The organism is Streptomyces umbrinus (genome assembly GCF_030817415.1).
Lineage (GTDB): Bacteria > Actinomycetota > Actinomycetes > Streptomycetales > Streptomycetaceae > Streptomyces > Streptomyces umbrinus_A.
In genome coordinates this window covers 6,869,845-6,926,680 of record NZ_JAUSZI010000002.1, presented here as the reverse complement: position 1 = coordinate 6,926,680, position 56,836 = coordinate 6,869,845, and the positions used below count along the sequence as shown (strand labels likewise).

Annotated in this window: 52 protein-coding genes and 3 pseudogenes (2 of these 55 running past the window's edge); 18 read left to right on the top strand and 37 right to left on the bottom strand. The window is 68.3% G+C overall.

Annotation, left to right across the window (positions count from 1 at the left end; all coding sequences use genetic code 11):
• The 14 genes from nuoN to QF035_RS30555 form a co-directional block, all read right to left on the bottom strand.
• Positions 1–77, bottom strand: the 5' portion of a protein-coding gene (nuoN, locus tag QF035_RS30620; RefSeq protein ID WP_307523723.1) for an NADH-quinone oxidoreductase subunit NuoN. 1,573 nt of this gene lie to the left of the window's left edge; 77 of the gene's 1,650 nt are visible here — the first part of the coding sequence; it begins with the start codon at positions 75–77; the stop codon falls past the left edge of the window.
• Positions 74–1,645 carry an NADH-quinone oxidoreductase subunit M gene (locus QF035_RS30615; RefSeq protein WP_307523722.1) on the bottom strand — a complete coding sequence of 524 codons (1,572 nt, stop codon included), beginning with the start codon at positions 1,643–1,645 and terminating at the stop codon, positions 74–76. The genes nuoN and QF035_RS30615 overlap by 4 nt, the downstream gene beginning before the upstream one ends.
• 5 nt (positions 1,646–1,650) lie before the next feature.
• Positions 1,651–3,546, bottom strand: coding sequence for an NADH-quinone oxidoreductase subunit L (gene nuoL, locus QF035_RS30610; RefSeq protein ID WP_307523721.1), 1,896 nt, complete (start codon positions 3,544–3,546; stop codon positions 1,651–1,653).
• A 14-nt stretch (positions 3,547–3,560) separates the two neighbouring features.
• Positions 3,561–3,860 carry an NADH-quinone oxidoreductase subunit NuoK gene (gene nuoK / locus QF035_RS30605; RefSeq protein WP_003974374.1) on the bottom strand — a complete coding sequence of 100 codons (300 nt, stop codon included), beginning with the start codon at positions 3,858–3,860 and terminating at the stop codon, positions 3,561–3,563.
• Positions 3,857–4,699, bottom strand: coding sequence for an NADH-quinone oxidoreductase subunit J (locus QF035_RS30600; RefSeq protein ID WP_307523720.1), 843 nt, complete (start codon positions 4,697–4,699; stop codon positions 3,857–3,859). The genes nuoK and QF035_RS30600 overlap by 4 nt, the downstream gene beginning before the upstream one ends.
• Positions 4,696–5,298 carry an NADH-quinone oxidoreductase subunit NuoI gene (gene nuoI, locus QF035_RS30595; protein ID WP_307523719.1) on the bottom strand — a complete coding sequence of 201 codons (603 nt, stop codon included), beginning with the start codon at positions 5,296–5,298 and terminating at the stop codon, positions 4,696–4,698. The genes QF035_RS30600 and nuoI overlap by 4 nt, the downstream gene beginning before the upstream one ends.
• Positions 5,291–6,679, bottom strand: a complete 1,389-nt coding sequence (nuoH, locus tag QF035_RS30590) for an NADH-quinone oxidoreductase subunit NuoH (RefSeq protein ID WP_307523718.1) — start codon at positions 6,677–6,679, stop codon at positions 5,291–5,293. The genes nuoI and nuoH overlap by 8 nt, the downstream gene beginning before the upstream one ends.
• Positions 6,676–9,180: an NADH-quinone oxidoreductase subunit G gene (locus QF035_RS30585; protein ID WP_307523717.1), complete on the bottom strand. Its 2,505-nt coding sequence runs from the start codon at positions 9,178–9,180 to the stop codon at positions 6,676–6,678. The genes nuoH and QF035_RS30585 overlap by 4 nt, the downstream gene beginning before the upstream one ends.
• Positions 9,177–10,559 carry an NADH-quinone oxidoreductase subunit NuoF gene (nuoF, locus tag QF035_RS30580; protein ID WP_307523716.1) on the bottom strand — a complete coding sequence of 461 codons (1,383 nt, stop codon included), beginning with the start codon at positions 10,557–10,559 and terminating at the stop codon, positions 9,177–9,179. Before nuoF ends, QF035_RS30585 begins: the two co-directional genes overlap by 4 nt.
• Positions 10,559–11,383, bottom strand: coding sequence for an NADH-quinone oxidoreductase subunit NuoE (gene nuoE / locus QF035_RS30575; protein WP_307531546.1), 825 nt, complete (start codon positions 11,381–11,383; stop codon positions 10,559–10,561). The genes nuoF and nuoE overlap by 1 nt, the downstream gene beginning before the upstream one ends.
• Positions 11,384–11,412: 29 nt before the next feature.
• The gene (locus tag QF035_RS30570) at positions 11,413–12,735 is read right to left on the bottom strand and encodes an NADH-quinone oxidoreductase subunit D (protein ID WP_307523715.1); all 1,323 of its coding nucleotides are present in this window, start codon (positions 12,733–12,735) and stop codon (positions 11,413–11,415) included.
• Positions 12,732–13,472 (bottom strand): NADH-quinone oxidoreductase subunit C, encoded by a 741-nt coding sequence (locus QF035_RS30565; protein WP_307523714.1) that lies wholly within the window; start codon positions 13,470–13,472, stop codon positions 12,732–12,734. Before QF035_RS30565 ends, QF035_RS30570 begins: the two co-directional genes overlap by 4 nt.
• Positions 13,469–14,023 carry a NuoB/complex I 20 kDa subunit family protein gene (locus QF035_RS30560; RefSeq protein WP_307523713.1) on the bottom strand — a complete coding sequence of 185 codons (555 nt, stop codon included), beginning with the start codon at positions 14,021–14,023 and terminating at the stop codon, positions 13,469–13,471. Before QF035_RS30560 ends, QF035_RS30565 begins: the two co-directional genes overlap by 4 nt.
• Before the next feature lie 66 nt (positions 14,024–14,089).
• Positions 14,090–14,449 carry an NADH-quinone oxidoreductase subunit A gene (locus tag QF035_RS30555; protein WP_033319564.1) on the bottom strand — a complete coding sequence of 120 codons (360 nt, stop codon included), beginning with the start codon at positions 14,447–14,449 and terminating at the stop codon, positions 14,090–14,092.
• 767 nt (positions 14,450–15,216) lie between these two features.
• Between QF035_RS30555 and QF035_RS30550 the strand changes: the two genes are divergently transcribed.
• Positions 15,217–16,047 (top strand): C40 family peptidase, encoded by an 831-nt coding sequence (locus tag QF035_RS30550; protein WP_307523712.1) that lies wholly within the window; start codon positions 15,217–15,219, stop codon positions 16,045–16,047.
• 122 nt (positions 16,048–16,169) lie between these two features.
• On the opposite strand, the gene QF035_RS30545 is transcribed toward QF035_RS30550, so the two are convergent.
• Positions 16,170–17,474, bottom strand: a complete 1,305-nt coding sequence (locus tag QF035_RS30545) for a geranylgeranyl reductase family protein (protein WP_269652831.1) — start codon at positions 17,472–17,474, stop codon at positions 16,170–16,172.
• A gap of 129 nt (positions 17,475–17,603) precedes the next feature.
• On the opposite strand from QF035_RS30545, the gene QF035_RS30540 reads away from it, so the two are divergent.
• Positions 17,604–18,110 carry a GNAT family N-acetyltransferase gene (locus QF035_RS30540; protein WP_307523711.1) on the top strand — a complete coding sequence of 169 codons (507 nt, stop codon included), beginning with the start codon at positions 17,604–17,606 and terminating at the stop codon, positions 18,108–18,110.
• Between the two features lie 147 nt (positions 18,111–18,257).
• The gene (locus tag QF035_RS30535) at positions 18,258–18,605 is read left to right on the top strand and encodes a PASTA domain-containing protein (RefSeq protein WP_373466232.1); all 348 of its coding nucleotides are present in this window, start codon (positions 18,258–18,260) and stop codon (positions 18,603–18,605) included.
• A gap of 159 nt (positions 18,606–18,764) precedes the next feature.
• On the opposite strand, the gene QF035_RS30530 is transcribed toward QF035_RS30535, so the two are convergent.
• The 4 genes from QF035_RS30530 to QF035_RS30515 all read right to left on the bottom strand — a co-directional run bounded on the left by QF035_RS30530 (position 18,765) and on the right by QF035_RS30515 (position 23,773).
• Complete coding sequence (locus QF035_RS30530; protein ID WP_307523710.1) at positions 18,765–19,469, bottom strand: demethylmenaquinone methyltransferase; 705 nt, start codon at positions 19,467–19,469, stop codon at positions 18,765–18,767.
• Between the two features lie 104 nt (positions 19,470–19,573).
• Positions 19,574–20,962 carry an acyltransferase family protein gene (locus tag QF035_RS30525; RefSeq protein ID WP_307523709.1) on the bottom strand — a complete coding sequence of 463 codons (1,389 nt, stop codon included), beginning with the start codon at positions 20,960–20,962 and terminating at the stop codon, positions 19,574–19,576.
• Positions 20,962–23,283: a bifunctional polysaccharide deacetylase/glycosyltransferase family 2 protein gene (locus QF035_RS30520; RefSeq protein ID WP_307523708.1), complete on the bottom strand. Its 2,322-nt coding sequence runs from the start codon at positions 23,281–23,283 to the stop codon at positions 20,962–20,964. The genes QF035_RS30525 and QF035_RS30520 overlap by 1 nt, the downstream gene beginning before the upstream one ends.
• A gap of 19 nt (positions 23,284–23,302) precedes the next feature.
• The gene (locus tag QF035_RS30515) at positions 23,303–23,773 is read right to left on the bottom strand and encodes a hypothetical protein (RefSeq protein ID WP_307523707.1); all 471 of its coding nucleotides are present in this window, start codon (positions 23,771–23,773) and stop codon (positions 23,303–23,305) included.
• Positions 23,774–23,949: 176 nt separating this feature from the next.
• On the opposite strand from QF035_RS30515, the gene QF035_RS30510 reads away from it, so the two are divergent.
• Positions 23,950–25,005: a chitinase gene (locus tag QF035_RS30510; RefSeq protein ID WP_307523706.1), complete on the top strand. Its 1,056-nt coding sequence runs from the start codon at positions 23,950–23,952 to the stop codon at positions 25,003–25,005.
• A 179-nt stretch (positions 25,006–25,184) separates the two neighbouring features.
• On the opposite strand, the gene QF035_RS30505 is transcribed toward QF035_RS30510, so the two are convergent.
• From QF035_RS30505 to QF035_RS30490, 4 genes are all read right to left on the bottom strand, one after another.
• Entirely contained in the window at positions 25,185–25,634 is a 450-nt protein-coding gene (locus QF035_RS30505) for an imidazolonepropionase-like domain-containing protein (protein ID WP_307523705.1), read from the bottom strand.
• A gap of 40 nt (positions 25,635–25,674) precedes the next feature.
• Complete coding sequence (gene mqnC, locus QF035_RS30500) at positions 25,675–26,874, bottom strand: cyclic dehypoxanthinyl futalosine synthase (RefSeq protein WP_307523704.1); 1,200 nt, start codon at positions 26,872–26,874, stop codon at positions 25,675–25,677.
• Between the two features lie 71 nt (positions 26,875–26,945).
• Positions 26,946–27,620: a prepilin peptidase gene (locus QF035_RS30495; protein WP_307531544.1), complete on the bottom strand. Its 675-nt coding sequence runs from the start codon at positions 27,618–27,620 to the stop codon at positions 26,946–26,948.
• 63 nt (positions 27,621–27,683) lie between these two features.
• Positions 27,684–30,680: a BTAD domain-containing putative transcriptional regulator gene (locus QF035_RS30490; RefSeq protein WP_307523703.1), complete on the bottom strand. Its 2,997-nt coding sequence runs from the start codon at positions 30,678–30,680 to the stop codon at positions 27,684–27,686.
• A 320-nt stretch (positions 30,681–31,000) separates the two neighbouring features.
• On the opposite strand from QF035_RS30490, the gene QF035_RS30485 reads away from it, so the two are divergent.
• The 6 genes and pseudogenes from QF035_RS30485 (at position 31,001) to QF035_RS30465 (ending at position 34,969) form a co-directional block, all read left to right on the top strand.
• Complete coding sequence (locus QF035_RS30485; protein ID WP_307523702.1) at positions 31,001–31,651, top strand: hypothetical protein; 651 nt, start codon at positions 31,001–31,003, stop codon at positions 31,649–31,651.
• On the top strand, positions 31,648–32,700 hold the full coding sequence (locus QF035_RS30480) for a hypothetical protein (protein ID WP_307523701.1): 1,053 nt from the start codon (positions 31,648–31,650) through the stop codon (positions 32,698–32,700). Before QF035_RS30485 ends, QF035_RS30480 begins: the two co-directional genes overlap by 4 nt.
• A 92-nt stretch (positions 32,701–32,792) precedes the next feature.
• A complete protein-coding gene (locus QF035_RS30475; RefSeq protein WP_307523700.1) occupies positions 32,793–33,809 on the top strand; it encodes a hypothetical protein in 1,017 nt (338 codons plus the stop codon).
• Between the two features lie 46 nt (positions 33,810–33,855).
• A pseudogene (locus tag QF035_RS30470) lies at positions 33,856–34,035 on the top strand (DUF397 domain-containing protein); the annotation flags it as partial.
• Positions 34,036–34,459: 424 nt separating this feature from the next.
• Positions 34,460–34,513: pseudogene (locus QF035_RS56295) on the top strand (hypothetical protein); the annotation flags it as partial.
• An 81-nt stretch (positions 34,514–34,594) separates the two neighbouring features.
• Positions 34,595–34,969, top strand: coding sequence for a helix-turn-helix domain-containing protein (locus tag QF035_RS30465; protein ID WP_444968457.1), 375 nt, complete (start codon positions 34,595–34,597; stop codon positions 34,967–34,969).
• Positions 34,970–35,361: 392 nt separating this feature from the next.
• Here the strand turns inward: QF035_RS30465 and QF035_RS30460 are convergent, their stop codons facing one another.
• Positions 35,362–38,706 carry an RHS repeat-associated core domain-containing protein gene (locus QF035_RS30460; protein WP_373466750.1) on the bottom strand — a complete coding sequence of 1,115 codons (3,345 nt, stop codon included), beginning with the start codon at positions 38,704–38,706 and terminating at the stop codon, positions 35,362–35,364.
• A gap of 582 nt (positions 38,707–39,288) precedes the next feature.
• On the opposite strand from QF035_RS30460, the pseudogene QF035_RS30455 reads away from it, so the two are divergent.
• Together QF035_RS30455 and QF035_RS30450 are read left to right on the top strand one after the other, a co-directional pair.
• Positions 39,289–39,809: pseudogene (locus QF035_RS30455) on the top strand (hypothetical protein).
• Between the two features lie 56 nt (positions 39,810–39,865).
• Entirely contained in the window at positions 39,866–40,201 is a 336-nt protein-coding gene (locus QF035_RS30450) for a hypothetical protein (protein WP_307523698.1), read from the top strand.
• A gap of 97 nt (positions 40,202–40,298) precedes the next feature.
• Here QF035_RS30450 and QF035_RS30445 read toward each other — a convergent pair whose 3' ends face one another.
• The 9 genes from QF035_RS30445 to QF035_RS30405 all read right to left on the bottom strand — a co-directional run bounded on the left by QF035_RS30445 (position 40,299) and on the right by QF035_RS30405 (position 46,935).
• Positions 40,299–40,778 carry a pilus assembly protein TadG-related protein gene (locus QF035_RS30445; protein WP_307531540.1) on the bottom strand — a complete coding sequence of 160 codons (480 nt, stop codon included), beginning with the start codon at positions 40,776–40,778 and terminating at the stop codon, positions 40,299–40,301.
• A gap of 20 nt (positions 40,779–40,798) precedes the next feature.
• Positions 40,799–41,254, bottom strand: a complete 456-nt coding sequence (locus tag QF035_RS30440) for a TadE family protein (RefSeq protein ID WP_307523697.1) — start codon at positions 41,252–41,254, stop codon at positions 40,799–40,801.
• A complete protein-coding gene (locus QF035_RS30435; protein ID WP_269651866.1) occupies positions 41,255–41,635 on the bottom strand; it encodes a TadE family protein in 381 nt (126 codons plus the stop codon).
• 112 nt (positions 41,636–41,747) lie between these two features.
• A complete protein-coding gene (locus QF035_RS30430) occupies positions 41,748–41,999 on the bottom strand; it encodes a hypothetical protein (RefSeq protein ID WP_055610899.1) in 252 nt (83 codons plus the stop codon).
• 73 nt (positions 42,000–42,072) lie between these two features.
• Positions 42,073–42,999: a type II secretion system F family protein gene (locus QF035_RS30425; RefSeq protein ID WP_307523696.1), complete on the bottom strand. Its 927-nt coding sequence runs from the start codon at positions 42,997–42,999 to the stop codon at positions 42,073–42,075.
• The gene (locus QF035_RS30420; protein ID WP_307531537.1) at positions 42,996–43,949 is read right to left on the bottom strand and encodes a type II secretion system F family protein; all 954 of its coding nucleotides are present in this window, start codon (positions 43,947–43,949) and stop codon (positions 42,996–42,998) included. The genes QF035_RS30425 and QF035_RS30420 overlap by 4 nt, the downstream gene beginning before the upstream one ends.
• A 31-nt stretch (positions 43,950–43,980) precedes the next feature.
• Positions 43,981–45,294: a CpaF family protein gene (locus QF035_RS30415; RefSeq protein ID WP_143643498.1), complete on the bottom strand. Its 1,314-nt coding sequence runs from the start codon at positions 45,292–45,294 to the stop codon at positions 43,981–43,983.
• A gap of 43 nt (positions 45,295–45,337) precedes the next feature.
• A complete protein-coding gene (locus QF035_RS30410) occupies positions 45,338–46,192 on the bottom strand; it encodes a hypothetical protein (protein ID WP_307523695.1) in 855 nt (284 codons plus the stop codon).
• A gap of 23 nt (positions 46,193–46,215) precedes the next feature.
• Positions 46,216–46,935 carry a hypothetical protein gene (locus QF035_RS30405; protein ID WP_307523694.1) on the bottom strand — a complete coding sequence of 240 codons (720 nt, stop codon included), beginning with the start codon at positions 46,933–46,935 and terminating at the stop codon, positions 46,216–46,218.
• 449 nt (positions 46,936–47,384) lie between these two features.
• Between QF035_RS30405 and QF035_RS30400 the strand changes: the two genes are divergently transcribed.
• Entirely contained in the window at positions 47,385–48,110 is a 726-nt protein-coding gene (locus tag QF035_RS30400; RefSeq protein ID WP_307523693.1) for a hypothetical protein, read from the top strand.
• A 158-nt stretch (positions 48,111–48,268) separates the two neighbouring features.
• Here QF035_RS30400 and QF035_RS30395 read toward each other — a convergent pair whose 3' ends face one another.
• The 3 genes from QF035_RS30395 to QF035_RS30385 form a co-directional block, all read right to left on the bottom strand.
• Positions 48,269–48,778, bottom strand: a complete 510-nt coding sequence (locus tag QF035_RS30395; RefSeq protein WP_307523692.1) for a hypothetical protein — start codon at positions 48,776–48,778, stop codon at positions 48,269–48,271.
• Positions 48,775–53,433: a DUF6531 domain-containing protein gene (locus QF035_RS30390; RefSeq protein WP_307523691.1), complete on the bottom strand. Its 4,659-nt coding sequence runs from the start codon at positions 53,431–53,433 to the stop codon at positions 48,775–48,777. The genes QF035_RS30395 and QF035_RS30390 overlap by 4 nt, the downstream gene beginning before the upstream one ends.
• A gap of 140 nt (positions 53,434–53,573) precedes the next feature.
• Entirely contained in the window at positions 53,574–54,221 is a 648-nt protein-coding gene (locus tag QF035_RS30385; protein WP_307523690.1) for a hypothetical protein, read from the bottom strand.
• A 108-nt stretch (positions 54,222–54,329) separates the two neighbouring features.
• Here QF035_RS30385 and QF035_RS30380 point away from each other — a divergent pair, with 108 nt between their 5' ends.
• The gene (locus QF035_RS30380) at positions 54,330–54,656 is read left to right on the top strand and encodes a plasmid mobilization protein (RefSeq protein ID WP_307523689.1); all 327 of its coding nucleotides are present in this window, start codon (positions 54,330–54,332) and stop codon (positions 54,654–54,656) included.
• Entirely contained in the window at positions 54,653–55,138 is a 486-nt protein-coding gene (locus QF035_RS30375) for a hypothetical protein (protein ID WP_307523688.1), read from the top strand. The genes QF035_RS30380 and QF035_RS30375 overlap by 4 nt, the downstream gene beginning before the upstream one ends.
• Before the next feature lie 24 nt (positions 55,139–55,162).
• Here QF035_RS30375 and QF035_RS30370 read toward each other — a convergent pair whose 3' ends face one another.
• Positions 55,163–55,453: a winged helix-turn-helix domain-containing protein gene (locus tag QF035_RS30370; protein WP_307523687.1), complete on the bottom strand. Its 291-nt coding sequence runs from the start codon at positions 55,451–55,453 to the stop codon at positions 55,163–55,165.
• A 160-nt stretch (positions 55,454–55,613) separates the two neighbouring features.
• Here QF035_RS30370 and QF035_RS30365 point away from each other — a divergent pair, with 160 nt between their 5' ends.
• The 3 genes from QF035_RS30365 to QF035_RS30355 form a co-directional block, all read left to right on the top strand.
• Complete coding sequence (locus QF035_RS30365; RefSeq protein ID WP_307523686.1) at positions 55,614–55,871, top strand: hypothetical protein; 258 nt, start codon at positions 55,614–55,616, stop codon at positions 55,869–55,871.
• The gene (locus tag QF035_RS30360) at positions 55,868–56,233 is read left to right on the top strand and encodes a hypothetical protein (protein WP_307523685.1); all 366 of its coding nucleotides are present in this window, start codon (positions 55,868–55,870) and stop codon (positions 56,231–56,233) included. The genes QF035_RS30365 and QF035_RS30360 overlap by 4 nt, the downstream gene beginning before the upstream one ends.
• Positions 56,234–56,459: 226 nt before the next feature.
• Positions 56,460–56,836 carry the 5' portion of a hypothetical protein gene (locus QF035_RS30355; protein ID WP_307523684.1) on the top strand. 295 nt of this gene lie beyond the right edge of the window, so only the first 377 of its 672 coding nucleotides appear in the window; the start codon lies at positions 56,460–56,462; its stop codon lies off the right edge, out of view.

Here is a 56,836-nt window from a genome sequence, read left to right as displayed (position 1 = left end):
TCGATCTTCGGCGCGTCGATCTTGTCGATCGGGTCGGCCGCCATTGTCCACAGGCTGTGGACGGCTGTAGCGCTCACGGGGCCGCCTCCACCTCGGGCTGGGGGTCCTTCTTCTGTACGTCGGACATGGTCTGCTTGACCGCCGGGTTGACGATGTCGGTGATCGGCTTCGGGTAGACGCCGAGGAAGATCAGCAGGGCGATCAGCGGGGCGACCACCACGAGTTCCCGCACCCGGAGGTCGGGCATCGCGGAGACCTCGGGCTTCACCGGGCCGGTCATCGTCCGCTGGTAGAGCACGAGCGTGTAGAGCGCGGCGAGGACGATGCCGAAGGTGGCGATGATCCCGATGGCCGGATAGCGCGTGAACGTGCCGACCAGGACCAGGAACTCACTCACGAACGGCGCGAGCCCCGGCAGGGACAGCGTCGCGAGGCTGCCGATCAGGAACGTGCCGGCGAGCACCGGCGCGACTTTCTGCACCCCTCCGTAGTCGGCGATCAGGCGCGAGCCGCGCCGCGAGATCAGGAAGCCGGCCACCAGCATCAGCGCGGCGGTCGAGATCCCGTGGTTGACCATGTAGAGCGTCGCGCCCGACTGCCCCTGGCTCGTCATGGCGAAGATGCCCATGATGATGAACCCGAAGTGGGAGATCGACGCGTACGCCACCAGCCGCTTGATGTCGCGCTGGCCGACCGCGAGCAACGCCCCGTAGATGATGCTGATCAGGGCGAGTACGAGGATGACCGGCGTCGCCCACTTCGAGGCCTCCGGGAAGAGCTGGAGGCAGAAGCGGAGCATCGCGAAGGTGCCGACCTTGTCGACCACCGCCGTGATGAGGACGGCGACCGGGGCGGTGGCCTCACCCATGGCGTTGGGCAGCCAGGTGTGCAGCGGCCACAGGGGCGCCTTCACCGCGAAGGCGAAGAAGAAGCCCAGGAAGAGCCATCGCTCCGTGTTGGTCGCCATGTCCAGCGTGCCGTTGGCCCGGGCCTCGGCGATCTCCTGGAGCGAGAAGTTTCCCGCCACTACGTAGAGACCGATCACGGCGGCCAGCATGATCAGGCCGCCGACCAGGTTGTAGAGGAGGAACTTCACCGCGGCGTACGAGCGCTGGGCCGCCGCGTGTTCGTCCGAGCCCGCGTGGGCACGGTCTCCGAAGCCGCCGATGAGGAAGTACATCGGGATGAGCATGGCTTCGAAGAAGATGTAGAAGAGGAAGACGTCGGTGGCCTCGAAGGAGATGATCACCATCGCCTCGACGGCGAGGATCAGGGCGAAGAAGCCCTGGGTCGGCCGCCAGCGGCTGCTGTTGGTCTCCAGCGGGTCGGCGTCGTGCCAGCCCGCGAGGATCACGAACGGGATCAGCAGTGCGGTCAGCGCGACGAGCGCCACTCCGATGCCGTCCACGCCCAGTTCGTACCGCACCCCGAAGTCCGCGATCCAGGCGTGCGATTCGGTGAGCTGGTAGCGGTCGCCGTCGGGGTCGAAGCGGATCAGGACGACCAGGGCGAGTACCAGGGTGGCGAGCGAGACGATCAGCGCCAGCCACTTGGCGGCGGTGCGGCGCGCGGCCGGCACGGCGGCCGTGGCGATGGCCCCGATCGCCGGGAGCACCGCCGTCGCTGTCAGCAGAGGAAAGGACATCGGTATCAGACCGCCCTCATCAGCAGGGTCGCGGCGATGAGGATCGCAGCACCGCCGAACATGGAGACCGCGTACGACCGCGCATAGCCGTTCTGCAGCTTGCGGAGCCGTCCGGAGAGGCCGCCCATCGAGGCCGCCGTGCCGTTCACGACCCCGTCGACCAGGGTGTGGTCGACGTACACCAGGGAGCGCGTGAGGTGCTCTCCGCCGCGTACGAGGACGACGTGGTTGAAGTCGTCCTGGAGGAGGTCGCGCCGGGCGGCCCGGGTGAGCAGGGAGCCGCGCGGGGCGACCACCGGGACGGGACGGCGCCCGTACTGGACGTAGGCGAGAGCGACACCGATGACGAGCACGACCATGGTGGCGAGCGTGACCGTCGTCGCGCTGACCGGCGGGTTGCCGTGTGCGTGCTCGGTGACGGGCTCCAGCCAGTGCACGAAGCGGTCGCCGATGCTGAAGAACCCGCCCGCGAAGACCGATCCGAAGGCCAGCACGATCATCGGGATCGTCATGGACCTGGGGGACTCGTGCGGGTGCGGCTCGTGGCCGTTCTCGTCCGGCTGCCAGCGCTTATCCCCGAAGAAGGTCATCAGCATCACGCGCGTCATGTAGTACGCGGTGATGGCCGCGCCGAGCAGGGCCACGCTGCCGAGGATCCAGCCCTCGGTGCCGCCCTTGGCGAAGGCCGCCTCGATGATCTTGTCCTTGGAGAAGAAGCCGGACAGACCCGGGAAGCCGATGATGGCCAGGTAACCGAGGCCGAACGTCACGAAGGTGACCGGCATGTACTTCCTGAGACCGCCGTACTTCCTCATGTCGACCTCGTCGTTCATGCCGTGCATGACCGAACCGGCGCCGAGGAAGAGCCCGGCCTTGAAGAAGCCGTGCGTCACCAGGTGCATGATCGCGAAGACGTAGCCGATGGGGCCGAGACCCGCCGCGAGGATCATGTAGCCGATCTGCGACATGGTCGAACCGGCGAGCGCCTTCTTGATGTCGTCCTTGGCGCAACCGACGATCGCACCGAAGAGGAGCGTGACCGCTCCGACCACGGTGGTCACGAGCTGGGCGTCCGGCGCGGCGTTGAAGATGTCGGCGGAGCGGACGATCAGGTACACGCCCGCGGTCACCATGGTCGCGGCGTGGATGAGGGCCGAGACCGGGGTCGGGCCCTCCATCGCGTCCCCGAGCCAGGACTGCAGCGGTACCTGGGCGGACTTGCCGCAGGCGGCGAGCAGCAGCATCAGGGCGATGGCGGTCAGCTTGCCCTCGCCGGTCTCACCGGTGGCCTCCAGGACCGGCCCGAAGGCGAAGGTCCCGAAGGTGGTGAACATCAGCATGATCGCGATCGACAGGCCCATGTCGCCGACGCGGTTGACCAGAAAGGCCTTCTTCGCGGCGGTGGCGGCGCTGGGCTTGTGCTGCCAGAAGCCGATCAGGAGGTACGAGGCGAGGCCGACGCCCTCCCAGCCGACGTACAGCAGCAGGTAGTTGTCCGCGAGGACGAGCAGCAGCATCGCCGCGAGGAACAGGTTCAGATAGCCGAAGAAGCGGCGGCGCCGCTCGTCGTGCTCCATGTACCCGATCGAGTACAGGTGGATCAGCGAGCCGACGCCCGTGATCAGCAGCACGAACGTCATCGACAACTGGTCGAGCTGGAAGGCCACGTCCGCCTGGAAGCCCTCTACGGGGATCCAACTGAACAGGTGCTGGCCCATGGCCCGGTGTTCGGCGTCCTTCCCCAGCATGTCGGCGAAGAGGATCGCGCCGATCACGAAGGAGACGGACGAGAGAGCCGTACCGATCCAGTGGCCGACGGCGTCCAGCCGCCGGCCGCCGCACAGCAGTACGGCCGCTCCGAGCAGAGGCGCCGCCACAAGCAGCGCAATCAGGTTCTCCACGATTCAGCGACCCCTTACAGCTTCATCAGGCTGGCGTCGTCGACCGAGGCCGAGTGGCGGGAACGGAACAGCGACACGATGATCGCGAGCCCGACCACGACCTCCGCGGCGGCGACGACCATCGTGAAGAAGGCGATGATCTGGCCGTCGAGATTGCCGTGCATCCGGGAGAAGGCGACGAACGCGAGGTTGCAGGCGTTGAGCATCAGCTCGATGCACATGAACACCACGATCGCGTTGCGCCTGATCAGGACGCCGGTGGCGCCGATCGTGAACAACAGGGCGGCGAGGTAGAGGTAGTTGACGGGGTTCACTTCGCGGCCTCCTCTTCCCGCTCTTCGCGGCCGAGCCGCTCCTCGGAGCGCTGCTCCAACGCCTTGAGGTCCTTGATCGCCTCGTCCGACACATCGCGGATCTGGCCGCGGTCACGCAGTGTCTTGATGACCGTGAGCTCGGACGGGGTGCCGTCCGGCAGGAGACCGGCGATGTCCACCGCGTTGTGCCGGGCGTAGACGCCGGGGGCGGGCAGCGGCGGGAGCTGCTTGTTCGCCCGAACACGCTCACCGGCCAGTTCGCGCTGGGTCTTGGCCCGCTCGGTGCGCTCGCGGTGGGTGAGCACCATGGCGCCGACGGCGGCCGTGATGAGCAGGGCGCCGGTGATCTCGAAGGCGAAGACGTACTTCGTGAAGATGAGGGCCGCCAGACCCTCCACGTTGCCACCGGAGTTGGCCTGGGTCAGGCCGTTGAACTCCGACAGCGAGGCGTTGCCGATGCCCGCGCAGAGCAGGATTCCGAAGCCGAGGCCGCACAGGAGGGCCAGCCAGCGCTGGCCCTTGATGGTCTCCTTCAGGGAGTCCGCCGCGGTGACACCGACGAGCATGACCACGAAGAGGAACAGCATCATGATCGCGCCGGTGTAGACGACGACCTGGACGATGCCCAGGAAGTACGCGCCGTTGGCGAGGTAGAACACCGCCAGGATGATCATGGTCCCGGCGAGGCAGAGCGCGCTGTGCACGGCCTTCTTCATGAAGACGGTGCACAGGGCGCCGATGACGGCGACGGTGCCGAGGATCCAGAACTGGAAGGCCTCGCCGGTGGACGTCGAGTAGGCCGCGAGGGAGGTGGCGTGGGCGGCGAGTTGCGCGCTCATGCGTCCGCCCCCTCTTCCTCGGGCTTCTCTCCCTTGGAGACAGCCACCTGGGGCACCGTGCCGGGCGCGGCCTCCGTGACCAGGCCCCGGTAGTAGTCGCCCTCGTCCATGCCCGGGAAGATCGAGTGCGGTGACTCGACCATGCCCTCCTCCAGACCGGCGAGCAGCTGCTCCTTCGTGTAGATGAGGTTGGCGCGGCTGCTGTCGGCCAGCTCGAACTCGTTCGTCATCGTCAGCGCGCGCGTGGGGCACGCCTCGATGCACAGGCCGCACAGGATGCAGCGGGCGTAGTTGATCTGGTAGACGCGGCCGTACCGCTCGCCCGGGGAGTAGCGCTCCTCCTCGGTGTTCTCCGCGCCCTCCACATAGATGGCGTCCGCGGGACAGGCCCAGGCGCACAGCTCGCAGCCGATGCACTTCTCCAGGCCGTCCGGATGGCGGTTGAGCTGGTGCCGGCCGTGGAACCGCGGGGCGGTGGTCTTCGGCTGCTCCGGATACTGCTCGGTCAGCCGCTTCTTGAACATGGCCTTGAAGGTCACGCCGAAGCCTGCGACGGGGTTCTGGAAACCGGGTTTGGTCTCCTTCTGCTCATCAGCCATCGGACGCCTCCTTTCCGTCACGAGGTCCATCGATTCCGTCACTGTCAGTATTCACGCCACCACTGACAATCAACTCCCGCTCCCGGCGCGGACGTCGCCGGGGCACCGGCGGCAGCTCCTGTCCGGGAAGCGGCGGTACGGGGAATCCGCCCGCCATCGGGTCGAAGGCGACGGGTTCGTCCGGCGTCTCCTGGGCGTCCTTCCGGTCGCGGTACATGTCGGCGATGAAGGACAGCAACAGCAGGACAAGGACCGCGCCCGCCACGTACAGGGCGATGTCGGCGAAGTCGTAGTTCTCGTTCCGCAGGGTCCGTACGGTCGCGACGCACATCAGCCAGACCACGGAGACCGGGATGAGGACCTTCCAGCCGAGCTTCATCAGCTGGTCGTAGCGGACGCGGGGCAGCGTGCCGCGCAGCCAGATGAAGAAGAACAGCAGCAGTTGCACCTTGATGACGAACCAGAGCATCGGCCACCAGCCGTGGTTCGCGCCCTCCCAGAAGGTGCTGACCGGCCAGGGGGCCCGCCAGCCGCCCAGGAAGAGCGTCACGGAGACCGCCGAGACGGTCACCATGTTCACGTACTCGGCGAGCATGAACAGCGCGAACTTGATGGACGAGTACTCGGTGTTGAAGCCGCCGACCAGGTCGCCCTCGGACTCCGGCATGTCGAAGGGGGCGCGGTTGGTCTCGCCGACCATCGTCACGATGTAGATCAGGAACGACACCGGCAGCAGGATGATGTACCAGCGGTCCTGCTGCTGGGCGACGATCTCCGAGGTCGACATCGAGCCGGAGTACAGGAACACCGACGCGAACGCGGCGCCCATGGCGATCTCGTACGAGATCATCTGCGCGCAGGAGCGCAGTCCGCCGAGGAGCGGATACGTCGACCCGGAGGACCAGCCCGCGAGCACGATCCCGTAGATGCCCACCGAGGCGACCGCGAGGATGTAGAGCATCGCGATCGGGAGGTCGGTGAGCTGCATCGTGGTGCGCTGGCCGAAGATCGAGATCTGGTTGTCGGCCGGCCCGAAGGGGATCACGGCGATCGCCATGAAGGCCGGGATCGCGGCCACGATCGGCGCGAGGATGTAGACGACCTTGTCCGCGCGCTTGACGATCAGGTCTTCCTTGAGCATCAGCTTGATGCCGTCGGCGAGCGACTGGAGCATGCCCCAGGGGCCGTGCCGGTTGGGGCCGATGCGCAGCTGCATCCAGGCGACGACCTTGCGCTCCCACACGATGGAGAACAGCACGGTGATCATCAGGAAGGCGAAGCAGAAGACCGCCTTGATGACGACGAGCCACCAGGGGTCGCGGCCGAACATGGAGAGGTCCTCCGCGGCCAGGTACACGGGCGCGGCGAGGTTTCCGGTCATGCCTCCACCTCCTTGGGGGTCTCGGCGGCGAGCGTCGCCGGGCCGATGCGGACGAGTGCGCCGGGCAGCGCGCCCGTGTCCGAGGCGACGCCTCCCCCGGCGGAGTTCAGCGGGAGCCAGACCACGCGGTCGGGCATCTCCGTGATCTGCAGCGGGAGTTCGACCACTCCGGAGGGGCCGGTCACGGCGAGCAGGTCGCCGTTCTTGACGCCCGCCTCGGCGGCCGTGGCGGCCGACACGCGCGCGTGTGCGGCGTGCCGCGTCCCGGCGAGTGCCTCGTCGCCCTCCTGGAGACGGCCCTGGTCGAGCAGCAGCCGGTGTCCGGCGAGCACGGCCTCCCCCGCGGCGGGCCGCGGCAGCACGGCCGCGGTCTCCACGGGTTCGGTGGCCCGCGCCCCGTCCCAGGTGCCGAGCCGGTCCAGCTCCACACGCGCGGTGCGCAGGTCGGGCAGCCCCAGATGTACGTCCATGGCGTCGGCCAGCATCTGCAGGACGCGCCCGTCGGTGGGCGACACCCGGCGGGTCAGCTGCTCGGGCTTGAGCGCGGACTCGAAGAGGCGTGCGCGGCCTTCCCAGTTGAGGAAGGTGCCCGCCTTCTCGGCGACCGCGGCCACCGGGAAGACGACGTCCGCGAGCCCGGTGACCTCACTGGGGCGCAGTTCGAGCGACACCAGGAAGCCCACCGCGGAAAGTGCTTCACGCGCGCGCGGCGGGTCGGGGAGATCGGCGACCTCGACGCCCGCGACGACGAGCGCGGAGAGCTCCCCGGTCGCGGCCGCCTCGACGATCTGTCCGGTGTCGCGGCCGTGGCGGTGCGGCAGCGCGGCGATTCCCCAGGCCAACGTGACCTCGTCCCGCGCGCGCGGGTCGGTGGCCGGGCGTCCGCCGGGCAGCAGCGAGGGCAGCGCCCCCGCCTCGATCGCGCCGCGCTCCCCGGCCCGGCGCGGGATCCACACCAGCCGGGCGCCGGTCGCGGTGGAGGCCCGTACGGCGGCGGTGAGCCCGCCCGCCACGGCGGCCAGCCGCTCGCCGACGACGATCACGGCGCCCTCGGTGCGCAGCGCCTCGGCGGCCCTCGCCCCGTCGCCCTCCAGGCCGGCCCCAGAGGCGAGCGCATCCAGCCACTCGGTCTCGGTGCCGGGCGCGGCCGGCAGCAGCGTGCCGCCCGCCTTCTCCAGGCCGCGGGTCGCGTGCGTGGCCAGCGAGAAGGTCTTCTGCCCGTGTCCCCGCCAGGCCTTGCGCAACCTCAGGAAGACACCGGGCGCCTCCTCCTCGGACTCGAATCCGGCAAGCAGGACGGCGGGTGCCTTCTCCAGTGCGGTGTACGTGACGCCCGTACCGTCGAGGTCGCGTCCGCGGCCTGCGACCCGGGCTGCCAGGAAGTCGGCCTCCTCGCCGCTGTGCACGCGCGCGCGGAAGTCGATGTCGTTCGTGTCGAGGGCCACGCGCGCGAACTTGCTGTACGCGTAGGCGTCCTCGACGGTCAGCCGGCCGCCGGTGAGGACACCGGCCCGGGAGCGGGCGGCAAGCAGCCCCTGGGCCGCGGCCTCCAGGGCCTCCGGCCAGGAAGCGGGCTCCAGCTCACCGGACTCGCCGCGCACCAGGGGGGTCTGAAGCCGGTCCCGCTGCTGGGCGTAGCGGAAGCCGAACCGCCCCTTGTCGCAGAGCCACTCCTCGTTGACCTCCGGGTCCGGGGAGGCGAGGCGCCGCATGACCTTGCCGCGCCGGTGGTCGGTGCGGGTAGCGCAGCCGCCGGCGCAGTGCTCGCACACCGAGTGCGACGAGACGAGGTCGAACGGCCGGGAGCGGAAGCGGTACGCCGCCGAGGTCAGCGCGCCGACCGGGCAGATCTGGATCGTGTTCCCGGAGAAGTACGACTCGAAGGGGTCGCCCTCGCCGGTGCCGATCTGCTGGAGCGCGCCCCGCTCGACCATCTCGATCATCGGGTCGCCCGCGATCTGGTTGGAGAACCGGGTGCAGCGGGCGCACAGCACGCAGCGTTCGCGGTCGAGCAGCACCTGTGTGGAGATCGGCACGGGCTTCTCGTACGTGCGCTTCTTGCCCTCGAAGCGGGACTCGGAGTGGCCGTGCGACATGGCCTGGTTCTGCAGGGGGCACTCGCCGCCCTTGTCGCAGACCGGGCAGTCCAGCGGGTGGTTGATGAGCAGGAGCTCCATCACACCCTTCTGGGCCTTCTCGGCGACAGGAGAGGTGAGATGGGTCTTGACGACCATCCCGTCCGTGCAGGTGATCGTGCAGGACGCCATGGGCTTGCGCTGGCCCTCGACCTCGACGATGCACTGACGGCAGGCGCCGGCCGGGTCGAGGAGCGGATGGTCGCAGAAGCGGGGGATCTCGATGCCGAGCTGTTCGGCCGCGCGGATGACCAGGGTGCCCTTGGGCACGCTGATCTCGACGCCGTCGATGGTCAGCGAGACGAGATCCTCCGGCGGAATCGCAGCCTCCCCGCCTCCGGAGGGAGCGCTCGTGGTTACCGTCATGCGTTCACCTCCGTGTGCTTTTCCTTGTCGGCCCAGGCCGTCGACTTGGCGGGGTCGAAGGGGCAGCCCCGGCCGGTGATGTGCTCCTCGTACTCCGCGCGGAAGTACTTGAGCGAGGAGAAGATCGGCGAGGCGGCGCCGTCGCCGAGGGCGCAGAAGGACTTGCCGTTGATGTTGTCGGCGATGTCGTTCAGCTTGTCGAGGTCGGACATGACGCCCTTGCCGGCCTCGATGTCGCGCAGCAACTGCACGAGCCAGTACGTCCCTTCGCGGCAGGGTGTGCACTTGCCGCAGGACTCGTGGGCGTAGAACTCGGTCCACCGCGTGACGGCACGGACGACGCAGGTCGTCTCGTCGAAGCACTGGAGTGCCTTTGTGCCGAGCATGGAACCCGCGGCGCCCACTCCTTCGTAGTCAAGAGGGACGTCGAGGTGCTCGTCGGTGAACATCGGGGTCGAGGAGCCGCCCGGCGTCCAGAACTTGAGGCGGTGCCCCTTCCGGATGCCGCCGCTCATGTCGAGGAGCTGACGGAGTGTGATGCCGAGCGGGGCCTCGTACTGGCCGGGGCTGGTGACATGGCCGCTGAGGGAGTAGAGCGTGAAGCCAGGGGACTTCTCGCTTCCCATCGACCGGAACCATTCTTTGCCCTTGTGGAGAATCGCGGGAACCGACGCGATGGACTCGACGTTGTTCACAACAGTCGGACAGGCATAGAGGCCCGCGACGGCAGGGAAAGGGGGACGAAGTCGCGGCTGTCCACGGCGGCCTTCGAGCGAGTCGAGCAGCGCGGTCTCCTCACCGCAGATGTACGCGCCCGCGCCCGCGTGCACGGTGAGCTGGAGATCGAGTCCGCTGCCCAGGATGTTCTCACCCAGGTAGCCCGCCGCGTAGGCCTCGCGTACGGCCTCGTGCAACCGCCTGAGCACGGGGACGACTTCACCACGCAGATAAATGAAGGCATGCGACGACCGGATCGCATAACAGGCGATGACAATGCCCTCAATGAGGCTGTGCGGGTTCGCGAAGAGAAGCGGGATGTCCTTACAAGTGCCCGGCTCTGATTCGTCGGCGTTGACAACTAGATAGTGAGGCTTTCCATCACCCTGGGGAATGAACTGCCACTTCATTCCGGTGGGGAATCCCGCGCCGCCGCGGCCACGCAGACCGGAGTCCTTCACATACGCGATCAGGTCGTCCGGTGACATCGCGAGCGCCTTGCGCAGGCCCTCGTACCCGTCGTGCCTGCGGTACACGTCCAGCGACCAGGACTTGTCCTCGTCCCAGAAGGCGGACAGCACCGGTGAGAGCAGCTTCTCGGGGCTCGTCTCTCCCCCAGCCTCGGGCTGGGAGGTGCCCCCGTATTGAGTGGACAAGGTCATCACTCCCCCTCCTCGGCAGTGGGCCCGGCCGGGTGGGACGGGTCGGAGGCCGACGTGTCCTGCGGTGCGTCGTGCGAACTGAGATGCTCGGACGGGGACGGGTCGTGCGGCGGCTCGTCCTGGGGAGCACCGGACCCTCGCGGGTGCACCACGCGCGCGGGGCCCGTCTCCCCCTTGGCCAGCCGGAGGCCGATCAGCGAGGCGGGGCCCGCGCCGCCGCTCGCCTCGACCGCGCCCTCGCGCTCGTCGGGGAAGCCCGCCAGGATGCGGGCGGTGTCCTTGAACGTGCACAGGGGGGCACCGCGCGTCGGCTCGACCTGTGTTCCCGCGCGCAGGTCGTCGACCAGGCGCTTCGCGCTCGCCACGGTCTGGTTGTCGAAGAACTCCCAGTTGACCATCACGACCGGCGCGAAGTCGCAGGCCGCGTTGCACTCGATGTGCTCCAGGGTGACCAGGCCGTCGTCGGTGGTCTCGCCGTTGCCGACGCCGAGGTGGTCCTGCAGCGACTCGAAGATCGCGTCGCCGCCCATGACCGCGCACAGGGTGTTGGTGCAGACGCCCACCTGGTAGTCACCGCTCGGCTTGCGCCGGTACATCGAGTAGAAGGTCGCGACGGCGGTGACCTCGGCCGTGGTCAGGTCCAGCATCTCCGCGCAGAACCGCTGCCCGGTGCGCGTGACATGCCCCTCCTCCGACTGCACGAGATGCAGCAACGGCAGGAGGGCGGACCGGGAGTCCGGGTAGCGGGCGATGACCTCGCGCGCGTCCGCCTCCAGCCTGGCTCGAACGTCGTCCGGGTAGTCGGGCGCGGGCAGTTGGGGCATGCCCAGGCTGACGCCCTCGGGGGTCGTGGTCACCGGTCGACGCCTCCCATCACGGGGTCGATGGACGCGACGGCGACGATGACGTCGGCGATCTGGCCGCCCTCGCACATCGCCGCCATGGCCTGCAGATTGGTGAAGGACGGGTCCCGGTAGTGGACCCGGTAGGGGCGGGTGCCTCCGTCGGACACGACGTGCACCCCGAGTTCGCCCTTCGGCGACTCGACGGCCGCGTACGCCTGTCCCGGCGGCACGCGGAACCCCTCGGTCACCAGCTTGAAGTGGTGGATCAGGGCCTCCATGGAGGTGCCCATGATCTTCTTGATGTGGTCGAGCGAGTTGCCGAGTCCGTCGGGGCCGAGCGCGAGCTGGGCGGGCCAGGCGATCTTCTTGTCGGTGACCATGACCGGGCCGGGCTGCAGCCGGTCCAGGCACTGCTCGACGATCCGCAGCGACTGGCGCATCTCCTCAAGCCGGATCAGGAAGCGCCCGTACGCGTCGCACGTGTCCGTGGTCGGTACGTCGAAGTCGTACGTCTCGTAGCCGCAGTACGGCTGCGCCTTGCGCAGGTCGTGCGGCAGGCCGGCCGAGCGGAGGATCGGGCCCGTGGCGCCGAGGGCCATGCAGCCGGCCAGGTCGAGATGGCCGATGCCCTGCATACGGGCCTTGAAGATGGGGTTCCCGGTGGCGAGCTTGTCGTACTCGGGAAGGTTCTTCTGCATCTTCTTCACGAACTCGCGGATCTGGTCCACCGCACCCGGGGGCAGGTCCTGGGCGAGGCCGCCGGGCCGGATGTACGCGTGGTTCATGCGCAGGCCGGTGATCAGCTCGTAGATGTCGAGGATGAGTTCACGGTCACGGAAGCCGTAGATCATGATCGTGGTGGCGCCGAGCTCCATGCCACCGGTGGCGATGCACACCAGGTGCGAGGAGAGCCGGTTCAGCTCCATCAGGAGCACCCGGATGATGGTGGCGCGGTCCGGGATCTGGTCCTCGATGCCGAGGAGCTTCTCGACGGCCAGGCAGTACGCGGTCTCGTTGAAGAACGACGTCAGGTAGTCCATGCGCGTCACGAAGGTCGTGCCCTGTGTCCACGTACGGAACTCGAGGTTCTTCTCGATGCCGGTGTGCAGATAGCCGATGCCGCAGCGGGCCTCGGTGACCGTCTCGCCGTCGATCTCCAGGATGAGCCGGAGCACACCGTGCGTGGACGGGTGCTGGGGGCCCATGTTGACGACGATGCGCTCGTCGTCGGCCTTCGCCGCGGTCTGGACGACCTCGTCCCAGTCGCCGCCGGTGACCGTGTATACGGTGCCCTCGGTCGTCTCGCGGGCAGATGCGTGCGACGTGCTCATGAGTACGACCTCCGCTGGTCCGGAGCCGGGATCTGGGCGCCCTTGTACTCGACGGGGATGCCGCCGAGGGGATAGTCCTTGCGCTGCGGAAAGCCCTGCCAGTCGTCCGGCATCATGATCCGCGTGAGTGCCGGGTGGCCCTCGAAGACGATGCCGAAGAAGTCGTACGTCTCGCGCTCGTGCCAGTCGTTCGTCGGATAGACCGTGACCAGGGACGGGATGCGCGGCTCGCTGTCCGGGGCGCTGACTTCCAGGCGGATCAGCCGGTTGTGGGTGATCGAGCGCAGGTGGTAGACGGCGTGCAGCTCGCGGCCCTTGTCCTGCGGGTAGTGGACTCCGCTCACTCCGGTGCAGAGCTCGAAGCGCAGGGCCGGGTCGTCGCGCAGGGTCTGGGCGACCTGGAGCAGGTGCTCGCGGTCGATGTGGAAGGTCATCTCGTCGCGGTCCACGATCGTCTTCTCGATCGCGTTCTCGGGGACGAGACCCTGTTCCTCCAGGGCACCTTCGAATTCGTCGGCGACCTCGTCGAACCAGCCGCCGTACGGGCGGGTGGCCGGTCCCGGCAGCCGGATCGAGCGGACCAGACCGCCGTAGCCGGAGGTGTCCCCGCCGTTGTTGGCGCCGAACATGCCGCGCTGGACGCGGATCTCCTCACCGCCGTCGCCTCGCTGGCCCGGGAGGTTGGAGGCGCCGAGGTCCTTCTCGGGGTTCACCCCGTTGCCGTTCGCGTCGCTCACCGCAGCAGGCCCTTCATCTCGATGGTGGGGAGCGCCTTGAGCGCCGCTTCCTCCGCCTCGCGGGCCGCCTCCTCGGCGTTCACGCCGAGCTTCGAGGACTGGATCTTCTGGTGGAGCTTGAGAATCGCGTCCACCAGCATCTCGGGCCGTGGCGGACAGCCGGGCAGATAGATGTCGACAGGGACGATGTGGTCGACGCCCTGCACGATCGCGTAGTTGTTGAACATGCCGCCCGACGAGGCGCAAACCCCCATGGAGATCACCCACTTGGGGTTCGGCATCTGGTCGTAGACCTGCCTCAGGACCGGCGCCATCTTCTGGCTGACGCGTCCGGCGACGATCATCAGGTCGGCCTGGCGCGGCGAGCCGCGGAAGACCTCCATGCCGAAGCGCGCCAGGTCGTAGCGGCCCGCGCCCGTCGTCATCATCTCGATGGCGCAGCAGGCGAGGCCGAAGGTGGCGGGGAAGACGGACGACTTGCGTACCCATCCCGCGGCCTGCTCGACGGTGGTCAGCAGGAAGCCGCTCGGCAGCTTTTCTTCGAGTCCCATGCTCAGTGGCTCCTCTGTCCCCTATACGGGGCTCAGTCCCTTGCGGGGTTCAGTCCCATGCGGGTTTCAGTCCCATTCCAGGCCGCCTCGCCGCCACACGTACGCGTACGCGACGAAGACGGTGAGCACGAAGAGCAGCATCTCCACGAGCCCGAAAACCCCGAGTGCGTCGAACGTGACGGCCCAGGGATAGAGGAAGACGATCTCGATATCGAAAATGATGAAGAGCATCGCCGTCAGGTAGTACTTGATGGGGAACCGCCCGCCGCCGGCCGGCGTGGGGGTCGGCTCGATACCGCACTCGTAGGCTTCGAGCTTGGCCCGGTTGTAGCGCTTTGGACCGATAAGCGTGGCCATGACCACGGAGAAGATCGCAAAGCCTGCTCCGAGGGCTCCCAGTACGAGGATGGGCGCATACGCGTTCACCGCTCCTCGCTCCTCTCAGTCGGCATTGACTGCTGGCGGTTGCATCAGGCGTCGCTCCCTGCCCCGCATGCCCCATGAACCTCATGAGGCCCACGAGCTCCGTGCGGCTCCACGAAGATCGTGTACATGTGAAGCAGGTCACAAGCCCAACTGCCTCGCATCTTATGCCTGCGGGTCTGTGATCTGCGACACGGGGTACGACAACGTCTTTGTGATCTCCACCACCCGGCGAAGGATCATGAAGTCGGATGAGTGCCGATCTTCGTACGAGAAGCGTCCGAGTGATCACCAGAGGTGACATTTTCGCCCGTCATCGCTGGTCCAGGCTTCGGCGCACTATCAAGGCTGCGAGATCCAAGGCAAATTGGCCTTGGACATCGGCGCTTGGTAGAGGAACTCGTTCACACTTCGGGGGGAGTTGGAGTGCCCGGTGTGGACGACCCGGGTGCGTGCATCCATTCACGAGCGGAACGCGTCCGCCGGCCCGACCTTCACGACTCCCCCGCCTCATACGCGTGACACCACCGCAGGACCGGCCGTTCCGTGACCTGCGTCACATTGGTAACAGCCGGGAAACAACCGGGCTTGGCCAACCGCTCCAACGAGTGGTAGGTCGCGGGCAATTCGGACGTAACACAGAAAGCCCGTGATCACAGGCTTCACAGGCGGTGTCCGCAATGCCCGTTACGGCGTCAATAAGGAACGCCACGCCCGGGGTTCGGAGGGCCCATTGAACAATTGTGGCGCACCACACGTTTCTTGAAGGTATGGAGGAGCCCCTGATACCGGTTGTCCCTATGTCCCACACCGCTCACATACGCAGCCACCGGAAACCCCGGCCTCGCAGCAGCTCAGCGCTCGCGATGCGCGCCGGAGTTGCCGGTGGCGTCCTCAGCACCCTGGCAGTGGCCGGTGCGGCCGGATCGGCGAACGCTGCCGAGCCGGTTACCCAGACCATCGAGCTGCCCACCCTCACGGCTGACATGACCGCCCAGGTCGCCGAGTCCGCGGAGGTCACCCAGCAGGCCGCGGCCGACTACCAGCTGCGTGCCGAGCGTGACGCGGCCGCCGCCAAGGCCGCCAAGCAGGCCAAGGCGGACCTCGCCGACGCGAAGAAGAAGGCGGAGGCCAAGCAGAAGGCCGAGGACGCCCGCAAGGCCGCCGCCGAGCGCGCCACCCGGTCGTCGGAGCGGACCACGCTCACGTCGACGTCGGCCGACAGTGACGTCCCCGCCCCCGCGAGCGGCAGCGTCGGCACGGTCGTCAACTTCCTCAAGGCGCAGCTCGGCGACGCCTACGTCATGGGCGCCACCGGCCCCAACGCGTGGGACTGCTCCAGCCTGGTGCAGGCCGCGTTCAAGCAGGTCGGCGTGGACCTGCCGCGCGTCTCCCAGGACCAGTCCGTGGCCGGCACCCCGGTCTCGCTGTCCAACATCCAGGTCGGCGACATCCTCTACTGGGGTGGCGCGGGCTCGGCGTACCACACCGGTGTCTACATCGGTGGCGGCCAGTACCTGGACGCCGCGAACCCCTCGAAGGGTGTCGTCATCCAGGACCTGTCGGGCTACCCGGCGAGCGGCGCGGTACGCGTCCTCTGACCTCGGTCACGCCTTCCCGGCCCCTGACCGGGCTTCTCCGGGCCCCGGCCACGCACATTGAAGGGCCGCTCCCCCAACACGGGGAGCGGCCCTCAGCCGCGCCTCAGCGGCCCCACCCGTAGCTAGGCCCTCGGGGCCACCTTGGAGAGGCCGTTGATGATGCGGTCCATCGCGTCGCCGCCCGTCGGGTCGGTCAGGTTGGCCAGCATCTTCAGCGTGAACTTCATCAGAATGGGGTGCGTGAGACCCCGCTGCGTGGCGATCTTCATGACCTTCGGGTTGCCGATGAGCTTCACGAAGGCGCGGCCCAGCGTGTAGTAGCCGCCGTAGGTGTCCTTGAGGACCTTCGGGTAGCGCTGGAGGGCGAGTTCGCGCTGGGCGGGGGTCGCGCGGGCGTGCGCCTGGACGATGACGTCGGCGGCGATCTGGCCGGACTCCATGGCGTACGCGATGCCCTCGCCGTTGAAGGGGTTCACCATGCCGCCCGCGTCACCTACGAGCAACAGGCCCTTCGTGTAGTGGGGCTGGCGGTTGAAGGCCATCGGGAGAGCGGCGCCCCGGATCGGGATCGTCATGTTCTCCGGGGTGTAGCCCCAGTCCTCGGGCATCGAGGCGCACCAGGCCTTGAGAACCTCTCGCCAGTCCAGTTCCTTGAAGGAGGACGTGGTGTTGAGGACGCCCAGGCCGACGTTCGACGTACCGTCACCCATGCCGAAGATCCAGCCGTAGCCGGGCAGCAGCCGGTCCTCGCCCGGGCCGCGGCGGTCCCACAGTTCCAGCCACGACTCCAGGTAGTCGTCGTCGTGGCGCGGGGACGTGAAGTACGTACGGACCGCGACGCCCATCGGACGGTCCTCGCGGCGGTGCAGACCCATCGCCAGCGAGAGCCGGGTGGAGTTGCCGTCGGCGGCGACCACGAGGGGCGCGTGGAAGGTGACCTCGCGCTTCTCCTTGGAGTCGGCGTCGCCGAGCTTCGCGTGCACACCGGTGATCCGGCCCGTGCGGTCGTCGATGATCGGGGCTCCGACGTTGCAGCGCTCGTGCAGCCGCGCGCCCGCCTTCTGCGCCTGCCGGGCCAGCTGCTCGTCGAAGTCGTCCCGCTTCCGTACGAGTCCGTAGTCGGGGTAGGCGGCGAGATCCGGCCAGTCCAGCTGGAGGCGGACGCCGCCGCCGATGATGCGGAGCCCCTTGTTCCGGAGCCAGCCCGCCTCCTCCGAGATGTCGATGCCCATGGAGACGAGCTGTTTGGTGGCGCGCGGTGTCAGCCCGTCACCGCACACCTTCTCCCGCGGGAACGCGGTCTTTTCGAGGAGCAGGACGTCCAGTCCGGCCTTGGCCAAGTAGTAGGCGGTGGTGGAACCGGCTGGCCCGGCCCCGACGACGATCACATCGGCGGTGTGTTCGGAGAGGGGCTGGGACTCGGTCACGGCGGGTTCTCCCCAAGTCTCGAAGGCTCTAGGTCTCGAAGTGCGAAGTCTCGAAATCCGCGTGCTGAGGGGCACGGGACATGGGCAGTCTATGCAGCGGTACTGATCACCTGGCTGAAGGGCTGCCCCGTGAACCGAGCTCTCCCCGTGGTACACCTGCGCGTCCCGACCGACGAGGACGCGTTCGCCTGGCACCGGGTCTTCGACGACCCGGACGTGATGGAGTTCCACGGCGGAAAGCCGGCCGAGCTGTCCTTCTACGAGGAACTGACCGCCAGGCAGCGCCGGCACGACGCGGAGTACGGCTTCTGCTTCTGGACCATGCTCGACGAGGAGGGCGAGGTCATCGGCTTCACCGGCGCCCAGCCGTGGCCGCGCGAGTGGGGGCCGAAGGGCGAGATCGAGATCGGCTGGCGGCTCGGGCGCAGGCACTGGGGCAAGGGGTACGTCACCGCGGCCGCGCGGATCACGCTGGAACGGGTGCGCGCGACGGGCGTGCCCAGCGTGGTGGCCATGGTGAACTCCCGCAACGAGCGCTCGATCGCGGTGACCAGACGCCTCGGGATGGAACTCGCCGAGACGTTCACGACGGAGACGTCGGACCAACTGGGGCACTGCTACCGGTTGGCTCTCTGACGGTTTCCGGCCGGGCTCCCGCCTGATTCCCGTCCCGTTCTCGTCCGGTTTTCGGGGGCTGCCGGGGGCTGCCCGGGGCGTCCGGCCGGGCTTTCCGACACCTTCCGGCACGGCTCGGCAGGGCTTACCCTGCCGGTACCGCTGGGGGTGACGTCTGTGCGCATACCACGCAAGACACCCGAAGTGCGCGTACCGCGGCTCGTCGGTCTGATGGCCGTGGACGCGCGCGAGACGGCCGAGGCGCGTGGGGTGCTGCTCGCCGCGCCGGATCGGCCCGACTTCCATCTGACCGTCGTCGATTACGTCGTACGGCAGTATCCGTTGCCCGGGTCCGAGGTGCCTCGGGGTGCGGTCGTCACTGTGTGGTTCGACTTCGGCGAGGGGGAAGGCGGGGGCGGGGCCGGTGTCCGGGAGCCTCGGCGGGGTGGGCCGCCTGCCGGGGGGCTGTACCGGGAGCTTGATGAGCCGGGGGATCCGTTTGCCGTGCTGCGGTAGCGACTCCGCTGCGCGAGGGAGCAGGGGATTTCAGCTTGTGGGCACGCTGCGGGCCGTCCGTGGCTGGTCGCGCCCACGCGGCGGAGCCGCCAAATGTCACAGCCCCGCGCCCCTGAAAGACAAGAGATTGCGCCGCCCGCGTCCCCTGGAAGAAGCGGCTTACGGAGTCTGCTTGTAGCCCCTGTGCAGGGCCACCACCCCGCCCGTCAGGTTGCGCCAGGCCACCCTCGACCAACCAGCCTTGGTGAGGCGTTCGGCGAGGGCCGGCTGGTTGGGCCAGTCGCGGATGGATTCGGCGAGGTAGACGTACGCGTCGGGGTTGGAGGAGACCGCGCGGGCCACCGGCGGGAGGGCGCGCATCAGGTACTCGGTGTAGACCGTGCGGAAGGGCGCCCAGGTCGGGTGCGAGAACTCGCAGATGACGACGCGTCCGCCGGGCCTGGTCACCCGGTACAGCTCGCGCAGCGCGGTGTCCACGCTGGTGGACTGCACGTTCCGCAGGCCGAAGGAGATCGTCACCGCGTCGAAGGTGTCGTCCTTGAACGGCAGCTTCGTCGCGTCGCCCGCGGTGAGCGGCAGCCAGGGGTGGTTCTTCTTGCCGACCCTGAGCATCCCGAGGGAGAAGTCGCAGGGGACGACGTACGCACCCGTGCGCGCGAACGGCAGCGAGGAGGTGGCCGTGCCCGCCGCCAGGTCCAGGATCTTCTGCGCGGGCCGCGCGTCGACCGCCTTCGCGACCTCCTTGCGCCACACACGGTCCTGGCCGAGCGACAGCACGTCGTTCGTCAGGTCGTAGCGTTCCGCCACGTCGTCGAACATCGAGGCGACTTCGTGCGGCTGCTTGTTCAGGGATGCGCGGGTCACACCCCCATTGTGGCAGTACGGACCGGGTGACTCTCCAGCACCCGGACCGTACGCCGGTCGGAACGCCGCCGCGAGGACGGCTCTCACAGGTGCCCTCGGATCCCTCAGGGCAGGAGCCTCGGCTTCTTCTTCGCCGCCACGTCCTCCACCCAGCCGCAGAGCAGGATGAACACGGCGATGAGGATCCAGCCGATGCCGAACATGAACCACTGGCTCTCCAGCGGCAGATACGTCTCGAACGCCGGTACGTTCCAGAACTGGTCGATCAGCGGGACGGCCAGGATCAGTGCGATCTCGTGCCAGAGGTAGAGGGTCACGGCACGGGCGTTGAAGATCGTCACGATCCGGTCGAGCCGCTTGAAGCGGGCCAGCCCGGCGAAGTCGATCCGGAAGTGCGCCTTCGCGTACATCAGGAGCGTCACGAACCCCGCCGACCAGAAGGCCTGCGCGAGCGGGATGTCGTCGAGGTCGTACGAATCCGTCTCGGCCTGGTGCGTGAAGGCGTACCAGCCGGCGTAGCCGATCGCGGCGAGCGAGAGGACGACGACGGCGAACGGCTTCAGCCGCTGCAGGACACCGTCGCGGTGCGCGAAGCCGAGGATCCAGCAGAAGAGGAAGGTGGCCAGGTCGGTCAGCGCGCTGCCGAAGCGGTCGTCCGGCGGCTCCCACAGGAAGTGGACGACCAGGATCGGGGCGAGGGAGAGGACGAGCACCGCGACCGGGGCCAGCCGGAACATCCTCAGCAGCAGGGGCGACAGCAGCACGAACCAGAGGTACGTCCGCAGGTACCAGAGGATCTCCCAGGCCTGCTCGCCCCACGCGTTGCCCGGCGGGTCGCCGAGCGGAACGATCCAGTAGACGATCTGCCAGCCCGGCATCCAGTCGTGGATCAGCATCGCGACCACGACGAAGAAGCCCCAGAACCAGAACGGCGGCAGGAGCCGGCGGATCCGGCTCCGGATCACCTTGAGGGCCGGCCGCTCCAGCGACTTCGCCATCAGCGTGCCGGCCAGCGCGAACATGATCCCCATGGACGGGAAGACCATGCCCGCCCAGGCCCAGCCGAAGGTGTGGTACGTGACGACGCGGACCAGGGCGACCGCGCGCAGGGTGTCGAAGTAGCGGTCGCGGCCGGCGGGTTTCGGCCGCGCGTCCGGGGCCGGTTCGGCCTCCGGTCCCCCGTCGCGGGGCTTGGCGTCGGCCTCCGTGGCAGCCGCGAACTCCCCTTCCACCGGCGGCGGTTCCACCAGCGGCAGCCGTGCCGTGTCGCCCGTCGCCTGCTCCGGCACGACGTACGCCGAGTAGTCCGCGGGCGCGTACTCCGGTGCGTACCCCTGCTGGTCATGGCCGTCGTACTGCTGGGGGTACGGGGGGCCACCGTACTGCGGCTGCCCGTACGGCTGTTGCTGCTGGCCGGCCCCGTAGCCATGGCCGTAGCCGTAGCCTTCTGGTTGCTCCTGTGGGTAGCCCGGCTGATCCGTCCCCCAGCTCATCAGCTGACCCCCGCCGGCGTGCCGACCTCGCCCGTGCGCTTCAGCTTCTGCCAGCGCAGGCGGCCGCCGGTGAGGGCGGTGATGCAGGAGTGGATGAGGACGAGGTACATCATCTGGCGGTACGCGAGCTGCTGCAGCGGCATCATCAGCAGGTAGCGGTACTTTTCGCGGTCCAGGCGGAACGCGTAGGCCGCGCAGACGAGTTGGATGCCCAGGACAGCCAGCCAGGCGAGCAGGGCGGCCTTGAAGTCGATGAAGATCATCGAGTAGGCGGTGAACACGTCGATCAGCGGGGCGAAGACCGGCGTGATGATCTGGAAGATCACCACCAGTGGCATGCCGACCCGGCCGAAGCGGCCCGAAGGACCCTTGTCCGTAAGGGACTTGCGGTGCTTCCACAGCGCCTGCATCGTGCCGTACGACCAGCGGTAGCGCTGCGACCAGAGCTGCTTGAGCGAGGCGGGCGCCTCCGTCCAGGCCCTGGCGTGCTCCTGGTAGACGACCCGCCAGCCGCCGCGGTGCATCGCGATGGTGATGTCGGTGTCCTCGGCGAGCGTGTCCTCGCTCATGCCGCCGACCTCCAGGACGGCGTCCCGGCGGAACGCGCCGATCGCGCCCGGGATGGTGGGCATGCAGCGCAGCAGGTCGTACATGCGGCGGTCGAGATTGAAGCCCATCACGTACTCGATGTGCTGCCAGGCGCCGATGATCGTGTTGCGGTTGCCGACCTTGGCGTTGCCCGCGACCGCGCCGACCTCCGGCTCCGCGAAGGGCTGGACGAGCTGGTGCACGGCGTCCGGCTCGAAGACCGTGTCGCCGTCCATCATCACGACGATGTCGTAACTGGCGCTGCGGACACCGTTGTTGAGGGCGGCCGGCTTGCCCGCGTTCTCCTGGCGGATGACCCGGACGTTCGTCATGCCGAAGGAACGTGCCGCATCGCGCGCGATCTGGGACGTGTCGTCCGTCGAGCCGTCGTCCACCACGATGATCTCGATCGGATGGGTGCTCTTCGCCAGCGACTCCAGGGTGTTGGCTATGCACTCCTTCTCGTTGTACGCGGGCACGATCACGCTGACGGGCTGTGTGACGGTCGGCCCCCAGCTGAACCGGCGTTTGTTGCGCTGCCGGTAGTGCCTGCGGGCGAGGATCAGCATCATCCCGAAGCGGCCCATGACGGCGACGCCGACGACGGCGAGCCCGGTCGCGAGCCCCGGTACGGTCCACTCGGCGACAGCGACGGCCGCGACGAGGGCCTTGCCTTCGTAGAGGGTGGTGCCGGTGGCGGTCCGGTGGGCGGCCTGGAGGCTGTTGATTCCCCCGGCCTGGCCCGCTTGCCCTGCCTGGCCCGACTGACCGGGCTGCTGGCCCTGTTGGTCCTGTTGGTCCTGCTGACCGCCGGGGGCCTGGCCGCTCTGAGCGTTCTCGGCGTTCTGACCGTTCCCCTGCCGGATCGCGCCGCTGATGGTGGTGAAGGTGTAGCCCTTCGCCTTCATCTTCTTGATGTACGTCCCGAGCGCCTCGACCGTCTGCGAACGCTCGCCGCCCGCGTCGTGGAAGAGGACCGAGGCGCCCTTGTTCTTCGACGGCGTGGCCCACTTGATGATCTTCGAGACGCCCGGGCGCTTCCAGTCGTCGCTGTCGGTGTCGACGAAGACGCTGGTGTAGCCCTCCTCGCCGAGCTTCTTGTAGACGGGCCAGCTGTAGTTGTCGATGGCGTCCGCCTCGGAGGAGTACGGGGCCCGGAACAGTGTGGTCGTGATGCCCGCCGCACCCGCGAGCGCGAGCTGCGTCTGGTCCATCTCGCGGGCGATCCGGTCGTCGCTCTGGTACGAGAGGTCGACGTGCGTGAAGGTGTGGATGCCGATCTCGTTGCCCTGGTCCACCAGGTCCTTCACGATGCTCGGATAGCGCGACACCATCGAGCCGACCACGAAGAACGTGCCCGGGACGTCGTTCGCCTCAAGGATCTTGAGGATCTGCGGAGTCCAGGTGGGGTTGGGGCCGTCGTCGAAGGTGAGCGCGATGGTCTTCTCGGGGACGGACTGGCTCTGTGCCTCGCCGCCCCGGAAGGAGAGGATCGGCCCGCCGTCGAGGATCTTGTCGGGGACCTTGCTCGAACTGGCGTTGCTGCGTACGCGCTCGTCGCCGCCGACCTCGGCGCGCAGATAGCCGTCGAGCAGCATCACGCTGGTGAGTGCGAGAAGGAGCAGCAGGGCGAGGATGACACGCGGTTTCTGCAGCGCCGCGGCCTTGCCCGCGGCCCGTGTCATCCGGGACGGGGCTCGCCTGCGGCCGCGCGAGGGCGTCGTAGTAGCCATGAGTGTGAGTGCGTTCCGGTCAGTTGGCGCCCGCGGCCGCCGAGGCGGACGCGGACGGAGCGGAGACGGAGGCGGGATCCGCGGATGCAGACGGGGCGGCGGTGGGCACGGCTCCGGCCGGCGGGGCGCCGGTGGCGACGCCCGTGGGCGGGACGCCGGTGGGCTGCGCGGGCGGACTGCCGGTGCCGCCCTGCGGCTGGACACCGCCGCCGGGCCGGGAGTTCTGGTTGCCCGGACCGCCGCCCCCGAAGGGCAGCAGCGAGGACGGGGAGAGTGAGGGGCCCCAGCCCATGAACGCCATGCCGAGCACGACCGCGTACCCGATGCAGACGGCACCCAGGAGGAGACCGATCCGGCGCAGCAGCCTGGCTCTGCGCCCGGAGTTGTCAACGAACACGGGGCCGTCTTCGGATCCGTTGGACCCGTTGCCGCGTTTGCGGCGGCGGCCGCGCCCAGCGGCGCGGGATTCGATGGCAGGCTCGGAATGCATTCCCCGGATATTAGGCAGCCTTTATGTGTCCGAAACTCTGATTTCCTTGTGAGTGCGCCATGAGAAATGCCTGATCCTGTCGTTTCCCTGAGAGAGTTCGGCTCGACTTCGTGCACCACGGTCGCCTGTGAGACGTTTTCGGTCCACGACGTGAACCAGAGAGCGGTGCATACGCAATGCGGAGTTTCCTCAAGCCGACTGCCGGGTTCGTCTGTCTGACGGCCCTGACCTGCGCCGGGTGCTCCTCGGAACCGGACTCGGAGTCGTCGTCAGCGTCGTCGTCGCAGCCATCGGCGGCGGGGGCGGCCTCGGAGTCGCCATCGGCCTCTGCCTCGGCCTCGGCGGAGTCGTCCGCCACCACGTACGCCCCGTACGTCAGCGCCACCACCGCCTCCGACAACGACTCGGCCGGCTCCCCGGCCACGTACAACCTCGCCTTCGTCATCGCGGGCGGCAGCAGCTGCACGCCGAAGTGGAACGGCACGACGGCCATCGGTGACTCGGCGGTCAAGTCCCGTATATCGGCGCTCACGGAGTCCGGCGGCGCCGTGCGCGTCTCCTTCGGCGGCGCCTCCGGCAAGGAGCTCGCCTCGACCTGCGACAGCGCCTCCGAACTGGCCGAGGCCTACGGCGCCGCGCTCGACGCCGCCGGGGCGACGGAGGCCGACTTCGACATCGAGGGCGAGCAGTTGACCGACTCCGACTCGGTCGCGCTGCGCTCCGAGGCGATCGCCCTGCTCCAGAAGGAGCGCTCCGACCTCGCGGTCACCTTCACGCTGCCCGTGATGCCGTCCGGGCTCGACGACGACAGCCTGGCGCTGCTGGAGTCCGCCAACGACAACGGCGTCCAGGTCTCCACGGTCAACATCATGACCATGAACTACGGCAGTTCGTACGACGAGGACATGGGCGACTACGCGGAGACGTCGGCCGAGGCCGCCCACGATCAACTTCAGGACGTCTTCGGACTGTCGGACGACCGGGCCTGGAAGGGGCTCGCCCTCACCACGATGATCGGCGTCAACGACGTGGACAACGAGACGTTCTCCCTGTCCGACGCGGCGCAGGTTCGCTCGTTCGCGGAGGAGAAGGGGATCTCGTGGGTGTCGATGTGGTCGACGTTCCGGGACCAGCAGTGTGAAGGTGACGATGCGGCTTCGGATGACGCGGCGACTAATTGCAGTGGGGTTGACCAGGAGGCCGGGGATTTCGCCGAAGCGTTCACCGGGTGATCGGGTCACATTTCGACTGCGGGTGAGTGGGGGTTGATCGCGCAGTTCCCCGCGCCCCTAAAAGCAAAAGGCAGGGGCGCCTGGTGCACCGCGGTTTTTCAGGCACGCCTGCTTATTAGGGGCGCGGGGAACTGCGCGACCAGCCACAACGAACCCGCACCCTCAAGACAACAGAAAGCTCAACGGCGCCTGTGCACAAGGCGCCCCGCGCAAACAGTCGCCACGCACGCCCCGTCCTCGTCGAAGACCGCGAGGTCGGCCCGTCCCCCGGCCGCGATCCCCGCAGGGCGGACCCGGGACAGCACGACCACGTCATTACGCCCGGCCGCCGCCCTCAGCGCGGCCGTATCGACGTACTGCTCCAGAACCGCCACCGCACCCGACTTCAGCACCGCGTGCACCCGTTCGCGTGGCGTCGGAGCATCCGGAAGCGGGCCCTCAAGAACGAGGCCCGGCCCGAGTACGCCGGGCCACCGCCGCACACGCGCACCCGGGAAACGCTCCTGAAGCCCGGCCAGCGACCCCGTCGCGGCAACCCGGTCGCCCTCCACGGCGACGGCCCCGTCCTTGACCGGATCGGGGTCGTCCCAGGCGTACCGCAACTTGTCGGCGACGTGAATCGTCAGCACAGCAACGCCAGTTGGAACACTGATCGCACTGGTCGGGGCACTAGTTGGAGGCGAGGAGCTTGAGCTCCGGGTGGGCCGTGCCGCCCTCGATCGCCGTCGAGGAGATGTGGGACTGGACCCGCTCGTCGACCGGGTCGTTCGCCGGGTCGTCGTGGACGACGAGGTGCTCGTACGTCGTGGCCCGCTGGGCCGGGACGCGGCCGGCCTTGCGGATCAGGTCGATGATCTCCATGCGGTTGGAGCGGTGCTTGGCACCGGCCGAGGAGACGACGTTCTCCTCCAGCATGATCGAACCGAGGTCGTCCGCGCCGTAGTGAAGCGACAACTGGCCGACCTCCTTGCCCGTCGTCAGCCAGGAGCCCTGGATGTGGGCGATGTTGTCCATGAAGAGCCGCGCGATGGCGATCATCCGCAGGTACTCGAAGAGCGTGGCCTGCGTACGGCCCTTCAGGTGGTTGTTCTCGGGCTGGTACGTGTACGGGATGAAGGCCCGGAAGCCACCCGTCCGGTCCTGTACGTCACGGATCATCCGCAGGTGCTCGATGCGCTCGGCGTTGGTCTCGCCGGTTCCCATGAGCATCGTGGACGTGGACTCGACGCCCAGGTTGTGCGCAGCCTCCATGATCTCCAGCCAGCGCTCGCCGCTCTCCTTGAGCGGGGCGATGGCCTTGCGGGGCCGCGCGGGCAGCAGTTCGGCCCCGGCGCCGGCGAAGGAGTCGAGCCCGGCGGCGTGAATGCGCTGGATCGCCTCCTCGGCGGAGACCTTGGAGATACGGGCCATGTGCTCGACCTCGCTCGCCCCCAGGCTGTGGATGACGAGCTGCGGATAGGCGGCCTTGATCGCGGCGAAGTGCTTCTCGTAGTACTCGACGCCGAAGTCCGGGTGGTGCCCGCCCTGGAACATGATCTGCGTGCCGCCGAGCTCGACGGTCTCCGCGCAGCGGCGCAGGATGTCGTCCAGATCCCGCGTCCAGCCCTTGGCGGTGTCCTTGGGCGGCGCGTAGAAGGCGCAGAACTTGCACGCCGTGACGCACACGTTCGTGTAGTTGATGTTGCGCTCGATGATGTACGTCGCGATGTGCTCCGTACCGGCGTACCGACGGCGGCGTACGGCGTCGGCGGCGGAGCCGAGCGCGTGCAGCGGGGCGTCGCGGTAGAGGTCGAGCGCCTCTTCCGGGGTGATCCGCCCACCCTCGGCGGCACGGTCGAGGACGGACTGGAGGTCGGCCTTCTCGGTCACCGGAGCGGTCCCTTTCATAGGGGTGTGGACAGACTGATCCAGCGTACGCCAGGCCAGGTGATCACCCGACGTCAGGCCGCGTACGCCCCGATGAGCAGGCCCACGAAGGCGCCCGCGATCAGGAAGGGCCCGAACGGCATGGAGGTCTTGCGCCCGGCCCTGCGGACGACGACGAGGCCCAGCCCGTACAGCCCGCCGAACAGGAACCCGGCGAAGGTGCCGAGCAGCAGGGCTCCCCAGCCGTACCAGCCGAGGACGGCGCCCAGACCGAGCGCCAGCTTCACGTCACCGAAGCCCATGCCGTTGGGATTGATGAGGAAGAGCACGAAATAGCCGCCGCCGAGGGCGAGGGCTCCGTACAGCGCGGTCAGCCAGTCCCCGGCGTTCTCGGGCGCGGCCGCCGCCCCCACCAGCAGGACCAGTGCCGCTCCCGCGAGCGACAGCGTCAGCACGTCCGGCAGCCGCTGCACGGTGAAGTCCACGACGGCAAGCAGTACGCCCAGGGGCGCGACCAACAGCCAGACACCCATCTCGGGCCGGGTACCGGTCGCTGCCGCAAGCGCCGCGCAGACGAGCGCGGTCGCCAGGGCGACGAGGGGGGTGCTGGGCCCGTACGCCCGCCCTCCACACTCCCGACATCGCGCCAGCCCGACCCAGCCGCCGATGAGATGCCCTTCTGGACACCGCGTCTGCCAGTGCTCATCGGGGGCGACGGAGAAGCGATAGGCAGGGCGAGGGATGAACATGCCGATGGCACCGCCCCAGAGGGCGGCACCAAGAATCAGCAGGAGATCCACGGCGGGCCCCACTCATCCGACGGCAGCAACACCACTCCGCCAAGCAGGAAGCAGTTCGTCCAGCAGGGCCTCGGTCCGGGGCGGCAGGCCGCGTGCCCCGGAGCGCGAGACCAGATCCGCGGCGAGGCTCTTCAGCCGGTCGCTGTCACCCGTCGCATGCGTGGCCCGCAGCAACTCGTTCCACAACCGCTCATCGCCCGGCGCGGAGCCGAGCGCCGCGTTCAACGCCTCGATCGCCTTCTCCGCCCGGTCCTTCTCCAGGTGGAACGCGGACAGGGCGAGCCCGATGTCCGCGACGAGCAGGGGCAGTTGCGCGTCGATGATCTCGTGGGTCAGCCACCCGTACCGCCCCGCGGTCCGCTCGGCCAGCAACGGCCCCCGCACCAGCACCAGCGCGTCGGTCAGCAGACGCCCGCGCACGGCACGGCTGTTGACGCCCCGCCCCTGCGTGGCCTCGTGGTACAGCGACCGCAGCACATCCAGGTCGGACACGACGGACTTGGCGAGCTTGAGCCGCCCGGTCGAGTCGATGCCGAGGCGCGGCGTACCGTCCGGGTCGTTGCCGAGCCAGGCTCGCAGCCGCTCGACGAGCGCGTCCCGGACGTCGTCCGTGACACCGCGCGGCCAGAGCGCGGAGGACAGCACCCGCGGGTGCACACCCTCGCGGTGCAGAAGCAGCAGCGCCAACGCCTCGTGCAGCAGCGGGCTGCGCTCACCGTCCGGCGTTTCGAGGCCGATGATCTCGTACGGGCCGACGAGTCGCGCGTACACCGCGGGACGCCCCTGCTCGCTGATGTCGACGAGGAACGGCGGGGTGGTGGTGGGGCGGTCGTCGTCGCGCTCGGGGTCGGCGTCGGTGAACAGCTCGACGACGGCCCGCTGCTGGGACACCGGCAGGAGCTGCGCGTCGAGTTCGAGGCCGAGGAGCGGGGCGAGGAGCTTGCCCTCGCTGGTGATCTCCATCTCCCAGGCGGCACCGGGCAGATCGCCCGACTGCGTGCCGACGAGGTACCCGATGCCCAACCGGCTTGCGTCGGCGGCCAGTTCGGCGAGCGTGACGGCGTCCTCGGCGGACGGCTCGGCGGCCAGCAGCACGAGATGCGGGGCCCAACGGGTGTGCTGGGCAGGGCCCGTACGGCCGGTCAGGACCGAGTCGTGGCCCGCGGCACCCAGCGCACCGCGCCGCTGCCGTGTCTCCGCCTCCATGGTCTCCACGAGCGCCTCGATGTCGTCGAGGTGGCGGAGCCGGTTGGGCGCGAGGGGCGTCAGGTCCTCGCCGAAGCCGACGAGGGTGATCGTCATGCGGTCGGACCAGCCGTTCGTCGCCAACTCGGCGGCCACGGAGGCGAACACGCCCGCCCGGTCCTGCTCGCGGCCGCTCAGCGAGACGATGCCGGGCACGGCCTCCAGGTTGAGGAGGAGCCGCGAGTCGTCCATCGTGCCGAGGCTGACGAGGCCGGGGTAGGGAGCGGCCGTGTCGACGTCCTCGTACCGCTCGGCGTCCGCCCGCGCGAGCATCCAGAACGTCTGGTCCTGCCCGAGCTGCCAGGGCGCCGGCGGCTTCCCGGCGGGCTGGGCGAGCTGGAGGTGCAGGTCGCCGTTGCCGCTCATCCAGGCCGCGTAGACGGTCGGCAGCGGCCGGGACTCGCCAGCGAGCGAGGCGGCGAGCCCGCGCAGGGAGAGGTCGAGAAGGCGTACGCCCTCGGGGTCGGCCCCCACCAGCAGCGCGTCCTGCGCGTCGGCGGCGGCGCCGGTGGGCGTCGGCGGTTCCATGCCGCGCCGCCCGCCGACGGCACCGAGGGCGGACTGCCACAGCGCCTGACGCCGGCGCCGGCCGAGGGCGCCGAGGAGTCCGGCGGCGAGGAGGGGCGCGCCGAGCAGTGCCTGCGGCAGCCCGAACCCGCCGTCCTCCCCGGCGGCGGGGGCGGTGTGCTCCTGCCCCTGCTGTCCTTGCTGCCCGTCCTGACCCTGCTGGTGCCCCTGGTCGGGGGCGGGCCGCTGCTCGGGAAGGCTGATGTGTGCGGTGTCGCGGTCGAGGGACCCGGAGCCGCCGCCCTGCTGACCGCCGGCACCCTCGGCACCGCCGGTCCTGGCGTAGTCGGAGATCTGCTGCTGAACTTCCTCCGAGACCTTCGGGGCCTCGTCGGGCATCTCCACCAGCTCGCCGCCGCGGGCGTCGCCGGGCATCTCCATGATCCAGCCGGGCCGGATGAGGCTGGCCTCGGAGAGCTTCGAACCGTCGGGCTGCGTACGGTCCTTGTTGAGCTGGTAGATCTCCTTGTACCGCCGACCGTCACCGAGGTGGCGCTCGGCGACCTCCCAGAGGGAGTCGTGGTGACGGCCCTCGGGCGGCTGGATCCGGTAGAACTTCGTGTCGTCGTCGGAGGCGTGGGCGCCGGTCCCGCTCTCGGCGTGCGCGGCGGCGGAGGCAGCCTGCTCGGCCAGGGCGGCGGCCGTCGAGGCCGCCTGCTCCTGCTGCTGGCCAAGGAGGCCGCCCGGCGTCTGCTGCGCGGCCGCGGTGGCCGGCCGCTGGTTCCCCTCCAACTGCTGCCCGAGCTGCGACAGCCCCGGCGTGAAGCTCGCCGCGGTCGCGCCGACGAGCAGCAGGGCCGCGACGAGCTGCCGCGCGAGCAGCTGGCTCGGCCCGGCGCCGGGCACTCGGTTCGGCAGCCCGACGCCCGACAGGGCGGCCTTCACCTCGACGAGCACGCACGCGGTGAACTGGGCCCAGGCGAACCACACGACGACGGTCAGCGTGTTGATGAACGTATCGACGCTGATCTCTTTCTGGAGCCAGTCCAGACTCGGCGAACCGCTAGGCAGCGGCCATCCGATCTGCGAGGCCAGCGCCCCGGGCACCCCGATCAGCAGCACGAGCAGGGCGACGAAGGCGAGGAATGCCTTCAGAAAGTCCCCAAACGTACGACGGCGCCGAGGCAAGGGCTGCGGCGTCCGATTCCTCGGACCCGGCGAGCTTCCCGTCGAGTTGGAAGTGGTACGTCGCGCCATGGCGGGTGTCCTGGTGTCGTGTGTGGAGGGAGGGCGAGCGGGGGTGTGCAGAGCCTACTGAGATCTTATTGAGGGTGTCGAAGGGCGGGGAGAGGAGGAGTCCTTGAGCCTGACCGATTCCTCACCGCCCGCCCCCTATGCCCGCGATTTCCGTTCAGGCGTCCGCCGTTCCACGCCTGGTCTCCAAGCACTTCGCAACTGTCACGTCACAGATCTCACGATCCCCACACGATCCCCCACCACCGCCCCGAGGCCCTCTACGTGCCCCTGATAGCTTCGTTCTCTGTTGCACACATGCCTTATACAGGGGGAGTACACCCGTGGCCCGCCGCACCGTTACCACCGCTGCCGCGCTCGCCGCCACCGCGGCGCTTCTGCTGACCGCTTGTGGCGGGGGCGACGATTCGTCGTCGGACGACATCAAGGGGGCGGACAAGGGGTCGGGCAGTCCGTCGGCCTCCGCGTCCTCGTCCTCGTCGGCCGATGAAGACCGCCCGAAGATCACGCTCCCGAAGAACTTCCAGTTGACCTTCGAGGACTGGACGAGCAGCGACGCGGAGACCCAGGCACTCCTCACCGACGCCAAGGAACAGCTCCGCGCGGGATACGCGGCGATCATCGCGAACGAGCCCGACGGCGGTGAGGCCCTCGCCTTCTACGACACCAAGCCCGGCCTGTCCCAGGACCGGCAGTGGATCAAGACTTATACGGGCAAGAACCTCACGGTGTTCGGCAAGCTGCCCGCATTCGACCCCAAGGTCTCCTTCGCCGACAACAAGAAGGCGGCGTCTCTCTCTTATTGCACCGATGAGAGCAAGGCGTACTCGAAGAACCGCAAGACCGGCGAGGTCGCGGGAAATCCGGCTGGCACGGATCCCCGCATTTCCTACAACGTCAGCCTCGCCATGAACGCGCAGGGCGTCTGGCAGAACCTGTCGACCCGCTCGGAGAGGGGTGCTTGCTCGCGATGACGTCTCTTCGCGGATGGTCGTCTCTGGCAGCTGCGTCGCTCACTTCGGTGCTTCTCGCATCCACGTCAGCACACGCCGTCGGGGACGGCGGAGTCAACGGGGCGGCCGACAAGGACCGGAACATCTCCGCCGCGGCCAACCAGTCGCGGATCGAGATCACCCAGGTGAGCGGCCCCACCGGCGGAAAGCGCGGCGCGCTCTCGTCGACGGACGTGAACTGGAAGCCACCGCCCTGCTGGTACGAGCCCGTCTTCACTCCCGCCCAGCTCAAGACCTTCTCGGAGACCGACGGCAGCGGTGACGTCAGCCTCCGCCAGGGCTGGATCGGATCCCGCCTGTGGACGGAGCACTTCAAGGACGAGAAGGACGCCCACAACTACTTCAGCGCGCCGGCGACCGCGAAGGGCTACAAGGACTACAACCTCGGCAAGGACGGCTACTTCTGGCGCGGAGTCGCGCCGGACGTCAACGACGTCGACGACACGTCGAAGTGCGGTCAGCTCATGTTCTGGCAAAACGCCGGCGAGATCCCCGACGTACCGGACGCCCCCACTCCGAAGACCCTCGCCGACTACGCGTACGACAAGGTCAAGGTCCCGGACACCGAGATCGAGTTGAAGCCGGAAGCCGAGTCCACGGTGAACCTCCCTACTTGGGTATGGCTCGACAAGGGCACATTCCAGGAGGTCAAGGTCCGCGCAGAGTTGCCCGGCACCAACCTCTGGGCGGAGACCACCGCGAAGCCGGTGAGTCTTCATCTCGAACCCGGTACGGCGGACGCGGAGACCTACCCCGCCTCCGGTGAGTGTGAGATCAACGACGACGGCTCAATCGGCACCCCGTACAAGAAGGGCGACGCCGAGCAGACGCCTCCCTGCGGCATCACGTACCTGCGTGCCACCAGCGGAGAGCCGTACGCGCTCAAGGCCTCCGTCACCTGGCAGATCTCCTGGGAGGGCACCGGCAGTGCGGGCGGTGACCTGCCCGACGGCACCTTCGAGACCACCCAGGACATGAACGTCCAGGAAATTCAGTCGATCAACCGCTGACCCGCGGCCACCACTTCGTGGCAGTCGTTCCCTTCGCGGCAGTCGTTCCCCCTTCTCCGAGACCCCACAACAGAAGAAGAGACGCGCACACCATGGCATCCCCTCACCCGGCACGCGCCGCACGCACGACCGGCATCGCTCTGCTGATGCTCGGTCTGACTTCCACCGTTGCTCTCACCGGGTGCGGCGGCACCACGGACGACGACGGGAAGGCCGACCCGAAAGCGTCGGCCTCCGCCGCCCCCAAGGGCGCCGTGACCCGCGAGCAGGCGGCGAAGATCGTCGACAACTACGCGGCTGTCAACGGCAAGGCGAACAGGACACAGAACGCCAAGCTGCTGGCGACGGTCGAAGGAGGCCAGCTCCACGAGCAGAGCAAGGCGGACTACAAGACCTTCAGCACCTGGACGAAGGCGGACCGGAGCGACTACGAGAAGCCCTTCTCCTACCAGGACCGTACGTACTACATCCCCGCCGGTGAGGACTGGTTCGCCGTCAAGGCCACCGCCAGCGGATCGAAGACCCCCGCCCTCCTGGTCTTCGACAAGGACGGCGGCGCCTGGAAGCTGATGTCGGCGGTCTACGCCGAGGCACCGATCCCGAAGATCGACACCGGCAACCACGGCCTCGCCACCGCCGTGGCCCCCTCCACCCGTGTCGGAACCCTGGCCCCGAACGACGTGGGCGCGGCGTTCGAGGACCTGTACGAGACCGGCGGGAAGAAGGCCGGCGCCGGCATCTCCCACACCACGGACCCGGCCAAGGACGCCCTCAAGCTCTACAAGAAGCGCGCCACATTCGATCTGGCCAAGTGGGCGACCAAGAAGTACTTCGCCAAGGACCCGGCGTACGGGACGACGTACGCGCTGCGGCTGGCCGACGGCGGTGTGCTCGCGGTCGTCCCGACCGCCCACACCCAGGAAACACTGCTCAAGCAGCAGTTCATGGGCAGCTTCGAGATCAACCCGAACAAGGAGGAGTCCGTCTACAACCCGGCCAAGCGCGCCATCGTCACCGACACCTTCCAGGGCATGACGCTCGCCACCCTGCCGAAGTCGGGCAAGCCTTCGGTGATCGCGTACGAGTACCGGATGACGGACTCGAAGTAACCGAGGATCCCGGCGGCGGTCGGCCCGGACCGCCGCCGACTGGCAGAAGTCGTCCTTCTCCGGCGGCGGGGAGGGCAACGACTGCGTAGCGATAGCGAGCCTGCACACCCACGTAGCGATACGCGACTCGAAAACCCCCACCCACGGCACCCTCTCCTTCCTCTCCGGCGCCTTCAGCACATTCATCAAGGCCCTGAAGACGGACACATCACACACAGTCGCCTGACCACCCGACCCTCACCACTCACCCCGTGCACGACATTCGTACCCTCGTTCTGACGGCCACCGAGAAGACGGACTCGTACGCCCCGGACAAGAACCCCGGCAGGAACGTGCCCGGGCCGGACGAGGCCGAGGTACGCCGGGCCACCCGCAACACCCAGCACGCCTGGAGAAGCAGGCGTCCGCCCAACGGGACGTCGACGCCGCACAGCACGCGCTGGGCGCGGCCACGAGAGGCTCGCCAACCAGGCGAAGGGCCTGCGGGAAGAGGCCTCCCGGCGCACGGTCAAGAAGCTCGAGGAAGTTGAACTGGCGGTGTCCGGTGGGGAGTGACGTTCCTTGATCCCTGTTGTAGGCCGGGATCATGAGGTACGCGCAGGGGGCTGACGCCCGGGGAGCAGGAGAAGCGGGAACTGCTGCGGCGGGAGGTGGCTCAGCGGTTCGCGCGCGGGGATCGTATCGAGGACATCGCGCGGGAGCTGCGGGTCACCGCGCGCTCGGTGCGACGCCGGCGCCACGCGTGGCGCACGGGCGAGCCGAATGCTTTGCGGTCCCGCGGTCCGATGGCCGTGGAGAGACTGAGCGGTGCGCAATGGGAGCGGCTGGAGCGGGAGTTGAGGCGCGGCCCGCTCGCGTACGGCTGGAAGGACGATAGCCGGGACTGGACCCTGAAACGGATCAAGTTGCTGATCGGCCGGCTGTTCCACGTGGGGTACACGATCCAGGGCGTGTGGAAGCTGATGCGCCGCCACGGCTGGACTGCGCAGGTTCCCGTCCGCCGGGCCCTGGAGCGGGACACGGGAGCCATCGCGGTGTGGAAGGCGGAGGTGTGGTCGCTGGTAGAGCCCATCGCACCCGTCTCTTCTACACCCTGCACATCTGCCACGGCCGCCGGGGCGAGAAGAAGACGTTCGCCTGGCAGGACTACCGCGACCTGATCGACGACTGCCTCACTGGAACCGGATTGATCATCGAACCGCCATGATCGAAGCACCGGACACCGCCGGTTCAACCTGAGCAGTAGTAGTACGCCTTGCCACTGCGGGTCATGGAGTTCAGCGCGCCCGCAGGCTCACGGAAAATGCGATGGCGAGCCAAGCGGCACATTCCAATGCCCTTAGCCCACCATCACTTCTTGATTACTGTTTACGGAGACCCCTTGCGGAACCGAATGAAATCTCGCCGCTTCGGGAGCGTATGCGGATGGCTACTCGTTCAACGCCTCCGGCCCATGAATACAACCGTGAGCCCTCCGATTACTGCACCCACGATGAGTGCGACAATCCAGATTGGATCCATTTTCCCCTACTTCTTATCGTGAGGCACCGGCTCAGCCGAATATTTCTGACCAGGTGTAGTCAACGGCCCCAGTGATCAGGCCACCTGCCCCGCCAGTGGCGGCCCCCATGCCACAGCCGGCCAGGGCCGTGGGGCCTCCCCAAATCGTTGCGAGAGCCCCCGCGGCGCAGCCCCCGCCCGCACCAGCAACTCCCGTGCCGACGGTCTTACTCGTGAACTTGGCCCAGTCCCACAACCCCGTCGGGTCGATTCTGTTGACGGGGTCACCGTCGGCGTAGAGGTAGGGGTTCTTCTCCAGGCCGGAGGGGTCGGTCTGGGTGAAGCGGCCGATGTTGGTGTCGTAGTACCGGGCACCGAGGTGGTACAGGCCGGTGGGGTCCTGGTGGCCGCCGGCGAACCGGTAGGGCTGGCTCACGCCGGCCTTCTCCGTGGTTGCCGCTCGGATGACGCCGCGGGGGCTGTAGGAGTACGAGTTCACCTTCGTACCCGTCTCGTCGGCGAGTGCGACGACGGAGCCGAGGGCGTCGGTGAGGTAGTAGTACGCCTGGCCACTGCGGGTCATGGAGTTCAGCGTGCCCGCAGGCTCACGAACAAATCCTGTGTCGACACCGGCCGTTGACTCCGCCGCCAGGCCGGTGGGGCCGGGGTGGAAGTAGGTGTCGCCCAGGCGGTGGCGTTCGCTGGAGTCGGTGGAGCCGTACTCGCCGGCGTAGGTCTTGCCGCCGACGGTGAGTGAGGTGAGCTGGGAGAAGTCCGACCACTTCTCAGCGGTGCGGGTTTCCTCAGGGGTGGAGGCGCCTGCCGTCTCGTTGCCGGCCTTGTCGTAGGACCAGTTCGCGGTCGAGCCGTTCTTCGACGTGAGCTGCTGGGCGTCGTTGTAGGTGTAGGTGGTGCCGCGGGGGCAGCCGGGGTCGATGCCCTGGGAGGTGAGGTTCCCGGCCAGGTCGTAGCAGTACTGCCAGGAGGAGTTCAGCGTGGTGCCCTTCTCCTCCTTGGCGTAGTGGAAACGGCCCGCGGTGTCGTAGGTGTACGTCGTCTTCATGCCGGAGGCCGCGTCGGTCGAGGTGCGGATCTTCGACCCGTCCTTGTCGGCGCCGTACTTGTAGGTGTAAGCAAGGCTGACCAGGGTGCCCTTGGACGACGTGGCCTTGATCGTCTTGGGGCGGCCCGACTCGTCCGGCTCCACCGCCTGGACAGTGCCGCCGGGGTAGGTCGTCTTCTTGCGGAAGTCGTTCTTGTCGTACTCGTAGGCGGTGGTGCGGCCGGCCTGGTCCTTGAGGGACTTGAGGTTGTTCGCCGCATCCCACGTGTAGTCGATCGTGCCGGTGGGGTCGGTGAACGTGTCGACGTTCCCGGCCGGCGTGTAGGCCAGGACGGTCTGGGAGCCGTCGGCAAGGGTGCGCACCGTCTCGCGGGAGAGCGGGTCGAAGTCGTACTTCACCGTGCCGATGTCATCGGTGCGCTGCTTGAGGTTGCCGTCGCCGTCGTAGGTGTAGGTGACGGTGGTGTTGGTCGTGGAGACCGTCTTGACGCGATCACGGTCGTCGTAGACGTACACCGACTTGATGCCGCGGCCGTCGACGGCGGTTTCGGTGCGGCCCAGGGCGTCGTAGGTGTAGGCGGTGGGGGTGGTGTTCAGCGGTGCGGGCGGGGTGACCTTCCTGAGGTTGCCCTGGGTGTCGTACTCGAAGGCGGTACTCACCGACTTCGACGCGGTGAGCTTCGTCGTGGCCTTGCAGCGCTGGCCCTCGAAGCCGCCGCAGGTCGGGGTGGCCTTGTTGTACTCGAAGGTGTCCGTGCGGCCCGCACTCCCGCTCGTGGCGATCGACAGGATGTTGCCGGCCGTGTCGTAGTCGTTGGTGGTCTTGTCCCCGTCCGGAGTGGTGAGGGTGCCGGGCAGGTCGGTGCCCGCCACGGTCTGGTACGAGGTGACAGCGCTCGCCCCGGTGGGCAGCGTGGCGGAGAGGTTGTTGTTCCGTGCGTCCCACTCGTACTTGGTGACCTGGCCGACGCCGCCGGGACCGCCGACACCCGACGCGTCGGTCGCGCTTTCGATGTTGTTGTTCGCGTCGTAGCTGCGCGGGCGGGAGTGGGTGAGGGCGTCGGTGACGTTGTCCATCCGGCCGTTGGCGTCGTGGACGTACTTCGTGGGGTTGGTCTCGGGGTCGGTGACCGTGGTGGTGCCGGCCGCCTTGGGGTCGGTGGCGCTGTAGGCGTAGGTGTACGTCGGCCCCGTCGGCGCCCCGTTGAGCTGAGTGGCGCGCAGCATGGAGATGACGCGGTTGGCGGCGTCGTAGGTGAAGACGGTGACGCGGCCTTCGGGGGTGGTGATCTTGGTGAGGCGGCGGGAGGAGTCGTAGCCGAAGACGGTGGCTTTGCCCTCGGTGTCCGTTGTCTTCGCCAGATCGCCGGCCGGGTTGAGGTCGAAGACGGCGGTACGGCCGGTGTGGTCCTTGGCCTGCCACTGCGAGGCGTTGGTCCTGAGCAGGTCGACCCAGCGGCCCGAGCGGGTCTCGGTGATCTTGAAGCCCTTGTGCTCGGTGCCCTCGTCGTGCTGGTCGACGGTGATGACGCCCTCGTTCTTGTCCGTGACCTTCGTCAGGGTGCCCGAGGCGTTGTAGGTGTCCTTCACCCCCGACTTCCGGTCGGTGAGGGTGAAGGTGCCGTTCGTGCCGGCCTTGAGGTCCTTCGAGTAGCCGGTCGGCGTCTTGTACGTGCCGTCGGGGTTCTTCGTGAACGTGAGCGAGTTGCCGGTCGCGTCGTAGATGACGACATCGGTGGCGCTGATCTGCGCGTAGCGCTCGTAGGTCTGCCACCAGCGCTGGGAGACCTTGCCCCAGGGGGCGTCCAGGGAGTTGTAGGTGCGGGCCAGCCCGAGTTTCTGGCCCGCGCCGGCGACGTCGAAGTCCGTGCCGGCGAGTCTGAGGTTGCCGTTGGAGTAGTCGACGGTCGCGACCAGGGAGTCGGTGATGCGGAAGTCGGTGGTCTCGTGCCAGGGCACGTCGCCCTGGCCCTCGGGCACGTAGGCGGCCAGCGCCGCCTCGTCCGCGACGGCGGCCGTGCCGGCCGAACGCTCGGCGGCGGATGTGGTGGTGGCGCGCTGCTCCTGGGCCTCGCGCCACTCGGCGCGCTCCGAGGTCAGCGGTGCCTCGGGGACCGGGGCCGTCGGCCTGGTCTCGCCGACCTTCACCTCCGGCATCTTCGCCGGGGTGCCGCCCTTGCCCCAGGCGGAGACGGGCTTGGGATCCGCCGGCTCGGTGACCGGATCGGCGAGGGCCGGAGCAGCGGCCGCGGCCAGCGACAGTGCGGCCACGGCCGCCACCAGAGCGTGTCTGGGCCCGAACTGCGCATGGCCGCGTAGACGTGAATGCGACATTTCCCCCCCAGGGAAAGTGAACACCAGCGGCCCCGTTGGGCACTGGATCCACGCAGCATCCACCATGCAAGATTCGAACGCATGTCCGTTCCCCCAAAGTCAATTTCCATGTCCGGCACCCGACGACCAGTACCAGCCTTTGCCGACACCCGGACACGCCGGTCGGCGGGCACGCGAGGCCCGTGACTCGGAACATCTCCTGCAGACCGCCAGGGCACGGACACCTCAAGCCGCGCCTGCGATCAATGCCGATCCGTACGGCATAGCGGAATGACATATGCAGAGACACAGAGACGCGCCTCGACAACGAACATCAGCCACGCTCTGTCTGACGCAGCATCGAATGCAGCACGCGGGTGCGGCGGTGGCGAAGCGATGAGTTCACCTGTGGACGGAGAATCTCCGGTGGGAGGTGGGAGGGCGCAGCCGAGCTTGGACGATTGGTCCGGGGTCCCTGTCGCCCGGTCGAAGCAGGACCGGCAGAGCTCCGCTGTCACCCCGGTTGGCATTTCGCTGTCGGTACCGGAAACCTGGTGGGAGTTCAACATCCGCCCCGAGGGACGGGACGCGACCATCCGCAGGCTGGCGGATGAGCGGGGACGTGAGGCTCCCGAACTTGCTCCTTACCGCACCGACATGACGAACCTGCTCCGCAGAATGGCCAAGGACGCCCACGACTCCGGTGCGCTCTGCACGGGCTGCATGACTGAGAACGTCGAGGGTGTGCCCCTGTCTGCGACGGCACGGTGTCCGTCCTGGGGGCGAGGAGCATGCAGGGATCGGCCCTCTCCACCGACCCGCGCGCCATCGCCGACAGTCTTCGAACGATCACGCCCCGCCGCGAGAACGACGCCTGGCGGAGGGTAACGACCGTCGAGATACCCGAAGTCGGCCCTGCCGCCCGCGCGTACGGCGTCGAGGACGTGCACGTGGCCAAGGGCGACACCCGCACCCTGCGCATGATCCTGACCCAGACGTACATCCCGGTCCCCGGAACCGCCGACCATGTCGTGCTCGTCTCCTGTGCCAGCCCGGTCCTCGACCTGGCCGAGGCATTCCACGACATCTTCGACGCGGTGACGGGTACCTTCCGTTTCGTGTAGACATCACTTGCACAGGCACAAGCCGCCGAGGCACGGACACCACAGGGGGAACGCACATGGGCAAGCCCGACCTCGCGCTGCCGCTCAGTGAGCTGGAGGACTACGGCACCCGGCTGCGTGACATCAAGACGCGGATGAACCACACCAAGAAGCTCTTCGAGTCCTACAAGGACGACATCGGCGACGGCGGCGTCTACGACAAGCTGGAGGACTTCGAGTCCAACTGGGAGGACGGCCGCGAGGACATCAACCAGCAGCTCGACGCGCTGGCCCAGATGTCCGAGGCGATCGTCCGGGAGTTCAAGAAGCTGGACGACGACCTGGCCAAGCAGGTCTCCGAGGGCGTGAAGTCCGACGGCAAGGGCGGCAAGGAGGGCGGCGGCGGCAAGTAGGCCGTCCCGCCCGCGTGGGCGAGCGCCCGAGCCTCAGCCGGCCTCGCCACCCACGCCGTCGGCCCGCCTCGTCGGCCGACCCCGTCGGCCCACTCCGTCAGCCGACCTCGTTCTCGGCAACCGCCCGCCCCCGGACGGTCACGTCCCCGCCGTAGAACATCCCCGTGAAGACCGGCGAGTACGTGAGCTGGACCTCCACCTCGACCTCGTCGGCGTTGGCGGCGACGCAGTGGGTGGCGGCGATGTCCGCGCCGGTCATGCCCATTTCCTGGGCGAAGGCCTTGACCCGGGCGCCGCAGTTCTCGAAGAGGATGGGGGCGCCGCCGCCGTCGTTCTCGTACAGCTCCTCCAGGTCCACGTCCTGGGCGGCGTAGCGGGCGGCCTGTTCCGCGATGTCGGCGGCGCGCTCGCGCTTGGAGATGGACAGGCCGCCGTCGATGACGAAGGCCGACAGCGACAGGAACACGAGCGCGAAGATGATCACCGCTCCGGCGCCCGACCCCCGGTCGTCGAGGCGTGCGCGGCGTGCGTCCGTCCAGGAGCGTACGGCTCCTGCGACGCGTCCGGCCGTATCCATCAGCACCCCCATCCGCCCCGTCACGCCTTCCTCTTGAAAGGGTCCAGCGGCGAGGTGAACGACGCCGTCAGCCGGGTCGGGACATCCAGGCCGAGCATGGCCAGGCCGCGTACCTCGCAGCTGACCTCGACCGTGAACAGGTCGGCGTCCTCGAAACCGGCGCTCGTCTTGTTCACCGTCACCGCGCCGGAGCAGACGTCCGCCAGGTCGGCGTCCGCCGCCTTCTGCGCCTCCGCCATCGCCGAGGCCACATCCCGCTGGAGCGACCCGGATCGAGCCGCGTCCCTGGCCGCCCCGTCGATCGCCCCTCGTCCGTCCACCAGTTGTCCGAAAGCCACCAGCACCAGGATGAAGAGGATCATCACCGGCGCCAGGATCACCACCTCGACGGTGGACAGCCCACGGTCGCCGCCACCGCGGCTGCCACGAACGGCCAGGACCAGGGCCAGAACCCGGCGGCGTACGAGAGCGCGCATCTAGTTCCCGTCCTCCTCGACGAACCGCTCCACCGGCCCCACCGACTGCGCGTGCACCGTGAGGTCCAGCCCGGGGAACACCGACGGCACCTTCGCCGTGATCTCCACGCCCACCGTGTTCTGCTCCGGCTGGAGCATCTCCACGTTCGGGGAGAGCACCAACTGCGGCCCCAACTGCGCGATGTAGCTGTCGACGACGTCCCGTGCCTCGCCCCGCCAAGCGCCCGGCTGTTCGTCGGCAGTCGCGCGGGCCTTGCGGGCGCCGGCCTGGGCCGCCGCCTGGGCGACGTGGTCGGCGAAGAAGTACAGCGCGAACTGCACGGTGGCGAAGATCATGAAGAAGAGCACGGGCGTGAGCAGCACGAACTCGATCGCGGTCATGCCGGAGTCGCCGCGGGTGGAGGCGGCCTCCACCCGGCGGCGTACCCAGCGTCGTACGCTCACCAGTTACCCCGTATGAGAGATATGAGAGAGAAGACAGTCGGAAGCGGAATCAGCAGGTGCTGCCCGCGTCCGCGCCCTTGATGCAGTCGCCGACCTTGTTGGCGCCGTCGCTCAGCGCGGCGTTGATGATCGCGGCGACCACACCGACGATCGCCACGACGACCGCCGAGATGATGACCCACTCCACCGCGGACGCACCACGGTCGAGCTCGCCGGAGCGGGCACGCTGCACCCGCCCCTGGAGGAAGGTGATCAGGAAGTCCACCCCCGGGATCCCGGTGCTGAAGTTCCGTCCGTTCATGGTGAGTTGTCCTCTCAAGACAGTTCTCGAGTCATTTCAGAGCAGTTCGAGGATGCAGTTGTCGGTGCCGGAGTCAGACCTGGAACACACGCATCGCCGCCGGGAAGATCAGGAAGACGAGGAAGCCCGCGCAGAGCAGCAGCTGCGCGACGAGCATCGACTGGGACTTCTCGCCCGCGCTGCCCTCGATCTCGGCGAGTTCGCGGTGCCGCATCGTCTCGGCCCGGGAGGCGAGCGACTCGCGCACCTTCGCGCCGTCGTCCGCGACCAGCGCCAACGAGGCGGAGAGGTCCTTCAGTTCCTCCACCCCCAGGTCCTCGCCCAGCGAGCCGAGCGCCTGCCACTGGCTGATGCCGGTGATCCGGGCGTCCGCGAGCGCATTACGGATGCGCTGCGTGGCCCAGCCGTCGGAGACCTCGGCGGCGGCCATCAGGGCCTCCGGGAGACCCCGGCCGCCCGCGAGGCTCATCGACACGAGGTCCAGATACGCGCCGATCACGCGCCGCAGGTCCCGTCGCTTCTCCGCCGCGTCCCTGCGAACTTCCAGGTCCGGCAGGAAGAAGAAGATGGTCGCGAACATCAGCGCGAGCCAGACCGGGATGACGGGGCTGCTGCCGAAGCCGAGCGTCCAGACCACGGCGAACATGAACGGGCCGAAGAACAGCCCCGCCGCCGCCAGCAGCACCTTCGTCGCGAGGAAGTTCTCCCAACTCCGGTCCAGCACGGCCAGATCGGCCCGCAGTGACCGCAGCTCCCAGCCCTGCTGCATGTAGAACTCGGAGACGCGCGCGCCGACTCCGGCCCGTACGGTCCCGATCCGCCCCGCGTCGGCGGTGCGGTGCGAGGACTCGTACGCCGCTCCCCGCGCCCGCATCGCGTCGATGCGCGCGACCTGCGAGACCGCGCTGCGCTTGGACGGCATCAGGGCGCGGACGAGGGCGTAGATGCCCAGGCCCAGGACGGCGCCGACCACGACGGGCATGGTCAGGGTCGAGTTCATCGGCGTACCCCCTCCTCCGGCAACGACTGGGGCTGAGACGGCGTGGGCGACGACGTACGGGGACGCACGAACTGGACCGACGCCTCGTCCCGGACCAGGAAGCGTTCCGGCGTCTCGATGGTCGAGAGCTTGCGCAGCCATACGAAGCCGAGCGCGAACAGGCCGCAGACACAGGCGAGTACGAGCTGGCCGACCGCCGTGCCGTACGGCTCGACGAATTCGCGGTTGAAGATCGACAGGCCGAGCACGAAGGCGACCGAGACGGCGACGACGATCTGTACGGAGCGACGGGTCGAAGCGCGCTGTGCCATGACCCTCTGCCGCATGTCGACCTCTTCGCGCGCCGACTTGGCCAGCGCGCCCAGGACCTGCCGCAGACCCGGTCCGCGCAGCCGCGCGTTGAGGATCAGGGCGGCCACGATGATGTCGGCGGACGCGTCGTCGATCTCGTCGGCGAGCTGCTGCAGGGCTTCCGGCAGCGGCGTACGGGAGCGGAGGCGGTCGACGAGGGCGTCGAGGTGCGGGCGCAGGACCGGTGCCGCGGCGCGTGCGGAGGCGGGGATGGCCTGCTCCAGGCCGACCGCGCCCGCGATGGTGTCGCGCAGCGACTCGGTCCAGGAGGCGAGGGCCTCCACGCGGCGCATGGCGGACTTCTCCTCGGAGGCGCCGCCGAAGAGCTTGTCCCAGAAGAAGACGAGGACGGCGGTCGCGATTCCGGCGACGGCCCACCGTGTGAGCAGCAGGACGACGATGCCGGCGCCGGCCGCGATCGAACCGCGCCGGCCGGCGAACCGTACGAGCTCGGAGGCCCGTTCGCTCGCCTTCTGCTTCTCGTGCTCGGGCTTGGCGGGCAGTCCGCGGACCGCGACGGCGAACAGCGCGAGACCGCCGCCGACGGCGATGCCGCACGCGAGCGCGTACAGGACGGTGGTCGAGAACAGCCCGCCCATGGAGCCGAGTCCGTCGAGATTCATGGTCAGCTCACCCCCAGTTCCCGCCGCCGGGCAGGCGATAGCCGTGCTGGATCAGGTCTTCGAGGCAGGCGAGAGGCGCGTGCGGCACGATCCGGCCGTCCGCCGCCTCGGCGAACACCTCGCTGGACAGGACGCGCCCGTCGACGCCGTTGACCTCTCGGATGGAGGTGACCATGCGCTGGAGTCGGCCGCCCGTCTGGTAGTTGTTGCGCCGCTGGACGAAGACGACGAAGTTCACCGCGCCCGCGACGAGCATCTGGCTGGCCTCGATGGGCAGCCGCTCGGTGGCCTGGAGCGCGTACGTGGAAATACGGTTGAAGACCTCGCTGGAGCTGTTGGCGTGGATCGTGGACAGCGAGCCGTCGTTGCCCTGGGACATCGCGTTCAGCATGGTCACGATCTCGTCGCCGAGGACCTCACCGACGATGACGCGCGAGGGGTTCATTCGCAGCGACCGCCGGACCAGCTCCGCCATCGAAATGGTGCCCTGGCCCTCGGAGTTGGGCAGCCGCTCCTCGAACGCCACGACGTTCGGGTGCAGATCGGCGAACTGGTCGAGGCCGAGCTCCAGGGCGCGCTCGACGGTGATGAGGCGCTCGTGCGGCGGGATCTCGTTGGCGAGCGCCCGAAGGAGCGTCGTCTTACCGGCGTTGGTCGCGCCCGCGATCATGATGTTCTTGCGGGCTCGGACGGCGCAGGCGAGGAAGTGCCCGATGTCGGGGGTGAGCGTGCCGTTGCCGACGAGGTCGGACATGAAGACCTTGCCCATACGCGCACGACGGATGGAGAGCGCCGGGCGCCGGGTCACGTCCATGACGGCGGACAGTCGGGACCCGTCCGGCAGCCGCAGGTCGAGCTGCGGGTTCGCGGAGTCGAACGGCCGGGAGGAGAGACCGGAGTACGCGCCGAGGATCTGGATCAGCTCGATGAGCTCCTCGTCGGTCTCGGCGACGGGATCGCCCTTCTCCTCCCGCCCGTCCGAGTAGCCGACGAAGACCTGGTCGTACCCGTTGATGTCGATGTTCTCGACCTCGGGATTGTCCAGCAGGGGCTGCAGACGCCCGACGCCGAAGAGCGCGGCGTGCACGGCGGCCGCGTACTGCTCCTCGGTCTCCGCGTCCAGCGGCGTACGCCCGGAGTTGATCTCCGTACGGGCGTACTCCTCCAGTATCTGGGCTATCACCGCACGGGCGTAGTGCCGCTCGTCCTCGTTGGACATTGGCGTGACGCCGGAGACCTGGTCGAGCCGGCGCTGCTCGGCGATACGGTCACCGGCCTCCTGCCGGAACCGCTTGACCAGCTGGTGGTCGACGGCGGTCATCGCCCGCCCCCCGCTGCCGCCCTACGCGTGTACGTCCCCGCCGTCATCGGCCCGCTCCGGCGGTGGGCTGACCGTTCGGACCGCCGGCCGCCGGTACGGCCCAGGCCGCGCCGAACTGCTGGTAGAGGTCCGAGGTCACCTTGCGCGCCGAGCGGATGAGCAGCGACTTGTCGAGCCGTCCGCGCTTGCGGCCGGCCAACTGGTCGGCGCCTGCCGGGTCTTCGGCGATCGTGCCGACGACGCGGGCGCCGGTCTGCGCGGCCACCAGCATGTCGTTGACCTGGTGGACGAGCTTGCCGGACTCGCCCGGGTCGGTGATGAGGACGACCCCGATGAGGGGTGTGCCGAGAGCGGCCGCACCGCGCGCTCCGCCGTGCAGCTTGGCGCTGAGGGTGGCGGCCCGGTCGCGTACGCGCGCGATGGCCTCCGGCTCGGTGCGGGAGATGAGGAGTACGAGGGCCGCCTGCGAGAACATCTCGACGGCCGGGGTGTCTCCGCTGATCCGTCCGCAGTCCGCGATGACGTCGGCGGGCGCGTGCGGGGAGTCGGCGAGCTGCGCGAAGGCCCGGCCGAGCGTGGGCCACAGCCCCGCGAGCCCGGCCGCCTGCTCGGCGTTCCCGAGCCCGACGAGCACTTCGAGCCCACCGCTCAACGGCTGTACGTGGTCCCAGAGTTGATCCGGTACGAGGCCACGGCGGGCGGTGGCGGCGATGGACAGCATGCCGGTGTTCGGGTTCAGCGGCCCGCCGTGCGCGGCGGCACTGCGGTACACGAGGTCGCCGCCGGCCGGGTCGGTCTCGGCGAGCAGCACCCTGCGGGGCCAGACGGCGGCGAGGGCGACGGCCGCCGTGGTGACACCGGGGGAACCTTTGTCGGCGGCTAGGGCGATGAGGGCCATGGTGTGTGTGACTCTCTTCGCCGCTAGTTGCCGGGGACCTTGACGAGGGCGACCTGGTTCGCCGCGGCGGCGCGGGCCAGCGCGGCAGCATCGCTCTCGTCGACGGTCACCGTGTAACGCTTGTTGGTGCTGCTGATGGTGGTGTCGCTCGTGGTCGGGGGCACGGTGTTGACTCGCGCGTCGGAGACGATCGGAGTACTGCCGCTGCCCGCGGCACCGGTGCCCGTCTCGTCGTCCGTGTTCGAGGAACTGGTGTTGCCGACCTGGTAGGCGGCCACGAGGTCGCCCGGCTCGATGCCCTCGGGGTACTGCCCCTCCTTGAGGGAGAGACCGACGACGGCCTTGCCTGCCGGGAGGCTGGCCTCGGTGCCGAACATCTCGCCGATGACGAGGGTGCCCTTGTAGATCGTGGACTTGGCCTTGAGGTTCTTCAGAGTCTTGAGCTGGGACCACCGGACGTAGTTGATCCCCGCGTCGTCCGCGACCAGCACCGACTCCACATGGCCGCCGACGGGCTGGCCCGCCTGGATGTCGGCCGTCACCTTGACGACCTCGACACGGTCGCCGGCGCGCAGCACCAGCATGGTCGCCCCGAGCGCACCCACGAGGATCAGCAGGACCGCGAGGGCGGCCAGCGCGGGTTTGCGCTCGCGAGGCGGCGAGGGAAGGCGCTCCCCCATCGTCGGCTGAACCGGCGCAGCGGAACGGTTGTTGCCCGCCCCCGTACGCTCCTGGATCTTCACGCAACCGCTCCCCGTACACCCAAGAAGGTTTCGTCATTCAGGACACTTGGAACACTTCGACCGCACCGGGCGTACCGCCCGACCTGGTCGAACAGCCATGGCCGGAATGAGTGTCAAGTCATCGCACCGTATCAGCAGCGCATAAGCCCCTCAAGGCGCGCCCATGGCCTCGAATCTCACACGCCCCGACGTTATCCACGCGCAACGCGGGGCGTTCGGTTCCCGGTCGAGGAAGGCCCTGCATACGGGGCCGCCACTGTGCACCAGCGAATCATCCACCCCTGCTCCGACGGGTGTTCGTCACGCTCCGTCCATCAGGTCTGCACTACTCGCTCACGGGGGTTGGGCAGGGGTGCCGCAGGCGCGTGGAAGGATCTCCAGCGATCTTCGGCCGCGCGGACGACGGCCCCATCCGTCACCTCGCGAAAACTCAAGGAGCCCTCCCCCACATGAAGCGATCCGCCCTCGCCGCCTCCGCGCTCTCCGTCGTCGTACTGACCGGACTGACCGCTTGCGGAGGCGGCGAATCGAAGACGGACGCGGCCGACAAGCCCGGGGCCGGAGCCACTGCCTCCCGGGCCGAGGAGGTGAGCCCGGCGGAACGTCTGGCGAAGATCGTGATCACGAAGGCCGACGTGGACGACCACGAAGTCAACGAGCCCTCCGCCGAGTTCGTCTTCGCCAAGTCACCGGATGAGGTGACCCTCGACAAGAAGGTGTGCGCCCCGCTGGCGTACGCGATGAACCAACTCCCGCTCGGCGAAGCCCAGGCCGACCTCACGCGCGCCGTCTCGAAGGACGGCCTCAACAGCGGCTACACCTACGTCACGCTCACCACCTACGAGGACGGCGGAGCGGAGTCGGCCATGGCCGGCCTCTCCAAGGCGGTGGCCTCCTGCGGCGACGGCTTCACCGCCAAGTCGAAGAGCGGCACCAGCCCGTACGACTCGGTCACGGCGGAACCGACCACCAAGGCGGGCGACGAGTCCCTCGCCTTCAAGTCCACGATGACGGTCCTGGGCGCCACACACACGCTCCACTCGGCCGCCGTACGCCGCGACGACGTCATCGCCGTCTACTTCTCGGTGGACGGCAGGGCGATCGCGGAGTCACGGCCGAGCGATGTGAAGCTCGCGGCTGCCGTGATCGAGGCGCAGAACGCGAAGCTCGACTGATGCGCGCCGGCCCGAGCACGTACCGGCGCTCGGGCCAGCAGCAGTTGCACGCCGACCCACGGCAAGAAGGATCCGGACAAGCCCGCCGGCCCTGATCCAGGGCGCCGCACCGGGGGTTGGCGCGCTGCCGAGACGACCCGCGCGGTACCGGCATGGGTTCAGAGCCATTCGCCTTCATCTTCGGCTGCGTCACCCGTGCTGTATTCACGCAGCACCACGACAAGCTGCACCGGCGTCTCCGTGTCGTCGTGCTTGACTCCAGCCAGCAGGACCTTGCCCGAAATCCTCCATGCCTTGTTCTGGATGAAGTCCGCACCACCCGTCAGATCCTCGTCGGAGGTCTCCAGTCGGGCTCCGAGGGTTCCGGACTCGAGTTGGGACACGACACGAGGAAGTTCGGCGACAGCGGTGTCGTACAGCTCGTCCATGTACGTGTCGGGGTCCGGCCACTCCTCCTCGACCTCGCGGTACCAGAGCGTGAACTCCACTTCCACGGACGGCCCGTCACCCTGAATCCACGCGCTGGCGTCATCACGGCTCCAGGTGGTCGCCCATTCCTTCGCCGGATTCCTGCGCTCACCCGCCCAGCCGCGGTCGACGAGAACTGACTCCACGGCCTGCCCTGTGAGCTGTTCAAGGTCGGACAGCCGGCTCAATTCCTCACTCACGTCAACCATTTACTCATTCCGCTCATTCCGTTACCAGGCACGTGAAAGACCGCCAGTGTACCATTGGCGATTGCCTCCGGGAAGTTATTGCCGAGCACCTCTCGGAAGTGCGCAGCACCCGCGGCATTCGATATGGCATAACGGACGCCCTTTCCTCCGAGGCCGCCGTTCAACTCCAGGAGTTTGGCCGTCTGATCGGTTATCTTCTGCTCGTTGTAGAACTTGCTTTCAGGGTTGTAGGCGGACTTGGCCCACTCGCTCTCCCTGCCCCCGGTAAATTTGGCTTCCATTATCCAGCCGCTTGTCGGCCCGCCGTCCACGTGCACCGCACGACCGTCCGAGAGCTTCCAGATCTGTTCATAGTCCACGCCCGAGACCACACGCTGGTATCGGAACGACGGCCGCCCCAGCATCTTGTCCGTCAACCAGGCAAGCCCCTTGAAGGTGGGACAGGACTGGAGTCCCAGAGGGTCCGACCAGGTCAGCGGATTGACGACATACGCGTAGTGATCCGCCCCGGCCATGAGCCCCAGAGGATCGGGCGACACATAGCGGGCCGAGTACGGGTCGTAGTAGCGGAAGTGGTTGTAGTGAAGCTCGCTCTCCGCGTCGAAGTACTGTCCGGGAAACCGGAGAGGACATTCGTCGGCCGGCCGACCTGGATCCCGGAGTTCTCCCCACAGGTACGAACTGTTCTTCCAGGTCAGTTCGCCTTCGGGTGACAGTAGTTCGGTCGGGCTTCCGGCGAGATCGCTGACAATGAGCCGGAAGTGGCGATCCACCTCTTCCTGGGGCGCCTTTCGCATCCACTCACGCCGGTCCTGCGCGACCGGCCGGTGACTGTCGGGCGAATACTCCCAGGTGACGCTGGTGCGACGATCCGCTCCCCGCTCGCGTATCTCCTCCGCCAGACGGTTTCCGTCCCAGACGAAGAAGACCGCCTCGTCGACTCCGCCCGAAGGGTTCAGCCGCTCCTTGGATATCCGGCGTCCGAGCGGGTCGTACGCATAACGCCAGTACTCGCCGTCCGGAGTGAGCACATGCGTCAACCGGTCGTCGGCATCCCAGGTGTAGGACCAGCTCTTCCGGCCCCCGGAGAGGGTTCTCCTGGTACGGCGGACCACGCGCCCCTGGGCGTCGTACTCATAGGTGGTCCGATCGGCACGGGTCAGGCGGTTTCCGGAATAGGTGAACTGTTGCGAAGTCCCGCCGTCGCCCCCTTCGGCCGTCCTCCCGGAGGACGCCAGGTTTCCGGAGGCGTCGTAGGCGTAGTTCTCGGTCCAGGTTTCCGCGTGAACCGAAGTCACCCGGCCTGTGCCGTCCAACTCGTAGTGTGTGCCGCCGTCCTGGAACTCCGTCGTCCCCACCAGGCCTGCGGCACCGTGGAGGTACTCGCGGTCGATCACGGCAGCGGCGGAGGCACCTCGTTCCGAGCCGTCGCCCACGGCGGCGATCATCTGCCGACGGAGACGATGCGTCGTGTCCCAGCTCTGACGCACAGAGACCCTGTCGTCCAGCCGGAGCTCCGCCTCCCTGCCCGCCGCATCGTGCACGAAACTCAAGGCGTGCCCGAAGGCCGCCAGTTCACTTGGCAGGCCGTCGGCGTCGTAGGACCAGCGGCTCCGGGCTCCGGAGGGGGTCACTCGCGTCGTGCGCCGTCCGACCAGGTCGTAGGCGAAGGTGCTGGTCCGGCCGTTGACCGTCTCCTCGGTGACGCGCCCGTACTCGTCGTGCTCGAACGAGATCCGGGCACTGGGAGAGACCGCCTCCCTCAGCATTCCCGCATCGTCGTAGCGGAACACCGTGGTCGAGTCGCCGACCCGCTTCTGAACGACGTTGCCGTTCACGTCACGGAGGTATTCGATCTCCTCGCCGGCACCGTTGATCTGCATGGTGAGGCGGCCCACCTCATCGTGCACATAGCCGACGGACCGCGCGTTGAAGTCCTCTTCCCCCACCAGACGACCGACCTCGTCGTAGCCGTACTTCCAGGTGAGCCCCCGGTTGTTGGTGACCGTGGCGAGCCGCAGTTCGGTGTCGTAGTCGAACCTGAGTGTCCCGTTCAGGGAATCGCTCCTGGACACCAACAGGTCGAAATGCGAGTACTCCGACCTCGTCGTCGCCCCGGCAGGGTCGGTGTACATAAGGAGGTTTCCCTCCGCGTCCCAGCTCCAGGACTCCACACCGCCGTCCGGACCGACTCGCTGCCGTCTCTTTCCTTCCGTGGTCCACGAGATACGCGTGACGCCGCCCAGGGGATCCGTGGTCGCGGAGATCCGCCCGAAAGCGTCCCGAGAGTAATCCATTGCCGCGCCCGAGGAATTCATGACCCGTACGGGCAGTCCGACGGCATTCGCCTCGATGACCACTGTCGAACCCAACGGATCCGTTATCCCGGCAAGCGCGCCCTTTTGACCGTAGGCAAACCTGGTCACCGCGCCTCGGGGTTCGGTCACGGCAGTGCGGTTTCCGCGGTCGTCATATGCGTAGGTACGCCGAGCACCGTCCGCTCCGACCGTCACAACGGGAAGGTGCCAATCGTTGTACTCCGCGGTGGCCCGTCGACCGTCCGGCCCCACGATGGACGTGACGTTGCCCGCCTCGTCGTAGGTGTAGGCCGTCTCCCGTCCGACGGGATCAGTCTGCTTGAGCAGGCGGCCGTGAGGATCCCACTCGAGCGACTCCCGCCGCCCCAGGGCATCGGTCACACCGGTGAGCTGAAAGAGCTCGTTGTAGTCGTACCGGGTGTCGTGCCCGAGTGAGTCGGTGTACGTCGTCGTCCGCTGCCCGGGGTGGTAGGCGATCACACAGTCCAGGAACCCGTCGGCCCCCCGGCCCGCGACACAGCGGTCCTCGTCGTCGTACTCGAATCGGTACCAGCTGCCGTTGCGGTCGGTCCACGAGGTGATGCGTGCCTGATCGTCGTAAGTGAACCGGAACGGCAATCCCGAAGAATTGCGGATCTCAGTGAGATTCCGGTCGGCCGAATACCCGTAGCTCAAGAGCGCCGTCGCACCGCTCTCGTCCGCGTCGTCACGCAGCCGCAGACCGGTCACAAGACCGTCCGTCGTCTCGACGTCCACGTGATAACCGCCCGAGTGACGAACCCCGACCGGTGCTCCATCGGCGCTCCGCTCGAAGTCGACCCGATTCTCGTTGCGATCCGTCACCGCGGAAAGGGACATCGTGTAGGGCATGCCCGGGAGCGGTTCGGTAATCGCGGCGAAATGGCGCGTTACCCCGGTGGCCGGGTCACCGATGCGTAGCGTGCCACTGCCGGGACCATCCCATTCCAAGGGCCACCGTGGACCCTCCAGCGGCATGGTCGGTTCGTTCGGCCGGGGCGCGGGATAGGCCAGGATCATGCCGTCCTCTGCGGCGAACAGCACGCCCTGGCTGTCCAGTTCGACTCGCTCGTCCAGAGTGGACGTCCACGATGCCCCGAACCACCGGCCCTCTCGATAGCTGGAGATATGAGTACGCCGCAGGACAAGTGACAGCAGCCCGGGAAGCTCGACGTCCGTGTCGTACATGAGCATTTCACCGGTGACCATGTCGATGGGGTCACCCCCCGGGCAGCGCCCTGCGAGCGCCTTTGCCCTCTTGGCCAGGTCGCCCGCACCACCTCTGAGCGATTTCGCCAGACCCCGCAGGCCTTGCGCCATGCCTTTGAGGCCAATCTTGCCGAGCCCCTTGAGTCCCTTGGCCAGGCCGCCGAGAGTAGTCAGGCCCTTCATACCTGGGATGCAGTCCAGCGCGGCAAAGGCCACATCCAACAGGGAGGCTTGGCCCTTCATGTATTTGTTGAGGGTGTCGGCGAGGACGACGAGCGCGGCGATGAGGACGATCGCGCCGAGAATCGGCCCACCGATGATCATCGCGATAATGCCGAGTACGGCCACGACCACCTTGCAGACCGCGACGATGGTGTCCCAGTTGTCGACGAACCAGTCCCCGACCTCCTCGTACCACTTACGGTTCTGAATGCCCGCGTCGGACGCCTCGTCCAGCTTCCGCTTGGCATCCCCGGCGGCGTCCTCGCGCATCTTCCGCGCGTCTCCGGCCATCTTCTTCGCCGCGTCCAGCGCGTTCTGCGCGGTGGTGACGTCGGACTGGGCGGAGGTGTGGGCGTCCTTGGCGCTCTGCGCGTCGCGGGTGGCGGCGCGGACCTTGGACTCGTCCGGCTTCGGCACGTCCTTGCCCGCCGACCCCGGGTCGTCCTTGTACTTGTCGGCCTCTTTGTTGGCGCGGGTCACCCATGAATCGGCGGACGAGAGACGGGACTTGGCGGAGGAGAGATCGGCCTGCGCCTCCCGCCCCTGGGCCAGCGCCTTGTCCGCGAGGGCCTGCGCGCGTTCCAACTGCGGCCAGTACGCCGCGAGCGCGTCCCCGGCCAGGTCGTACGACTTCTTGAGCTTCTTCAGGTTCTTCGGGACGCCGGAGAACTCGTCCCGGAACACATCGGCGGTCTTGCCCACCATCGCCAGGACGGCATCCTCATCCGCCATGCCCTTCACCAGCCGCAGAGCGTCCTGCACGTCGTCGGCGAAGTCGTGCAGGTTCTTCGCCAAGGACTTGACCCGGTCCGGATCCCCCGGCGTCGGATCCTTCTCCAGGTCCAGCACATGCCAGTCCGTCGGCCGATAACCCGCCACGCCGCAACCCCCGTCACGCCAACCCCGTCAACCACACATACGCACAAGTGAAGTTACTGGGTACGGGCGTTCGATGGAAAGGTCACGATGGCGACGGGGGCGGCTGCACGGTTACGACTGCCCCCCGCCGCCCCGCTCCGCTACTCCGCGAAGCGGAACGTCGACGTGATCGCGTCGAAGATGTCGAAGAACGAGTCGGCGAGGTCGAGCACCTGGCTGCTGCCCGCGACGAGGGCGACCTTGCCCTCCTGCCCCGGGACGGGGATGAACGTTTGCATGAGCACGGCGCGGATGGTGCGCTTGAGTGCGTCGTCGGGTACGGGGATGTCCTCGATGCCGTACGTCCGCGCGGCCGTGCCGACGCCCGGGATGTCGACGGTCGTGACCTTCCGCCACGCGTCGCCCTCCTTCTTGGCCTCGCGCACGGCGAGCTGGCTCGCGATGACCTGCGGGTCGGTGGAGAGGGGCTCGCCGGCCTGCGTACGCCCGCCGACGAGCGAGACGGTGATCGAGCCGGTGATGGGAGTGTCGCCGCCGAAGCTCTCGGCCATGCAGCCGCAGTACAGCGCGCCCGACTTCCAGGCGTCCGCCGCGGCCTTCCGGAGGAAGGCGGTGTACGTGTCCTTGTACTTGGCCAACTCCGGCTGCTGCCCCACCCGTTCGGCCACCATGCGCCGGATCGAGTCGTCCCGCGACTCGGGCCGCACGTCGAACTCCCACCACGACTCCGGAACCTTGATCCGGAAGCCGCCGCGCTCGATGGTGAGCGTCTCCATGTAGCGGGCCATGTGGTTGATCTCCCCCGGTTCCGAAACGGACTGATGTGCGGGCAAGCCTACGAGGGCGCCGCAGCGTCTGTTTGAGCAAGGCGTAATACGCGTCATACACTGCATTCCATGACCAGGACGCGGATCACCATCAGCCTTGAGCGGGATCAGGCGGAGCGCATCAGGCAGCACGCCGAGCGGGCGGGCCTGGACGTCTCGGCGTACCTCGTTCACGCGGCGACACGGCAGATGGCGGAGACCGAGGCCATAGAGGAACAGTTCTCCGGGGTCGACGCCCTCATCGCCGCCGCGGAGGCGGAAGCGGCAGCCCTTCCGCCCGAAACGGAGGCGACCGCACCGGAGCTGTCCGAGCAGGAACGACGCGACGTCGAGGCGGCCCTGAACCTCGTATACGGCGATGACCGCACGAGCGCCCGGCCCGGGCACGCCGCGTGAACGTACGAGTCCCGGTGTACGACACCGGAATGCTCATCGCCCTGACAGACCGCAAGGCCAAGGCCGTCGCGCTGCACAACGGACTCAGGGCCACCCCTCACCGTGCGGTAGTTCTCGGCCCGGTTCTTGCCCAGGTGTGGCGACCACGTCCGGCAGTGATCCATTCCCTGGCCGGCGTCCTGAAGGACTGCACCGTGCCGCAGGCCCGAGCGTCCGAACCGCCCGTGCGCGGGACGAAGGCCGGCCGCCCGGAATGCATCGCCTGCGTGACCGGCCCCGACGTCACCGACTGGCGCCGTATCGGCACAGCGCTGGGCGAAGCCGAGCTCCCCGCCAAGAAAAAGCCGGACGCGGTGGACGCATGGGTGGCCCTGTCCGCCGTGAAGCACGGCAGCGCCGTGATTTTCACCAGTGACCCGGAGGACATCGAGGCGTATCTGGCCGTGCTGAACCCGGTCGACGTCCACGTCCAGCCGGTGTGACACCGGACGCGGCGAGCGGAGTCCCTAGACCTCGTCGCCGTCGTCCGCGGGCTCGTCGGCCTCGGGGTACGCGACGAAGGTGCCCTTCGCGGGGAGCGTGACGACGAGGCCGCGTTCGCGGAGTTCGCGGACCGCGCGGCGGGCGGTCAGGTAGGCGACCCCGTACTCCGTACCGAGATCCCGCTCACCGGGCAGCCGCGCTCCCGGGCTCAGGTCGCCCGAGGCGATGCGGGCAGCAATGTGGTCGGCCACCTGCATATAGACGTACGCGATCTTGTTGGGATCGATCGGTGAATCGCCAGTCTCTGCTGCCATAACAACCACCGTAAAACAGCATTGAGCTGCAGCGATGGCCCTATTGCTGCGTACTGCTATGCACTGACATGCGCAGCAATGTAGGCTCTTTGCGTGAAAGACCCCGGCGACGGAGGCAACCGTCCCGGGGCGTGGCCGAACGCTTCGAAGGAGCGCCGACGTGCTGGACCTTACCCTCCACCTCCTCGCCTGGATGCTGAGCATCTGCACCCCCCGCCCCCGAGGCCGCCACCGGCTCGGAGTGATCCCGCCCCTCCGGTTCACCCCCACCCCACCGCCCCGCTTCAGCGGAGTCCTCCGTGGCCGCGCCGCCGAACACCGCCGCCAACGCGAACGCCGCCGCGCCCTCTATCTCGCCACGCTAGGCATCGACGTCGGCCCGGACCGCATCCACGGCGTCCCGGTGACCGCCCGATGACGCGCCCTGCCGTACGGATGTGCGCCCGCTGCCACCGCACGACGAGCCACCCGGCACTCGTCCACGAGGTGCACGCGGCGACGGGCCCGGGCTTCAACGTGTACGCATGCTCCGAGTGCGCCGATCACTACCCACCCATGACCGACGTACTGGAACTCCCGGAGCCCGCTCCCCGCCGCCGCTCCCGCCTCACCCTCCGCGTCTACACGGTCGACGCTGGCGGCGCCGTGACCGGGGATCGGGGCAAGGTCGAAGTCCGGACGGCCGGTCGGGGCGACCCGCCCCCGCGAACGTCGGCGTACCCGCCGTGCAGATGCCCGCACTGCCGGACGCGGGAGCGGGCCACGACTCAGGAGGCCTGATCCCGACGGGTGTCAGCCGACGCCCATCACACCCTCCCGGCCCGAACGCCGCCCCGCGTTCGGGCCACTGTGTACCCAGACACGATCAGGCCACAAGCACCCTCCGCTTGTCCCGATTCATCCCCATCCGCCCAAACGTGTAAGGAAGTTCGCGGTAGCGAAACCCATCGCCCCATGGATACCGTCAGTGCTCTTGACTGCACTTTTGTCTCACGGGGAGATCACTGTGAAGCGCCGCTCTTTGCCCGTTGCTGCCGCGCTCGCCGCGACCGCGGCCCTGCTGCTGACGGCCTGCGGAAGCGGGGACGACAAGTCCAGCGACAACGACAAGATCGCGGGTGCCGACCAGGGGGCGGAGACGCCGAAGGAGTCGGCGAAGCCCTCGGGGGCACCGGCCGAGGACAAGCCGGACGGCGTGGACGTGTCTCTGCCCAAGGACATGAATCTGATCTTCGACTGGGACAAGCCGAAGGACAAGAACGAGGCGGCGGCGATGGATGACGCCGCCAACTTCCTCCGGGCCATCTACCGCGGCGTCGACAAGCGCACGACCAAGGACGCGGCCGTGACCGCCTACGCCACCGGCGAGGGGCTCAACTACGC

Bases quoted from the DNA above. Each gene is read 5' to 3' on its own strand.
- nuoF (WP_307523716.1), bottom strand. From the start codon at position 10,559: ATGACCTTGTCCACTCAATACGGGGGCACCTCCCAGCCCGAGGCTGGG.
- QF035_RS30460 (WP_373466750.1), bottom strand. From the start codon at position 38,706: ATGTCGCATTCACGTCTACGCGGCCATGCGCAGTTCGGGCCCAGACAC.
- QF035_RS30440 (WP_307523697.1), bottom strand. From the start codon at position 41,254: ATGCGCGCTCTCGTACGCCGCCGGGTTCTGGCCCTGGTCCTGGCCGTT.
- QF035_RS30380 (WP_307523689.1), top strand. From the start codon at position 54,330: ATGACCAGGACGCGGATCACCATCAGCCTTGAGCGGGATCAGGCGGAG.
- QF035_RS30515 (WP_307523707.1), bottom strand. From the start codon at position 23,773: ATGCATTCCGAGCCTGCCATCGAATCCCGCGCCGCTGGGCGCGGCCGC.
- QF035_RS30445 (WP_307531540.1), bottom strand. From the start codon at position 40,778: ATGGATACGGCCGGACGCGTCGCAGGAGCCGTACGCTCCTGGACGGAC.
- QF035_RS30570 (WP_307523715.1), bottom strand. From the start codon at position 12,735: ATGAGCACGTCGCACGCATCTGCCCGCGAGACGACCGAGGGCACCGTA.
- QF035_RS30425 (WP_307523696.1), bottom strand. From the start codon at position 42,999: ATGAACTCGACCCTGACCATGCCCGTCGTGGTCGGCGCCGTCCTGGGC.
- QF035_RS30510 (WP_307523706.1), top strand. From the start codon at position 23,950: ATGCGGAGTTTCCTCAAGCCGACTGCCGGGTTCGTCTGTCTGACGGCC.
- QF035_RS30495 (WP_307531544.1), bottom strand. From the start codon at position 27,620: ATGTTCATCCCTCGCCCTGCCTATCGCTTCTCCGTCGCCCCCGATGAG.
- QF035_RS30475 (WP_307523700.1), top strand. From the start codon at position 32,793: ATGGCATCCCCTCACCCGGCACGCGCCGCACGCACGACCGGCATCGCT.
- QF035_RS30465 (WP_444968457.1), top strand. From the start codon at position 34,595: ATGGCCGTGGAGAGACTGAGCGGTGCGCAATGGGAGCGGCTGGAGCGG.
- QF035_RS30480 (WP_307523701.1), top strand. From the start codon at position 31,648: ATGACGTCTCTTCGCGGATGGTCGTCTCTGGCAGCTGCGTCGCTCACT.
- QF035_RS30415 (WP_143643498.1), bottom strand. From the start codon at position 45,294: ATGACCGCCGTCGACCACCAGCTGGTCAAGCGGTTCCGGCAGGAGGCC.
- QF035_RS30525 (WP_307523709.1), bottom strand. From the start codon at position 20,962: ATGAGCTGGGGGACGGATCAGCCGGGCTACCCACAGGAGCAACCAGAA.
- QF035_RS30385 (WP_307523690.1), bottom strand. From the start codon at position 54,221: ATGGCCCGCTACATGGAGACGCTCACCATCGAGCGCGGCGGCTTCCGG.
- nuoI (WP_307523719.1), bottom strand. From the start codon at position 5,298: ATGGCTGATGAGCAGAAGGAGACCAAACCCGGTTTCCAGAACCCCGTC.
- QF035_RS30615 (WP_307523722.1), bottom strand. From the start codon at position 1,645: ATGTCCTTTCCTCTGCTGACAGCGACGGCGGTGCTCCCGGCGATCGGG.
- QF035_RS30550 (WP_307523712.1), top strand. From the start codon at position 15,217: ATGGAGGAGCCCCTGATACCGGTTGTCCCTATGTCCCACACCGCTCAC.
- nuoH (WP_307523718.1), bottom strand. From the start codon at position 6,679: ATGACCGGAAACCTCGCCGCGCCCGTGTACCTGGCCGCGGAGGACCTC.
- QF035_RS30400 (WP_307523693.1), top strand. From the start codon at position 47,385: ATGAAGCGATCCGCCCTCGCCGCCTCCGCGCTCTCCGTCGTCGTACTG.
- QF035_RS30600 (WP_307523720.1), bottom strand. From the start codon at position 4,699: ATGAGCGCGCAACTCGCCGCCCACGCCACCTCCCTCGCGGCCTACTCG.
- QF035_RS30450 (WP_307523698.1), top strand. From the start codon at position 39,866: ATGGGCAAGCCCGACCTCGCGCTGCCGCTCAGTGAGCTGGAGGACTAC.
- QF035_RS30435 (WP_269651866.1), bottom strand. From the start codon at position 41,635: ATGACCGCGATCGAGTTCGTGCTGCTCACGCCCGTGCTCTTCTTCATG.
- nuoE (WP_307531546.1), bottom strand. From the start codon at position 11,383: ATGCCCCAACTGCCCGCGCCCGACTACCCGGACGACGTTCGAGCCAGG.
- QF035_RS30520 (WP_307523708.1), bottom strand. From the start codon at position 23,283: ATGGCTACTACGACGCCCTCGCGCGGCCGCAGGCGAGCCCCGTCCCGG.
- QF035_RS30360 (WP_307523685.1), top strand. From the start codon at position 55,868: ATGACGCGCCCTGCCGTACGGATGTGCGCCCGCTGCCACCGCACGACG.
- QF035_RS30410 (WP_307523695.1), bottom strand. From the start codon at position 46,192: ATGGCCCTCATCGCCCTAGCCGCCGACAAAGGTTCCCCCGGTGTCACC.
- QF035_RS30585 (WP_307523717.1), bottom strand. From the start codon at position 9,180: ATGACGGTAACCACGAGCGCTCCCTCCGGAGGCGGGGAGGCTGCGATT.
- QF035_RS30560 (WP_307523713.1), bottom strand. From the start codon at position 14,023: ATGGGACTCGAAGAAAAGCTGCCGAGCGGCTTCCTGCTGACCACCGTC.
- QF035_RS30370 (WP_307523687.1), bottom strand. From the start codon at position 55,453: ATGGCAGCAGAGACTGGCGATTCACCGATCGATCCCAACAAGATCGCG.
- QF035_RS30420 (WP_307531537.1), bottom strand. From the start codon at position 43,949: ATGGGCGGGCTGTTCTCGACCACCGTCCTGTACGCGCTCGCGTGCGGC.
- QF035_RS30490 (WP_307523703.1), bottom strand. From the start codon at position 30,680: ATGGCGCGACGTACCACTTCCAACTCGACGGGAAGCTCGCCGGGTCCG.
- QF035_RS30430 (WP_055610899.1), bottom strand. From the start codon at position 41,999: ATGAACGGACGGAACTTCAGCACCGGGATCCCGGGGGTGGACTTCCTG.